Annotated in this window: 60 protein-coding genes (1 of these 60 running past the window's edge); 33 read left to right on the forward strand and 27 right to left on the reverse strand. The window is 42.8% G+C overall.

Features of this window, described 5'->3' with window-relative positions:
• The first annotated feature begins 150 nt into the window (after positions 1-150).
• Positions 151-1,464: a lipid IV(A) 3-deoxy-D-manno-octulosonic acid transferase gene (waaA, locus tag ACAX20_RS01475; RefSeq protein WP_371187966.1), complete on the forward strand. Its 1,314-nt coding sequence runs from the start codon at positions 151-153 to the stop codon at positions 1,462-1,464.
• A gap of 174 nt (positions 1,465-1,638) precedes the next feature.
• Here the strand turns inward: waaA and ACAX20_RS01480 are convergent, their stop codons facing one another.
• Entirely contained in the window at positions 1,639-2,676 is a 1,038-nt protein-coding gene (locus ACAX20_RS01480; protein ID WP_371187968.1) for a glycosyltransferase family 9 protein, read from the reverse strand.
• A gap of 50 nt (positions 2,677-2,726) precedes the next feature.
• On the opposite strand from ACAX20_RS01480, the gene ACAX20_RS01485 reads away from it, so the two are divergent.
• Positions 2,727-3,467 carry a 3-deoxy-D-manno-octulosonic acid kinase gene (locus ACAX20_RS01485; RefSeq protein WP_371187970.1) on the forward strand — a complete coding sequence of 247 codons (741 nt, stop codon included), beginning with the start codon at positions 2,727-2,729 and terminating at the stop codon, positions 3,465-3,467.
• 9 nt (positions 3,468-3,476) lie between these two features.
• On the opposite strand, the gene ACAX20_RS01490 is transcribed toward ACAX20_RS01485, so the two are convergent.
• On the reverse strand, positions 3,477-4,154 hold the full coding sequence (locus ACAX20_RS01490) for a TetR/AcrR family transcriptional regulator (protein ID WP_371187972.1): 678 nt from the start codon (positions 4,152-4,154) through the stop codon (positions 3,477-3,479).
• A gap of 283 nt (positions 4,155-4,437) precedes the next feature.
• Here ACAX20_RS01490 and coaD point away from each other — a divergent pair, with 283 nt between their 5' ends.
• The gene (gene coaD, locus ACAX20_RS01495) at positions 4,438-4,935 is read left to right on the forward strand and encodes a pantetheine-phosphate adenylyltransferase (RefSeq protein ID WP_371189547.1); all 498 of its coding nucleotides are present in this window, start codon (positions 4,438-4,440) and stop codon (positions 4,933-4,935) included.
• 105 nt (positions 4,936-5,040) lie between these two features.
• Here coaD and mutM read toward each other — a convergent pair whose 3' ends face one another.
• The 5 genes from mutM to rpmB form a co-directional block, all read right to left on the reverse strand.
• The gene (gene mutM, locus ACAX20_RS01500) at positions 5,041-5,856 is read right to left on the reverse strand and encodes a bifunctional DNA-formamidopyrimidine glycosylase/DNA-(apurinic or apyrimidinic site) lyase (RefSeq protein WP_371189548.1); all 816 of its coding nucleotides are present in this window, start codon (positions 5,854-5,856) and stop codon (positions 5,041-5,043) included.
• Between the two features lie 77 nt (positions 5,857-5,933).
• Positions 5,934-7,862 carry a M48 family metallopeptidase gene (locus ACAX20_RS01505; RefSeq protein ID WP_371187974.1) on the reverse strand — a complete coding sequence of 643 codons (1,929 nt, stop codon included), beginning with the start codon at positions 7,860-7,862 and terminating at the stop codon, positions 5,934-5,936.
• Positions 7,863-7,897: 35 nt separating this feature from the next.
• Positions 7,898-8,494, reverse strand: a complete 597-nt coding sequence (locus ACAX20_RS01510; RefSeq protein WP_371187976.1) for a LemA family protein — start codon at positions 8,492-8,494, stop codon at positions 7,898-7,900.
• 225 nt (positions 8,495-8,719) lie between these two features.
• Positions 8,720-8,875, reverse strand: coding sequence for a 50S ribosomal protein L33 (gene rpmG / locus ACAX20_RS01515; RefSeq protein WP_033078277.1), 156 nt, complete (start codon positions 8,873-8,875; stop codon positions 8,720-8,722).
• 11 nt (positions 8,876-8,886) lie between these two features.
• A complete protein-coding gene (rpmB, locus tag ACAX20_RS01520) occupies positions 8,887-9,123 on the reverse strand; it encodes a 50S ribosomal protein L28 (protein WP_371187978.1) in 237 nt (78 codons plus the stop codon).
• 438 nt (positions 9,124-9,561) lie between these two features.
• Here rpmB and ACAX20_RS01525 point away from each other — a divergent pair, with 438 nt between their 5' ends.
• Positions 9,562-10,455, forward strand: a complete 894-nt coding sequence (locus ACAX20_RS01525; RefSeq protein WP_371187980.1) for a neutral zinc metallopeptidase — start codon at positions 9,562-9,564, stop codon at positions 10,453-10,455.
• Between the two features lie 63 nt (positions 10,456-10,518).
• On the opposite strand, the gene radC is transcribed toward ACAX20_RS01525, so the two are convergent.
• A complete protein-coding gene (gene radC / locus ACAX20_RS01530; protein WP_371187982.1) occupies positions 10,519-11,190 on the reverse strand; it encodes a RadC family protein in 672 nt (223 codons plus the stop codon).
• A 185-nt stretch (positions 11,191-11,375) separates the two neighbouring features.
• Between radC and coaBC the strand changes: the two genes are divergently transcribed.
• From coaBC to ACAX20_RS01545, 3 genes are all read left to right on the forward strand, one after another.
• On the forward strand, positions 11,376-12,590 hold the full coding sequence (coaBC, locus tag ACAX20_RS01535; protein WP_371187984.1) for a bifunctional phosphopantothenoylcysteine decarboxylase/phosphopantothenate--cysteine ligase CoaBC: 1,215 nt from the start codon (positions 11,376-11,378) through the stop codon (positions 12,588-12,590).
• A gap of 116 nt (positions 12,591-12,706) precedes the next feature.
• Positions 12,707-13,291, forward strand: coding sequence for a nucleoid occlusion factor SlmA (gene slmA, locus ACAX20_RS01540; protein WP_371187986.1), 585 nt, complete (start codon positions 12,707-12,709; stop codon positions 13,289-13,291).
• Between the two features lie 82 nt (positions 13,292-13,373).
• Positions 13,374-14,831, forward strand: coding sequence for an aminoacyl-histidine dipeptidase (locus ACAX20_RS01545; protein WP_371187987.1), 1,458 nt, complete (start codon positions 13,374-13,376; stop codon positions 14,829-14,831).
• A gap of 112 nt (positions 14,832-14,943) precedes the next feature.
• Here the strand turns inward: ACAX20_RS01545 and ACAX20_RS01550 are convergent, their stop codons facing one another.
• Together ACAX20_RS01550 and ACAX20_RS01555 are read right to left on the reverse strand one after the other, a co-directional pair.
• Complete coding sequence (locus ACAX20_RS01550) at positions 14,944-15,600, reverse strand: cytochrome b/b6 domain-containing protein (RefSeq protein WP_371187989.1); 657 nt, start codon at positions 15,598-15,600, stop codon at positions 14,944-14,946.
• Positions 15,593-16,024 (reverse strand): cytochrome b562, encoded by a 432-nt coding sequence (locus tag ACAX20_RS01555; protein WP_371187991.1) that lies wholly within the window; start codon positions 16,022-16,024, stop codon positions 15,593-15,595. Before ACAX20_RS01555 ends, ACAX20_RS01550 begins: the two co-directional genes overlap by 8 nt.
• Positions 16,025-16,156: 132 nt before the next feature.
• Between ACAX20_RS01555 and rnr the strand changes: the two genes are divergently transcribed.
• The 8 genes from rnr to ACAX20_RS01595 all read left to right on the forward strand — a co-directional run bounded on the left by rnr (position 16,157) and on the right by ACAX20_RS01595 (position 22,818).
• On the forward strand, positions 16,157-18,571 hold the full coding sequence (rnr, locus tag ACAX20_RS01560) for a ribonuclease R (protein ID WP_371187993.1): 2,415 nt from the start codon (positions 16,157-16,159) through the stop codon (positions 18,569-18,571).
• A 61-nt stretch (positions 18,572-18,632) separates the two neighbouring features.
• The gene (rlmB, locus tag ACAX20_RS01565) at positions 18,633-19,391 is read left to right on the forward strand and encodes a 23S rRNA (guanosine(2251)-2'-O)-methyltransferase RlmB (RefSeq protein ID WP_371187995.1); all 759 of its coding nucleotides are present in this window, start codon (positions 18,633-18,635) and stop codon (positions 19,389-19,391) included.
• A gap of 312 nt (positions 19,392-19,703) precedes the next feature.
• Positions 19,704-20,114 carry a 30S ribosomal protein S6 gene (gene rpsF / locus ACAX20_RS01570; RefSeq protein WP_371187997.1) on the forward strand — a complete coding sequence of 137 codons (411 nt, stop codon included), beginning with the start codon at positions 19,704-19,706 and terminating at the stop codon, positions 20,112-20,114.
• A 6-nt stretch (positions 20,115-20,120) separates the two neighbouring features.
• On the forward strand, positions 20,121-20,429 hold the full coding sequence (gene priB, locus ACAX20_RS01575) for a primosomal replication protein N (protein WP_371187999.1): 309 nt from the start codon (positions 20,121-20,123) through the stop codon (positions 20,427-20,429).
• 9 nt (positions 20,430-20,438) lie between these two features.
• Entirely contained in the window at positions 20,439-20,666 is a 228-nt protein-coding gene (rpsR, locus tag ACAX20_RS01580; protein WP_169128084.1) for a 30S ribosomal protein S18, read from the forward strand.
• Between the two features lie 18 nt (positions 20,667-20,684).
• Entirely contained in the window at positions 20,685-21,137 is a 453-nt protein-coding gene (rplI, locus tag ACAX20_RS01585) for a 50S ribosomal protein L9 (RefSeq protein ID WP_371188001.1), read from the forward strand.
• A gap of 214 nt (positions 21,138-21,351) precedes the next feature.
• Positions 21,352-22,077, forward strand: coding sequence for a complement resistance protein TraT (locus ACAX20_RS01590; RefSeq protein WP_371188003.1), 726 nt, complete (start codon positions 21,352-21,354; stop codon positions 22,075-22,077).
• A 12-nt stretch (positions 22,078-22,089) separates the two neighbouring features.
• Positions 22,090-22,818 carry a complement resistance protein TraT gene (locus ACAX20_RS01595; RefSeq protein ID WP_371188005.1) on the forward strand — a complete coding sequence of 243 codons (729 nt, stop codon included), beginning with the start codon at positions 22,090-22,092 and terminating at the stop codon, positions 22,816-22,818.
• Between the two features lie 178 nt (positions 22,819-22,996).
• On the opposite strand, the gene ACAX20_RS01600 is transcribed toward ACAX20_RS01595, so the two are convergent.
• From ACAX20_RS01600 to ACAX20_RS01610, 3 genes are all read right to left on the reverse strand, one after another.
• Positions 22,997-23,281: a GIY-YIG nuclease family protein gene (locus tag ACAX20_RS01600; RefSeq protein WP_371188007.1), complete on the reverse strand. Its 285-nt coding sequence runs from the start codon at positions 23,279-23,281 to the stop codon at positions 22,997-22,999.
• 264 nt (positions 23,282-23,545) lie between these two features.
• A complete protein-coding gene (locus ACAX20_RS01605) occupies positions 23,546-24,514 on the reverse strand; it encodes a 1-aminocyclopropane-1-carboxylate deaminase/D-cysteine desulfhydrase (RefSeq protein ID WP_371188009.1) in 969 nt (322 codons plus the stop codon).
• A gap of 106 nt (positions 24,515-24,620) precedes the next feature.
• On the reverse strand, positions 24,621-25,223 hold the full coding sequence (locus ACAX20_RS01610) for an acyloxyacyl hydrolase (protein ID WP_371188011.1): 603 nt from the start codon (positions 25,221-25,223) through the stop codon (positions 24,621-24,623).
• 369 nt (positions 25,224-25,592) lie between these two features.
• Between ACAX20_RS01610 and ACAX20_RS01615 the strand changes: the two genes are divergently transcribed.
• The 8 genes from ACAX20_RS01615 to tldD are packed head-to-tail and all read left to right on the forward strand — an operon-like array spanning position 25,593 to position 36,526.
• Positions 25,593-26,636 carry a rod shape-determining protein gene (locus ACAX20_RS01615; protein WP_371188013.1) on the forward strand — a complete coding sequence of 348 codons (1,044 nt, stop codon included), beginning with the start codon at positions 25,593-25,595 and terminating at the stop codon, positions 26,634-26,636.
• A 56-nt stretch (positions 26,637-26,692) separates the two neighbouring features.
• A complete protein-coding gene (mreC, locus tag ACAX20_RS01620; RefSeq protein ID WP_371188015.1) occupies positions 26,693-27,562 on the forward strand; it encodes a rod shape-determining protein MreC in 870 nt (289 codons plus the stop codon).
• Positions 27,543-28,031: a rod shape-determining protein MreD gene (gene mreD / locus ACAX20_RS01625; protein ID WP_371188017.1), complete on the forward strand. Its 489-nt coding sequence runs from the start codon at positions 27,543-27,545 to the stop codon at positions 28,029-28,031. Before mreC ends, mreD begins: the two co-directional genes overlap by 20 nt.
• Positions 28,031-28,618, forward strand: coding sequence for a nucleoside triphosphate pyrophosphatase (locus ACAX20_RS01630; RefSeq protein WP_371188019.1), 588 nt, complete (start codon positions 28,031-28,033; stop codon positions 28,616-28,618). The genes mreD and ACAX20_RS01630 overlap by 1 nt, the downstream gene beginning before the upstream one ends.
• Complete coding sequence (gene rng / locus ACAX20_RS01635; RefSeq protein ID WP_371188021.1) at positions 28,615-30,084, forward strand: ribonuclease G; 1,470 nt, start codon at positions 28,615-28,617, stop codon at positions 30,082-30,084. Before ACAX20_RS01630 ends, rng begins: the two co-directional genes overlap by 4 nt.
• Positions 30,084-34,229: a YhdP family protein gene (locus ACAX20_RS01640; protein WP_371188023.1), complete on the forward strand. Its 4,146-nt coding sequence runs from the start codon at positions 30,084-30,086 to the stop codon at positions 34,227-34,229. Before rng ends, ACAX20_RS01640 begins: the two co-directional genes overlap by 1 nt.
• On the forward strand, positions 34,230-35,072 hold the full coding sequence (locus ACAX20_RS01645) for a carbon-nitrogen hydrolase family protein (protein WP_371188025.1): 843 nt from the start codon (positions 34,230-34,232) through the stop codon (positions 35,070-35,072). It begins immediately after the preceding gene.
• Positions 35,073-35,083: 11 nt separating this feature from the next.
• Positions 35,084-36,526: a metalloprotease TldD gene (gene tldD, locus ACAX20_RS01650; RefSeq protein ID WP_371188027.1), complete on the forward strand. Its 1,443-nt coding sequence runs from the start codon at positions 35,084-35,086 to the stop codon at positions 36,524-36,526.
• 77 nt (positions 36,527-36,603) lie between these two features.
• Here tldD and yjgA read toward each other — a convergent pair whose 3' ends face one another.
• Positions 36,604-37,134, reverse strand: a complete 531-nt coding sequence (gene yjgA, locus ACAX20_RS01655; protein ID WP_371188029.1) for a ribosome biogenesis factor YjgA — start codon at positions 37,132-37,134, stop codon at positions 36,604-36,606.
• Positions 37,135-37,290: 156 nt separating this feature from the next.
• Here yjgA and pmbA point away from each other — a divergent pair, with 156 nt between their 5' ends.
• Positions 37,291-38,634, forward strand: coding sequence for a metalloprotease PmbA (gene pmbA, locus ACAX20_RS01660; RefSeq protein ID WP_371188031.1), 1,344 nt, complete (start codon positions 37,291-37,293; stop codon positions 38,632-38,634).
• 423 nt (positions 38,635-39,057) lie between these two features.
• On the opposite strand, the gene mgtE is transcribed toward pmbA, so the two are convergent.
• The 12 genes from mgtE to ACAX20_RS01720 form a co-directional block, all read right to left on the reverse strand.
• Entirely contained in the window at positions 39,058-40,416 is a 1,359-nt protein-coding gene (gene mgtE, locus ACAX20_RS01665; RefSeq protein ID WP_371188032.1) for a magnesium transporter, read from the reverse strand.
• A gap of 130 nt (positions 40,417-40,546) precedes the next feature.
• Positions 40,547-40,825, reverse strand: a complete 279-nt coding sequence (locus ACAX20_RS01670; protein WP_371188034.1) for an HPr family phosphocarrier protein — start codon at positions 40,823-40,825, stop codon at positions 40,547-40,549.
• Positions 40,826-40,831: 6 nt separating this feature from the next.
• Positions 40,832-41,677 carry an RNase adapter RapZ gene (rapZ, locus tag ACAX20_RS01675; protein ID WP_371188035.1) on the reverse strand — a complete coding sequence of 282 codons (846 nt, stop codon included), beginning with the start codon at positions 41,675-41,677 and terminating at the stop codon, positions 40,832-40,834.
• Between the two features lie 22 nt (positions 41,678-41,699).
• Positions 41,700-42,149, reverse strand: coding sequence for a PTS IIA-like nitrogen regulatory protein PtsN (ptsN, locus tag ACAX20_RS01680; RefSeq protein WP_371188036.1), 450 nt, complete (start codon positions 42,147-42,149; stop codon positions 41,700-41,702).
• Between the two features lie 3 nt (positions 42,150-42,152).
• Entirely contained in the window at positions 42,153-42,440 is a 288-nt protein-coding gene (hpf, locus tag ACAX20_RS01685) for a ribosome hibernation promoting factor (protein ID WP_371188037.1), read from the reverse strand.
• A 24-nt stretch (positions 42,441-42,464) separates the two neighbouring features.
• Positions 42,465-43,925 carry an RNA polymerase factor sigma-54 gene (locus ACAX20_RS01690; RefSeq protein WP_371188038.1) on the reverse strand — a complete coding sequence of 487 codons (1,461 nt, stop codon included), beginning with the start codon at positions 43,923-43,925 and terminating at the stop codon, positions 42,465-42,467.
• An 85-nt stretch (positions 43,926-44,010) separates the two neighbouring features.
• A complete protein-coding gene (lptB, locus tag ACAX20_RS01695) occupies positions 44,011-44,739 on the reverse strand; it encodes an LPS export ABC transporter ATP-binding protein (RefSeq protein ID WP_371188040.1) in 729 nt (242 codons plus the stop codon).
• 34 nt (positions 44,740-44,773) lie between these two features.
• Positions 44,774-45,286, reverse strand: a complete 513-nt coding sequence (gene lptA, locus ACAX20_RS01700; RefSeq protein ID WP_371188041.1) for a lipopolysaccharide transport periplasmic protein LptA — start codon at positions 45,284-45,286, stop codon at positions 44,774-44,776.
• On the reverse strand, positions 45,276-45,842 hold the full coding sequence (lptC, locus tag ACAX20_RS01705) for an LPS export ABC transporter periplasmic protein LptC (protein ID WP_371188043.1): 567 nt from the start codon (positions 45,840-45,842) through the stop codon (positions 45,276-45,278). Before lptC ends, lptA begins: the two co-directional genes overlap by 11 nt.
• On the reverse strand, positions 45,839-46,405 hold the full coding sequence (gene kdsC, locus ACAX20_RS01710) for a 3-deoxy-manno-octulosonate-8-phosphatase KdsC (protein ID WP_371188045.1): 567 nt from the start codon (positions 46,403-46,405) through the stop codon (positions 45,839-45,841). The genes lptC and kdsC overlap by 4 nt, the downstream gene beginning before the upstream one ends.
• A 3-nt stretch (positions 46,406-46,408) precedes the next feature.
• Entirely contained in the window at positions 46,409-47,398 is a 990-nt protein-coding gene (locus tag ACAX20_RS01715) for a KpsF/GutQ family sugar-phosphate isomerase (RefSeq protein ID WP_371188047.1), read from the reverse strand.
• Positions 47,399-47,415: 17 nt separating this feature from the next.
• Complete coding sequence (locus tag ACAX20_RS01720) at positions 47,416-48,384, reverse strand: calcium/sodium antiporter (protein WP_371188049.1); 969 nt, start codon at positions 48,382-48,384, stop codon at positions 47,416-47,418.
• Positions 48,385-48,827: 443 nt separating this feature from the next.
• Between ACAX20_RS01720 and ACAX20_RS01725 the strand changes: the two genes are divergently transcribed.
• The 9 genes from ACAX20_RS01725 (at position 48,828) to murA (ending at position 56,067) form a co-directional block, all read left to right on the forward strand.
• Positions 48,828-49,637 (forward strand): outer membrane protein OmpK, encoded by an 810-nt coding sequence (locus ACAX20_RS01725; RefSeq protein WP_371188051.1) that lies wholly within the window; start codon positions 48,828-48,830, stop codon positions 49,635-49,637.
• Positions 49,638-50,189: 552 nt separating this feature from the next.
• Complete coding sequence (locus tag ACAX20_RS01730; RefSeq protein ID WP_371188053.1) at positions 50,190-50,993, forward strand: outer membrane protein OmpK; 804 nt, start codon at positions 50,190-50,192, stop codon at positions 50,991-50,993.
• A 366-nt stretch (positions 50,994-51,359) separates the two neighbouring features.
• Entirely contained in the window at positions 51,360-52,154 is a 795-nt protein-coding gene (gene mlaF / locus ACAX20_RS01735) for a phospholipid ABC transporter ATP-binding protein MlaF (protein ID WP_371188055.1), read from the forward strand.
• Between the two features lie 5 nt (positions 52,155-52,159).
• A complete protein-coding gene (mlaE, locus tag ACAX20_RS01740; RefSeq protein WP_371188057.1) occupies positions 52,160-52,939 on the forward strand; it encodes a lipid asymmetry maintenance ABC transporter permease subunit MlaE in 780 nt (259 codons plus the stop codon).
• A 19-nt stretch (positions 52,940-52,958) separates the two neighbouring features.
• The gene (gene mlaD / locus ACAX20_RS01745; protein ID WP_371188059.1) at positions 52,959-53,432 is read left to right on the forward strand and encodes an outer membrane lipid asymmetry maintenance protein MlaD; all 474 of its coding nucleotides are present in this window, start codon (positions 52,959-52,961) and stop codon (positions 53,430-53,432) included.
• Between the two features lie 17 nt (positions 53,433-53,449).
• Complete coding sequence (locus ACAX20_RS01750) at positions 53,450-54,163, forward strand: ABC transporter substrate-binding protein (protein WP_371188061.1); 714 nt, start codon at positions 53,450-53,452, stop codon at positions 54,161-54,163.
• 2 nt (positions 54,164-54,165) lie between these two features.
• Positions 54,166-54,465, forward strand: coding sequence for a lipid asymmetry maintenance protein MlaB (locus tag ACAX20_RS01755; protein WP_371188062.1), 300 nt, complete (start codon positions 54,166-54,168; stop codon positions 54,463-54,465).
• Between the two features lie 63 nt (positions 54,466-54,528).
• On the forward strand, positions 54,529-54,780 hold the full coding sequence (locus ACAX20_RS01760) for a BolA family protein (RefSeq protein WP_371188064.1): 252 nt from the start codon (positions 54,529-54,531) through the stop codon (positions 54,778-54,780).
• Positions 54,781-54,804: 24 nt separating this feature from the next.
• A complete protein-coding gene (gene murA / locus ACAX20_RS01765; protein ID WP_371188066.1) occupies positions 54,805-56,067 on the forward strand; it encodes a UDP-N-acetylglucosamine 1-carboxyvinyltransferase in 1,263 nt (420 codons plus the stop codon).
• A 97-nt stretch (positions 56,068-56,164) separates the two neighbouring features.
• Here murA and ACAX20_RS01770 read toward each other — a convergent pair whose 3' ends face one another.
• On the reverse strand, positions 56,165-56,921 hold the 3' portion of the coding sequence (locus ACAX20_RS01770) for a trypsin-like peptidase domain-containing protein (RefSeq protein WP_371188068.1). 305 nt of this gene lie beyond the right edge of the window; the window shows 757 of its 1,062 coding nt (coding positions 306-1,062); the start codon falls outside the window, past its right edge; its stop codon occupies positions 56,165-56,167.

Consider the following 56,921-nt stretch of genomic DNA (forward strand, 5'->3'; position numbering starts at 1 on the left):
CAAATGTTTGGCAATCTGTTTGTACAGATTAGTTTGCCTAAATGTTTGCGTGTCAACAGTATAGTCTACGGCGATTAGCAGGCAGCAAGCGACGCAATATTTTTGCGTGTTTAAAATCGGCATTTGCCTAGGTATACTTAAACGATTGTAATGACAGAGGTTGGCTTGTTGAATCGTTATAAACTTAGTTATCGTCTATACCAGTTATTGATATTGCTACTCACCCCAATACTGGTTTTGGTATTTTTCTTGCGCTCTTTTAACCATAAAGAGTATCGGCAACGATTACGCGAGCGATTTGGTTGGGCTCCCAGCCGTATCAAGAGTGGCTCGATCATCGTGCATGCGGCCAGTGTTGGCGAAGTGATGGCCGTAAAGCCCTTTGTTGATGGTTTGCTCAATCAATATCCTGACCTGCCAATCACCGTGACGACATTTACCCCAACTGGCTCTGCGCAGGTGATTAAACAGTTTCAAAATCGCGTGCAGCATTGTTATTTGCCATTAGATATATCATTTTGTGTGCATTTATTTTTTAAATTGATGCGCCCTAAAGCGGTAGTACTGATGGAAACCGAATTGTGGCCGACGTTAATTCACCGAACATACAAAGCCAATATTCCGTTAATGTTAATTAACGGTCGTTTGTCTGACAGTTCGTTGCAAAGTTACAGTAAGCTGACATGGTTAATCACTCCGGCATTAAATAAATTTTCTGCCATTTTGTGTCAAAGTGATGATAATCGCGATAATTTTGCGGCTCTTGGTGCTAGTGAGTTATTACTTAGTACCTCAGGTAATCTTAAATATGATATCAGCATTGATGATGCCTTAATGGAAAAGGTTGCTTACCTTGGCCAGTTTATTCAAGCAACGCCGCAGCAACAGCAGCGCCGCGTGGTGGTACTTGGTAGCAGTCACCAAGGAGAAGAGGCGTTATTAATTGATGCTTATCATGAATTAAAAGCATGTTTTTCCGACTTGTTATTGGTGATTGTGCCACGTCACCCGGAGCGCTTTGATGCTGTTGCTCAGTTGGTTGTTGATAATGGTCTAAGTTTAGTACGTCGCAGCCGCCAAACACCTGTCAGTGCAGAGGATGATGTTTGGCTTATTGACTCATTAGGTGAGCTGGTTGCTTGTTATGGGTTGAGTGATGCATGTGTTATTGCGGGCAGTTTCTTCGAGGTTGGTGGCCATAATCCATTGGAAGCCGCGCTATTTGCCAAGCCGATTGTGGTTGGCCCTAATATGGCTAACTTTCGCGATATGAATACGAAAATGGTTGACGCGCGCGCTTTAGTGCAACTTACTGATAATAGTGAGTTAACCAGCACCTTGCATCGCTTATTATCCGACAACGACGTTGCTGCCGACATGGGCAAAAACGCGGCGCAGGTAGTGGCTGAAAATCAAGGGGCAACGCAAACCAGTATTGATAAGCTGCACAGTTTAATTGACTAACAAATCATTCGAGTTGAGATATTAATAGGGCATAATATCGCTGAGTCTAACGCAATTTTATGCCCTATTGGTTGATATAACGTGGTGTTGGTACGAAGAGTTAGGTTGATTGCGAGCTCATGTTGGTTTTTTTAACAGCAAAACGATGTTCCTCTGTGCTTGGCTAATCGGCAATTATACTAATTTGTCGATTTGCTCGGTCACCATAGACAAGGTGATGTTATCCATAAGTTGTCCTTTGGCGCGTGTGCCAAACGGTAATTCATTTACCGATTTTCCATATTGTTGCTCAACGCTCTGCTCATAAACGCTAACAACATACTGTCGATACAAGTAAGGGCCAGTGCGTAGCGGATTTGAGTGAGCATATAAGCCAACAACAGGGGTCGCTACGGATACAGCCATGTGGACCGGTCCGGTATCGGGAGCGACAACCAGTTTTGCCGACTCAAGTACCGCCAGCATTTGTTTTAAACTTGTTTTACCGACTAAATTAATTGGCTGGCATTGACTTAGTTCACAGATCTGCGCCGCAAGCTGGTGTTCTATTTTTGCAGGGCTACCGCAGAGCACCACTTGGTAACCTTTATCGCTAAGGTAATCGGCGACTTGTGCATAACCTTGGGCATGCCAGTTGCGCTCAGCCTTACTTGCCGCTGCCGATATAACGCAATAACGCTGGTCCTCAGGGATATGCTGAGCCCGCCAATGGCGTTCTTCTTCGCCAAATGGCATTAACCAATTCGCTGGCTCTGGGCTAACCCCTATCGCTTTGGCAAAATTCATAAAGCTATCGACGACGTGCGCTTGCGCTTGCGGTTCTATTTGACGGTTGGTAAATAACCATTGGCCTTCTTTGGCACGTGCTTTATCAAAACCGATTTTTACTTTAGCGGGTATAAATAAACTGGCAATACTGGCGCGCAGTGCCACTTGCATGTGCAGTAATACATCAAAATGACGACCTTGCATTTGCTGACGTAGTTGTTGGTATGCATGCCAGCCTTGCGACTTATCGAAGACAATAAACTCAATACCTGGTAGCCCCTGCAGTAGTGAGTGTTCTACTTTGCCAACCACCCAGGTGATGTTTGTTTGTGGATATTGCTTTTGAATTTGTTGTACCATGGCCACCGTATGACATACGTCACCCAGCGCAGACAGTCGCAAAATACATATGGATGTTGGCTGTAAAAGGGTTTGACCGGTCATAAAGGATTCACCACAATATTCAATAACAGAAAGAATTAAGGTCTATTATCTTGAACCTGGGTAGATTTGTAAAACATTCACAGATAAAACTTTTACAGCAAGGTAAGCTACGTTGCCTGTTTGATGCTGATGTTTTGGATGACTTTTGTGTAGATATGTTTGACGCTAAATATTGGCAACAGCGCGATGCCATACTTGGTAGCTCAACTGGTCGAGGCACAGCTTGGTTTGTACAGCATCACGCCTGTAACATGGTGTTGCGTCACTATTATCGTGGCGGTTTGATCGGCAGGTTAATCGACGATAATTATTTGTACTTAGGCTTAAACAATACTCGAGCCGTCAAAGAATTCTTGTTGTTAGCGCAAATGCGTGATTTAGGCCTGCCGGCGCCAAAACCTCTGGCGGTGAAAATTGATGTGCGGGGGCTTAGCTATCAAGCGGATATTTTAATCGAATTGATTGCTGGCGCGACTGACTTGGTCGGCTTGTTGTCTAAAGCACCGCTGAACCAGCAAGTTTGGCATAATATCGGTGCTTGTATTCGTCAATTTCATGATCATAACGTGTATCATCATGACTTAAATGCTCATAACATTATGCTTGATGACAGCCAAAAGGTTTGGTTAATCGATTTTGATCAGGGGCGCTTTATGAGCAAGCCCGGTAAGTGGCAGCAACAAAACTTGGCTCGTTTACAGCGCTCGTTTTTAAAAGAGCAAAAAAAATTGCCAGAGTTTCATTTTAATGAAAACAATTGGCAATCTTTACAAGCTGGTTATTACCGCTAGGCTTTGCGGTTAACTTTCGCTGCTAATTTCACTGGTAACCACGGCAGACTCAATCTTTAACGCTTGATATTTAGCGCGTGCTGCTTCAAATGCATCGCGTGCATCATCGGTCACATAAGGGCTTAACAAGGCAAAAATCTTTAATAAGCCATCATAGATACTCTCATCATTGATCTTCGGGTCTTCATCGACTTGAGTCTGTAAATAACTCAACCAAAAAGTCGTGGTTAAACGCAGTAGACAGGTTAGATCTTCATATTCATCATCTTTAATCGTGAGAATATTTGCCTCGTTAAGTGACAACAACATGTTTATAACACGTTGCTTAATTTGCTGCTGTATTTCACTGTAGCGTTTTCGAAGCGCGGGGTTTTTGGCTAATAAAACCGGTAAGTTCGAATAAAAAAAGCGAAATTTTGAGATCAGCTGAAAGACAATATCCATGTACATCAGAATACTGTTTAGGGGATCTTCGGTATCACGCAAATGTTCGAATTCAGACAGTAGGTCATCGGCATACTCACTATAAATAGTATTGATGATGTCTTCTTTATTACGAAAATGGTAATACAAATTACCTGGACTAATACCAAGGTGAGATGCGATATGGTTGGTCGTAATATTTCGCTCACCTTTTTCGTTGAATAATTCAATGCTGGCGTGAACGATTTTGTCTCTAGTTTTCATTAATGATGAAACTCTTATTTTTATGAATATGTGTTCATTTATAGATATGTGCTTGCAAGTTCAGCTGAACACAGCGCACATTTTTTCCCCATAAATAGAATCATACTATCAAACTGAACAAAAAAGGAAGTATTTTGAGTAATTGCTTTAATGGTCAGAGTTGCTATGTAATCGATAATAACTTGTTTTGCTTGGCTTATTTAGTGAACTTATTTGTTCGGTGTATTTGCTTTGCAAAATGAACAAGCTAAAATGGCAACAGAGCAAATTAACCATTATTCTCATGAAAAAGAAAGCGATATACCCAGGGACATTTGATCCGGTTACCAATGGTCATACCGATTTGATTGAGCGTGCGGCACAATTATTCGAGCACGTTATTGTTGGTGTTGCAGCCAGTCCCAGCAAAAAACCACTATTTGATCTGCAAAAGCGTGTTGCCATGATCCAACAAGTAACTCAGCATCTAGATAATGTGAGTGTTGTCGGCTTTTCCGGCCTGTTGGTGGACTTTGCTAAACAACAAAATGCAATGATCTTGATCCGTGGTTTACGGGCGGTATCTGACTTTGAATATGAATTTCAGCTTGCCAATATGAACCGCCGCTTATACCCGCAATTAGAAAGCGTATTTTTAACACCTGCTGAAGAAAATTCATTTATTTCATCGACCTTAGTGAAAGAAGTGTCGCTGCATGGTGGTGATGTATCTGAATTTGTTCACCCGTATGTTAAGGGGGAATTGGATAACAGCGTTTTTAATAAAGCCAATAAAGCTTAATGCCAACAAAATTGACTTTATTCTCTGGTACTTATAAACCGTCGTAATCTACGCCATTATTAACGGCGGCACCATTAGCAAATGCAGGTAACGCCAAACAGGGCATTAACCACGCTGGCATCTAGGGCAATAGGTGGTCGCACGGCCACCTTGTTTAATCTCTTTTAATGGCGTTTCACATATAAAGCAAGGTTGACCTCCTCGGCCATACACCATCAGCGATTGCGCAAAATAACCAGGTCGACCATCGGCTTGAGTGAAATCTTTTAGGGTTGTCCCACCTTGTTCAATCGCGTGAGTTAAAACTTGCTTTATTTTTTCAACGAGGCGCTGATAACGTTGCTTGGAAATTTTACCGGCTGCTTTTGTTGGTGAGATCCCGGCTTGAAACAGACTTTCATTGGCATAAATATTCCCAACTCCTACCACCACCTGATTATTCATAATAAAGGTTTTCACCGCTACGGTTTTGTTGCGCGACTTTTGATAGAGGTATTCACCAGTAAACTCATCGAGTAAAGGTTCAGGTCCTTGGTTGTTTAGCAGTGGGTGCTGCTCAACATCACCGGTTATCCATAATACGGCCCCAAAGCGACGAGGATCGTTCAATCTTAATGCAAGGCCATTATCGAGTACCATATCAAAGTGATCGTGCTTAGCGGCCTCACTATGGGCAGGAATAACACGCAGGGTACCAGACATGCCAAGATGTAAAATCAGCGTTCCTTTGTCAGTTATCAGTAATAAGTATTTGGCGCGACGGCGAATGGCGATAATCTTTTCACCAACCAAATCATCTATATTGTCGGTAATCGGCCAGCGTAAATTGGCATTGCGAACAATCACCTCGCTGACCGTTTGGTTGATAACATGTGGGGTAATACCACGACGGCAGGTTTCGACTTCAGGTAATTCAGGCATAGTAGAAATAATCAAATAGGGTTATTACAGGGTGAGTCAATTACTCGCATTTCATCAATTGCACATGTACGTCGCTATTAGCGAGCCGATAAATTCGGAGGCATCGGACAATCGAGCGTATCAGCGATAGCGCGGATCAGCTCCATTTCTTGATGACTAAAATGTTTATCGCTGGTAGCAATCAGCAAACATCCTTTTAAAATATCGGGCTTAGACTTAACTCGTAATTTTACTAATTTAGTCAAGGCCTTGTCGAGAGCAGAAAACTGGCATTGACTAACGGCTAATAGTCTAAGCTCTGGCATTTTACTGGTCGTTCTAATTAACGCCAATACCCGTTGTCGTTCAGGCTCATCGGCAATCAAATGGTGCAAGAGAGCACTAAATAGCACTTCCGCCGCATCGTAGCACTGCTCGATTGTTAACGGTTTATCAACACGGTTGGCTTTTTCAAATGTGGCGCCAACATGGCGAACGACCATACGCAGCAACACCCACTCAAATAATGCGAAGTGCTGATCACTATCAATGAGGACTTGCATAGTATCAAGAAGTTGCTGATATTGGTTTTTATTGAGCACTTGTAATAGTGGCAGGCTGATATCAATAAGTGGCAACCGAAAGCGGGGGTGTAAGCGCTGCACTGTACTATAAAGAGTTAACACGGTCGTCAGCACATCTTGCTCACAGCGATCTTGTAAATGTTGCAATTGCTGTTGTTGGATACTGGTATTGGTATCGAGCAATAAACAGTATATAAAGGCTTGTGCGCCTGTAGGTGTGCGCACTGCATCAAGCACATTGTCAGGTACATCGAGCAGTAATTGGTGTGCATAGTCAAGTTGTTGATCGCTGATGTTGCCAATGCTGTCTAACACTTGCTGAGCGACAATGGCGCCCGTGACAGCTTTGGCAACTCGCTCTTTAGAAGGTGCTGCTGAGGCTGATGTGGATCGCTCAGCCTCAGACGGTGCTTGCCGATGTTGCTGCTTCTGTTTGTTAATTTTACTTTGTAACTCAAAATATGGCGCAATTCGTTTAATGCGGTTTTTCAATGGTGGATGTGTTGTAAAGAGAGAGTCGACGAAGCTGCTCACGCCTTTACTAAAGTAGGCATGACTCATTTGTGGTGCTAGTGGACTATCGAGTGCTGAACCATACTGATAACGACCAATTTTACTTAATGCACCAGCGATACCTTCTTTACTACGCGTATATTGCACTGCTGACGCATCAGCTAAGTACTCACGTTGTCGACTTACGGCGGCTTTAATCAAGCCACCAAAAAAGTTGCCGCTAAAGCCAACCACGATAAGACCTAAGCCCAAGGCGAATAGCGCTGCGGTATTTTTATTGTCGCCTCGTACAACTCGTAAGATGTAATAACCAATATAGCCGATAACTAATATCCCATGCAGGATACCAATTAAGCGCATATTTAAACGCGTATCACCGTGCAATATATGACTAAACTCGTGGGCAATTACGCCTTGTAGCTCATCACGTGTTAATTGATCTAGACTGCCTTGGGTGACGCCAATTACGGCATCTGAAGTGCGGTAACCTGCGGCAAAGGCATTAATGCCTAGTTCATTGTGTAACACGTATACCGCTGGTACCGGTGTTCCTGAAGCAATCGCCATTTCTTCAACAACATTGAGCAGTTGTTTTTCTTGATGGTCGCGAGTATCGTAAGTTATTCGCTTACCGCCAAGTAATTCGGCAACTTTTTTCCCCCCAGTGCCTAGACTCAATGTTTTATAGGCACTACCGCTGAAGATGATAAAGCTTACTACACAAGCGACAAGAATCGCTTCTTGCCAGTCAAACTGCTGACCAATCAATGACAAGCTATACAATTGATTAGGTTGTATGGTTAAGTAAGCTTGCAACGCCATAACGATGGTGTAGGTCATTACAATTAGACCAACAGCAGCAGCGACAAACAACAGGATCAGTAACCCTGTTTTACGCCGTGCATCATCTTGCGCTTGAAAAAAGTCCATTATCTTCTGCTACTGTCCGCTATTTAAAGCACGACCTAAAATGATACTTTAGGTGCTTGCTGAATTTGTTCTGAGTCGTCGAATTCTAATAGGCTGGCATCAGTTGCATGACCAAATAAGCTAGCAAATAAGGTTTGCGGAAAGCTTTGTTTGTAGGTGTTATAAGTCATTACTTGATCGTTAAACGCTTGGCGGGCAAAGCTGACTTTATTTTCGGTACTGATCAGCTCTTCATTTAGCTGCATCATATTCTCATTTGCTTTTAGTTCAGGGTAATCTTCCATGACCATATTGAATTTACTCATTGCCCCCATAAGCGCCTGTTCAGCACCACGCAACGATTGCATCGCTTGTGGGTTGCCCGGTTGTGCTGCTGCTGAAGCAAGCCCTTTAGCAGCATTGTTACGGGCAGAGATAACCGCTTCCAAGGTATCTCTCTCATGGCTCATGTAAGCCTTAGCCGTTTCGACTAAGTTAGGTATCAGGTCATAACGTCGCTTTAATTGCACTTCAATTTGCGCAAAAGCATTTTTATAGCGATTTTTTAGTGCGACTAGTTTGTTAAAAATACCAACAACATACAACGCAGCAACGACGACTATCACGATGAGAATAATGACGGAAGTACTCATAATAACCCCTTACAGGTTTGTTTGTTAATATTGTGTAAGTTTGCCTGTTGTCAGTCTAGTGCGCAAGCAATTGGTGAATAAAAAATACTCAGCGGATAACGATTTTAATGAGTTGTTGATGAAATAGCGGATTTAGGCGGGCAGCGAGCTGCTGTAGCGTCGGCCAAATTGTAGGTATAAAAAAACCCGGTAGATACCGGGTTTTTTAAGAAAGCGGTTAATCAATTACTTGATTTTAGCTTCTTTGTAGATCACGTGCTTACGAGCTTTTGGATCAAATTTTTTGATTTCCATCTTCTCAGGCATAGTCTTTTTATTCTTGTCAGTAGTATAAAAATGACCAGTACCAGCAGATGAAACTAAACGAATTTTATCACGCATGGTTCAATTCCTTAGATTTTTTCGCCACGGGCACGGATGTCTGTTAATACAGCATCGATACCTTTCTTGTCGATGATACGCATTCCTTTAGGAGTAGTGCGTAATTTAACGAAACGATTTTCGCTTTCAACCCAAAAACGGTGTGTTTGTAGGTTTGGTAAAAAACGACGACGGGTTGCGTTCATAGCGTGTGAACGGTTGTTACCTACCATCGGTTTTTTGCCTGTAACTTGGCAAACTTTAGACATGTGAGTCACTCCAATAATTAATTTTCAGCTCGAGCTTGTTACTTATATCGAGACATATTTAAAAGTATCGATTGATACTTTGATATCTGAATCGATATCAACTCCTCAGGCCGTCGCCTATAGGAGCCTGAAAAAGGTCGCAAATTATATAGACGTCCTAAAAAATGATCAAGCTTTATCGGCTACAAATTAGGCTGATATTCAATTTGGCGCCGATTATACGGTGGTTTGTTGAAAAACCCAACATAAATTATGCAATTATTGCAAAAAACATCGCAAAAATTAGCGTGTTTTGGTGACAGGCATGCTGAGTTAATGTGGCTAAGTATACCCGTTGACGATTTTTTATTGCTGATAAGCCTTTAAAATTGGGATTCACACCAGTTCACTGCTAAATTTTAACGTACTAGCACTGGTGTGGCACTGAGGAGGTTGGCTATGCGTTGGCAAGGCAAACGAAAAAGCTCAAATGTAGAAGATCGTCGCGGGCAGCGTGTTGCTGCTGGTGGTGGGTTACTGGCCGGGGTTGTTCGTTTTGTGCCGATGTTATTGAAAACCAAGATGGGGCGCATGGTTTTAATCATTGGTGTTATCGGTTATTTTGCAGCGCAAATGTTTGGCGTTAACATTGCACCTAATTTAAGTTCCGATCAGCAAGCAGGTTCTAGTGCGCCGTTATCGGCAGAGCAAAAGGAGCTGGGTGAATTTGTTGCCACTGTGCTCGCCGATACTGAAGATACTTGGCACTCCCTGTTACAACAAAAAAATTTAAATTATCGTGAACCCGTGTTGGTGTTATTCACCCAAGCGGTACAATCCGCGTGTGGCATGGCTGGCTCGGCTATGGGGCCGTTTTATTGCCCTGCCGATGAAAAAGTGTATATCGACCTATCTTTTTACCAAGATTTAAAAAGTCGTCATGGTGCGCCTGGTGACTTTGCCCAAGCCTATGTGATTGCCCATGAAGTTGGGCATCATTTACAAAAAGTGATGGGCACCACAGATAAAGTGCGCCGCGCTCAGCAAACGGTCAGTAAATCAGAAGCAAATCAATTGTCAGTGCGTTTAGAGTTGCAAGCCGATTGCTATGCTGGCGTTTGGGGTCATCATGCTCACAATCAACGTGGTCTACTTGAGCCTGGTGATTTAGAAGAGGCGTTAACGGCCGCTGCAGCGATTGGAGATGACCGACTACAAAAGCAAGCACAAGGTCGAGTGACACCTGATAGCTTTACTCACGGTAGCTCTGACCAACGAGTTCGTTGGTTTCGCAAAGGTTTTGAATATGGTGACTTTACCTTGTGTAATACCTTTAACACCAATCAACTCTAATGATCTTATGCACGCTATTATGGCTAGCTTTGTCTAGGCATAACCTAATGTAGGTCGTTAGCGTTACATATCACCACGTTCGGCTAAGCTGCATGTTAGATGGCCGGCGACAATAATATGATCTAATACACGCACATCAATAAGTGCTAACGCATTAATTAATCGTTGGGTTATTTGTTTATCGGCTAAACTCGGCTCAGCAATACCAGATGGGTGATTGTGCGATAAGATCAGTGCCGCGGCTTTATATTTAAGCGCATATTCGACCACGACTCGAGGATAGACTGTTGCCGCATCGATGGTGCCAAAAAATAGTTTCTTATAACAAATGACATTATGTTGGTTATCGAGAAACAGTACCGCAAACACTTCGTGATGCTCGTGTTTTAATTGGCTAATGAGATATTGCTTGGTTTGTTGTGACGAGGTTAACGCACACCCCTTGCGCAAAGGAGATGCTAAATAACGGCGCGACATTTCAAGGCAGGCTTGCAGTTGTACATACTTGGCTTCACCTAAGCCCCGTTGTTGGCAAAAGGTAGTCATGTCAGCGGTAAATAAACTGTGCAGGTCGTTAAATGTTGTGAGTAATTCTCTAGCTACGGCTACGGCATCCATACCTTTAATGCCAGTACGTAAAAAGATTGCTAAAAGTTCGGCATCGCTCAAGCTTTGCGACCCCAATAACAGCAGTTTTTCTCGTGGACGTTCGGCTTTAGGCCAATTTTTGATCATTGACGCATCCTTGCGTGGGTTTTAATTGGCCTCAGAGATGCGCAGTACTGTATTGCTAAGTTACAATGTGAATACTCACTAATCTCAAGATAACGGTTTAATATCTCAGTAATTACGTGTTATCTTATCGGCACTTATTGTTAAGGTAGTATTATTACTGTCTTTTAAAAGCGTAGCAGGTAGAGATGTTTTTACAGAATAAAAATATCGTATTAGGTGTTACTGGTGGTATCGCCGCGTATAAATGTGCTGAGTTAGTACGCCGTCTTAAAGATCACGGCGCTAATGTACGTGTGGTAATGACTGAGGGGGGGAAGGCATTTATCACGCCATTAACCTTACAGGCCGTATCAGGCAATCCTGTCAGTGATAGTTTATTAGATCCTGCCGCGGAAGCGGCTATGGGACATATTGAATTGGCCAAGTGGGCCGACTTATTGTTGATTGCGCCTGCATCGGCTAATACGCTTGCGCGTATGGCACACGGTTTAGCCGATGACTTGCTGATGACAATTGCGTTAGCGACGCCAGCTCCGGTTGCTATCGCACCAGCAATGAACCAACAAATGTGGCATGCTACAGCAACGCAGCAAAACCTCGCAATTATTCAACGTCGCCATATTAATGTTTGGGGGCCTGCTGCTGGCGAACAAGCCTGTGGTGATGTTGGCTTTGGTCGTATGATTGAGGTAGCTGACATTGTGGAACGTGTTGTTGAATTTTTCCAGAGTAATGATAATCAACTACTTGCAGGACAAAAGTGGTTAATTACCGCAGGGCCAACACGCGAAGCAATAGACCCTGTGCGTTACATATCCAATCACTCATCTGGTAAAATGGGCTTCGCTATTGCCGATGCGGCGACTAAGCTTGGCGCTGAGGTACATATAGTTGCAGGCCCTGTTAACTTACCAACGCCGAATGGCTGTCAGCGTAGCGATGTGCAAAGTGCTGATGATATGTTAGCCGTGGTAATGCAGAAGGTGACTAACAGTGATGTGTTTGTCGCTTGTGCCGCAGTTGCCGATTATAAAGTGGCTGAGATCAGCGAGCATAAAATTAAGAAAACGGATGACAACAATCATATGCAGATTGCATTGGTGAAAAATCCAGATATTGTTGCATCGGTAGCAGCGCTAAAAGAAAAACCTTTTACGGTTGGCTTTGCGGCAGAAACTCGCGATGTTGAAACTTATGCCAAATCAAAGTTACAACGTAAAAACCTTGATATGATCGCCGCTAACGATGTGGCCAAAGCGGGTCAAGGATTTAATAGTGACGATAATGCGTTAACGGCATTTTGGTCATCGGGGCAGCAACAGCTGCCACTTACCAGCAAAGCAGAGTTGGCTAAGCAACTGGTCACCCTAATAAATGAACGTATGCAAAATTTAAAATAAACCGAGCTTTCGTTAGCTGGCGGTTGTTTATCCGCAGTTTATCGGTGGTTTACGATTGTGACTTGGGTCACCGTAATGCCGTTTATATACAACACATGAACAAGAAGAATAGATCCATGTCAGAGAATCAAAAACCAAATCGTCGACAACAAATTCTCGAGTGTCTTGCACACATGTTAGAAACGAGTCCAGGCCAGCGAATCACCACCGCTAAATTAGCTGCAGAGGTAGGCTTTTCAGAAGCGGCGTTGTATCGTCATTTTCCGTCAAAAGCACGCATGTTTGAAGGCTTAATTGAATATATAGAAGAGTCTATCTTCTCACGTATTAATATGATTTTGAGCGAGCAAAAAGAGACCTTAGTACGCTGTCATCATATTACTCATGTGATCTTGGTGTTTGCAGAGCGCAACCCTGGTATGTGTCGTATTTTGGCGGGTGACGCGTTAGTCGGTGAAAACGAGCGATTGCGTGCCCGAGTTCATCAGCTATTTGAAAAGCTTGAAACTCAGTACAAACAAATTATTCGTGAGCGTAAACTGCGCGAAGGAAAAGCCTTCCCAATCGCCGAAGCGGCATTAGCTAATACATTGTTAGCGTATTGCGAAGGTAAAATTAGCGCCTATGTGCGTTCTGGTTTTACTCGCAAGCCAAGTGAAAACTTCAGCGAGCAATGGCAGTTTATGATGGCGGGTTGTTAACGCAATTTTCGCCCCCACATCATAGAAAACCACCAATAAAGCCAGTTTAATACTGGCTTTTCATTAGCAACAAGAGCTTATTATGAGTGAATTAAATCAATTGCAACCAAACAAGCTTTGGTCCATCTTCGCCAATATCTGTGCCATTCCACATCCATCAAAGCATGAACAAAAAATTTCGGCTTGGATCCAACAGTGGGCCGCGGAGTTAGATATTGAATGCAGGGAAGATGAGGTTGGTAACCTATTCTTGAAAAAGCCCGCGACAGCAGGCATGGAAGATCGTAAAGGTGTTATTTTACAAGCCCATATGGATATGGTACCGCAAAAAAACAATGGTACCGAGCATGACTTTCTTACCGATCCAATTCGTCCGTACATTGATGGTGAATGGGTAACCGCAGAAGGTACGACCTTAGGTGCGGATAATGGCATCGGCTTAGCGTCGGCGATGGCCGTGTTAGCCAGTGATGACATTCAACATGGCCCATTGGAAGTGCTTGTCACTATTGACGAAGAAGCGGGGATGAGCGGTGCCTTTGGTTTAAAAGCCGGTTGGTTAGACGGCGATATTTTAATTAATACCGATTCTGAGCAAGAAGGTGAAGTCTACATGGGCTGTGCCGGAGGTGTTGATGCTAGTGCTACGTTTGCACTTGAAACCGAAGCTGTACCTGCCGATTGGGAGTCGTTTAACATTTCGATTTCTGGACTTAAAGGTGGCCACTCAGGTGTTGATATTCATCTTGGCCGTGGTAATGCCAATAAGTTGTTAGTGCGCTTTTTATTGCAAGCGACAAAGCAGTTTGGTGTTCAACTTACAGAGCTTAATGGTGGCAGCCTGCGTAATGCGATTCCACGTGAAGCAAATGCCAGCTTTGTGGTTGCCAAAGACCAAGTTGCAGCGTTAACTGCCGCGTTTGAAGCCTACTTAGCACAAATTAAGCAAAACCTACATGCGGTTGAGCCTGACTTATCAATGATGCTTATTCAGCCAGAAGAGTTTGAAAGCATGTGGTCGAAGGCATGTCAGCAACATATTCTAGCGGCACTTAACGGCACACCCAATGGTGTATTGCGAATGAGTGATGATATTGAAGGGGTGGTAGAGACATCTGTTAACCTTGGTGTGCTGCGTTGTAAAGGACCGAAATTTGTTGCTCTAAGCTTGATTCGTTCATTACATGATGATGGTCGTATTGAAACCGAAGAGATGATCGACTCGGTATTTGGCTTGGCGGGTGCCAGTGTTGAATTTTCAGGAGCGTATCCAGGCTGGAAACCGAGTACTGATTCACAAATTATGAACTTAGTTCGTGAAACCTATCAGCAAACGTTTAATAAATTACCTGAAATCATGGTGATTCATGCCGGTCTTGAATGTGGTTTATTTAAAACAGAATATCCTCATCTTGATATGGTATCGATTGGTCCAACGATTAAGTTCCCGCACTCTCCTGATGAGAAAGTGGAAATTAAAACGGTTGCGCAATACTGGACATTATTAACTAACGTATTGGCAAATATTCCGAAAGCTTAATTGTCTTAAAATAGGTTACACCGTAAAAAAGCTCGCGCTAAGAGGTTCTTGGGGCGAGCTTTTTATATTTGCGCTAGTTGTTTGTGCACTTTATGGTTGAGACGTTAAGCGTTTAATAGCTACTAAATTCGATAGCAAAGTAATATAAAGCACCGGCGCTACTGAACCAGATAAACAAGGGGGTTAGCACAGATTTTAACTGTGGCTGTAGGTTATGATTGAAATCTGAACTTTTCTTGTAGCCAGTGACTATGCTCGCAATGACATTGTCACCACGCATGACATGAAAAACGCCAGCCAGAGCATGTACGGCGATTAAACCCAGTAATACATCAAAATTACTGCTGTGTAAGCTGTCCATGTATGTGGCCACTTTTTCAGAGGCAAAGCCATAGAGTGGTCCCTCGGCAAAAACATCATCGGTGGCGAATAAGCCGCTAATGATTTGCACCATCAGGGTTATTAATAACGCGATGACCATGTAACCACCCACTGGGTTATGGCCAATATGTGGTTGACTGATGCGGTTATTACGCCACGCTTGGATAACGGTTATTGGTGAGCGGACAAAGTGATTAAAACGTGATGTCTCACTGCCCATAAAACCCCAAACGATACGACTAATCCACAGGCCAGCAAGAATAAAACCACAGACAAAATGCAGTTCAAAATAGGCGTTATCTGCGCTGTACCAAAGTAAAGCCAGCAAACATAGCTGGCTTAGGTGGTAAAGTCGGGTGTAATTATCCCAAACTTTAATTTTATGCATCGCAATCCATCTTGAACGCTTTATGACCTTTTTTAGCAAGTTTGCCAATTTTCGCTAACGCTTGTTTGCGCGCAGTATTATCTTGCGCGCGAATAAGCTCCATGGTGGCGCTTTCAAGATCGGCCATACCACGCTGATATTGATTAAACTTGGCTTTTTGCTCATCGTTTAGTTGCTCATTATCGGCAACAGATAATGGTACTAGAGTATCGCCTTGACGAATATTCGCTAGCAGAGATTGTGCCGCTTGCTTTACCGCTTGCTCATCACCCGCTTTTAAAGACTGCTTTATGATTTTCATATCGTCTTTCATATTACCCATCACTTCCGCTAATGGGGTTTCACCGCACATTGGGTGAGCGGCGAAGGCGCTTGGTAAAAAAGATATGCTAAGTAGAGATGCCAATGCGATGTTTTTTATCATTGTTATGTAGTTCCTTTAATGGCTAATGAGGTGCTTTTATGTTCTTGTTATTTCGTGAAATCGAGAATTGAATTAAAAGCCCTATTTAATGTTAAGGTGGTATACTAACTAAAAAAGCAAGCAGATCAAATTTTGAAAGCGAAAGATCCTAATTACCAGCGTGAAGCTGCCAAATACGACAAACCAATAGCCAGCCGTGAGTTTCTGTTAGCCTTATTGGAGCAAAAAGGCTTTCCGATGAGTTTTGCGCAGATCCTTAAAGCGCTCGACTATCGTGATGAAGAACGCAAAATTGCGGTTAAACGTCGCCTACGCGCTATGGAAAACGCAGGTCAACTTGTATTCACTAAGTTTAAGCAATATGCCATTGCCACAGAAAAGAAAATTATTACCGGTGAGGTTATTGGCCATCGTGATGGCTTTGGTTTTTTAAAGCCAGATGAAGGTGATAAAGACTTATTTATCCCGTATCACGAAATGCGTAAATTACTCCATGGTGACATTGTTGAAGCCAGAGTCACTGAAAGTAGTGACGCAAAAGGTAAACAGGAAGTTAAAATTCTTGATGTCTTGGTACCGCGACAAGCAAAAGTTATTGGTCGCTTGTTTGTTGAGCGTTCGGTTATTACGGTTATCCCAGAAGATGCTCGACTTGATCATGAAATTATTATTCCTAGCGATAAACGTCTTGGTGCCCGTCATGGGCAAATGGTTATCGTTGAGCTTATCCAACGTCCGACCAAGCGCAATGTTGCTTTAGGTAAAGTGGTTGAGGTGCTCGGTGAGCACATGGCACCAGGTATGGAAGTGCAAGTTGCGTTACATGCCCATGATATACCTCATACATGGCCAGACTCGTTGCTTGATGAGATTGCTACTTTAGAGCCTGAAGTCAGTGATGAAGCAAAATTACCGCGTGTTGATTTACGCGATTTACCCTTGGTGACCATTGATGGTGAGGATGCTCGAGACTTTGATGATGCTGTATATTGTCAAACCAAACCCTCAGGAGGCTGGCGCTTATGGGTTGCCATTGCCGATGTCAGTTATTATGTGCGCCCAGGTACCGCTCTAGATGATGAAGCGATAAAGCGTGGCAACTCGGTATACTTTCCTAATCAGGTGATCCCGATGTTGCCTGAGGTACTATCTAACGGTTTGTGCTCATTAAACCCTGACGTTGACAGACTGTGTATGGTTTGCGAAATGACGGTGAGTGCGAATGGTAAGCTGACGGGATCTAAGTTTTACCCTGCGGTCATGCGCTCTAAGCAACGTTTTACCTACACTAAAGTAGCAGCTATGTTAGACGGTGATACTGAATTGCGTGAGCGATATGCTGCGCATGTCGATGACTTGCATGAATTACATAATATGTATCATGCGCTTGTTCAAGCGCGACGCAATCGCGGTGCGATTGAGTTTGAAACCGAAGAAGTACGTTTTATTTATAACGCTGATAAAAAAATTGAATCAGTAGAGCCGTTGGTGCGCAATGACGCGCATAAGATCATCGAAGAATGTATGATTTTAGCGAATGTCGCGACGGCTAAGTTTGTTGAAAAACATAATAAACCAGGACTATTTCGTGTCCACGACAAGCCTAATGCAGATAAATACAATAACTTGGTAAGCTATTTAGCGGAGTTAGGAATAGAACTAGTTAAACGCGAAGAGCCAGAGCCTCGTGATTTTGGCGAGATCACCGAACGGGTTGCTGAGCGACCTGATAAAGAATTGATCCAAACGATGATGTTGCGCTCAATGAAGCAAGCGGTATATCAAGCGGAAAATATTGGCCATTTTGGTTTGTCGCTGCCTCAGTACGCGCATTTTACGTCACCGATTCGTCGCTACCCTGATTTGGTCATTCACCGTGTAATTAAAGCCATTTTACAAGCTGAACATAACGATGCCTCTAATGTTGGCTTTCATACCTATGATGAGCAACAAGTCACCGAACTCGGTGAACATTGTTCTATGACTGAGCGCCGCGCCGATGAAGCAACGCGCGAGGTAGCCGACTGGCTTAAATGTGAGTTTATGCAAGATCACGTTGGTGATGAGTTTACCGGTGTTATTGCTACCGTCACCAACTTTGGTTTTTTTGTGCGTTTGCAAGATTTTCATATTGAAGGCTTAGTGCACATTAGCTCGCTTGGTAAAGATTATTTTAGCCACGATGAAGTACGTATGTGCTTGGTAGGTGAAAATACCAAGCAGCGTTATCATGTAGGTGACATGGTTAATGTGCAAGTAGCGAGTGTTAACCTAGACGAGAAGAAAATTGATCTTATTCTCGCGGGTGACAATGCTATAATTGAGCGCGCTAGCAAAAAGCTTCGTAAAAAGACTAAAAGCACTAATGCCAAGGCGACTAAAAAACAACGCACTAGTGAACCTGATTTATGGGATCGAGGCAGTGCGAAACCAAGTGAGTCGGATAAAAATGGCGGTAAGACAAAAGGCAAGTCAAAAGCCAGTCGTCGCAATAAGGCGAAATCTCGTCCGGGCAAAAACGCTCGCAAGCGTGTAAATAAAGGTTAATTACAAGTAAGGCTCAATCAGCCGATGCTTTATTAGTAACAGTTTCTGAGAATAACAACTTATGGCAAAACACGATGAATTAGTGCTCGGCATTCACGCTGTAAACGCATTAATTAAACGTTCTCCAGAGCGTTTTATTGAAATTTGGTTTTTAAAAGGGCGAGAAGATGAGCGTCTGCTACCCATCATTAATTTAGCCCGCAAGTATGGCGTTGCCATACAGTTTACTCATCGCAAAGCGATGGATGAGAAAAGCCAAGGCGAACAGCACCAAGGCGTGATTGCTAAAGTTAAGCCGGGTAAAACCTACACAGAACAAGATATAGACGATATTGTGTTGCAAGCAGAGCAACGCGGTGAAGTCCCATTTTTGTTAGTACTTGATGGCGTAACAGATCCCCATAACCTAGGAGCCTGTTTACGTAATGCTGATGCGGCAGGCGTGCAAGCGATTATTGTCCCTAAAGATAATGCAGCACGTATTACTTCAACGGTCCGTAAGGTAGCGGTTGGTGCCGCTGAAACCGTGCCTTTAGTGCAAGTAACGAATTTAGCGCGTGCTCTTAAGCAACTACAAACACTTGGTGTTTGGGTGATCGGCACGGCTGGTGAAGCAGAGCAGTCACTATATGATGCTAAGCTCGTTGGCCCTATGGCGTTAGTTATGGGCGCAGAAGGCAAGGGCATGCGTCGCTTAACTCGCGAAACTTGTGATGAGCTTGTGAAACTGCCAATGGCGGGTGCGGTATCGAGTTTAAATGTATCGGTAGCTTCAGGTATTTGTTTATTTGAAATTGTTCGTCAACGTTTAGCAAACTAGTTTCTCGTTAACTTTAATTTTACAATGCGGCGCGGCTGAACATGCTTTCACAGCAAGTTTGTGAGTTTAAGAATAGCTTTTGAGCCTGTAAGCTACATTGAATAAGTTATTGTAAGCCAAAATCTTTTCTTATCAGGTTTTGGCTTTTTTATTGGCAATATAATACTGCACAGAGACAATAAAACTATTACTTGCTTTCATTGTTCAATTTCCCTACAATACGCGACCTTAAATCAGCCATTTTTATTTGTTCCTTGCCTTTATGCTGGTGTGGCTGAGCCAGAAAGAGGCTACAACCGTAAGGAGCTCGTAATGCGTCATTACGAAATCGTATTTATGGTTCACCCTGATCAGAGTGAACAAGTTAACGGTATGATCCAACGTTATACCGACATGATCACTGCAGCTGAAGGCCAAATCCACCGTCTAGAAGACTGGGGTCGTCGTCAGTTAGCATACCCAATCAACAAACTGCACAAAGCTCACTACGTTCTAATGAACGTTGAAGCGCCACAGTCTGTTATTGATGAATTAGAAACTTCTTTCCGTTACAACGATGTAGTTATCCGTAACATGATCATGCGTACTAAAGGTGCGGTAACTGAAGCTTCTCCAATGGCTGCTGCCAAAGAAGAGCGTCAAGACCGTCGCGAGAAAAAAGAAGTTGCTAAAGAAGCGCCAGCTGCTGAAGCACAAGCTGAAGAAGCTGCAAGCGAAGAATAGTAATTAGTGACTGATAATTGCCTTGTTTTGGTTGGTGAGGTGCAAAAAGCACCGAAAGTAGCCATAACACCTGCCGGTATCGCTCACTGCCAATTTCCAATTGAGCATCGCTCAATGCAAATGGAAGAAGGCATGAGTCGCCAAGCTTACGCTAGAATGCAGGTGGTTGCGACAGGTCAATGGTCACAAAATTTATCTCGTGAATTAGTAGTGGGTAGCAAAGTGAAAGTGACAGGTTTTATTAACCGTCATGAATCCAGAAACGGCAATCCGATTTTGGTATTGCATGCCCAACACATTGAAATTGTTAATTAGGAGAAATCCATGTCTCGTTTATTTAGACGTCGCAAGTTCTGTCGCTTTAGCGCAGAAGGCGTAGCAGAAATCGATTACAAAGACATCGCTACGTTAAAAAACTACATCACTGAAAGTGGTAAAATCGTTCCTAGCCGTATCACTGGTACTTCAGCTAAGTATCAACGTCAACTTGGTCGTGCGATCAAGCGTGCTCGTTACTTATCTTTATTACCATATACTGATCTTCACAAGTAACCTAAAGGGGCTATTAAAATGCAAGTAATTCTTCTTGATAAAATTGCCAAGTTAGGCGGTCTAGGTGATCAGGTTGAAGTTAAAGCTGGTTACGCTCGTAACTTCTTACTTCCTCAAGGTAAAGCTGTTATCGCTTCTAAAGCAAACGTTGAGCACTTTGAAGCTCGTCGTGCTGAGCTTGAAGCTAAGCTAGCTGAAGTTTTAGCATCTGCTGAAGCTCGTGCTGCTAAACTAGCTGAACTAGCTGAAGTAACTATCGCTTCTAAAGCTGGTGACGAAGGTAAGCTATTCGGTTCTATCGGTACTAACGACATCGCTGTTGCTTTAACTGAAGCTGGCGTTGAAGTTGCTAAGTCAGAAGTTCGTCTTCCACTTGGTACTATCCGTGAAACTGGCGAATACGAAATCGTTATTCACCTTCACGCAGACGTTGACGCAACTGTTAAAGTTGTTGTTATCGCTGAAGCATAATCAAAGCTTTCCTTTGATTGTTCAAAGCCTGCCTTGTGCAGGCTTTGTTGTTTGTAAATTCCTATTCTCATGTTCTTGCATTAGTAACTAATGCTTCTTCTTTATTTTGCTGTAACCACTTTTATTCACGCTAAAATAAATTGAATTATTTCATGACATTACTACTCCTATGTTTTATGTTTAGAAGATAATTTACTCAGTTCGGTGTAGGTTTATGTCAATAAAAAGAATCACTAGCGGCATAGTGATGACTGTCGTTTTACTGTTGTCTGGTTGTGCAGCTTTACACACCAGTATTGATAAAAATGAACTTGACGTACAGACACATATGTCGGCGAGCATCATGCTAACACCGGTGTCTTCAGAGCAACGAACTGTGTTTTTGCAGTTAAAAAATACCTCAGACAAGCAATTTGATTATTATGGTCCGGTGCGAGACGCCATCATCAAAAAAGGCTATAGGGTTGTTGATGATCCAGAGCTTGCTCATTACTGGTTACAGGCCAATATTTTACAGGTCAATCGTCAAGATTTACGCGAACTCGAAGGTCATGTAAATCATGCTTATAATGCCGCTATTGAAGGAGCAGAATTTGGCTCGCTATTTGGCGACGGTGATGGTGAAACGGCAGCGATGATAGTCGGTGGTCTGCTTGGTGTTGTCATCGATGCCTTAGTGAGTGATGTGGTTTATGTGATGATCACCGATCTGCAGGTCTCGGAAAAAGTATCGTCCGATGTGACCATCGAGGAGTCTAATCAAACGCAAATACAGCAAGGCACCTCGGGTGATGTTGAGCAAAGCAGCGTTGAAATTAGCGAACGTCGAAAATATCAAACGCGTGTCACCTCAACGGCGAATCAAGTGAATTTAACGTTCGAAGAAGCTCAGCAGCAGTTATTGCAAGGGTTAGTGCGCTCCGTATCAGGCATTCTATAGTGAGAAATAACAATGAAGAACTATAAAAATATTTTAAACCTACTCGTTTTATTTTTTGTTTCGGTATCTCTTAGTGGTTGCGGAGCGTTGCACACATCTGTTAAAAAACGCAACCTCGATGTGCAAACCAAAATGTCCTCTACGGTTTGGTTAGATCCGGTATCGGCCGATAAACGCACGGTATTTTTACAGCTACGTAATACCTCTGATAAACCCGCTTTGACCTACGAAAGCGAAGTGCGCAACGCCATTGCCGCGAAAGGTTACCAAGTTATTGATGATCCAGAGCTGGCACACTACTGGTTACAAGTAAACGTACTACAGGTTGGCCGTACCGACCTACGTGCAGGTGACTCATTCGGTACCTTTGGTTCGGCAGTCGCTGGTGGCGCGGTCGGCGCACAAATGGGGGCAGGCTCAGGCCAAGTCGCCGCCGGTGTTGTAGGGGCAGGCTTAGGCATTATTTTTGATGCCATGGTTGATGATAATTTGTTTACCATGATAACCGATATTCAAATATCGGAAAAAGTCACTAATGGTGTTCGCGTCAATCAAACCGAAACCTCGGTATTGTTGCAAGGTGAGTCAGGCACTAAAACACAGACTAGCAGTGAAGTTGTCGATCGTAAAAAATACCAAACCCGCATTGTATCGATTGCCAACAAAGCCAATTTACAATTTGAAGAAGCGGAGCCCGCATTACGCCAAGGATTAATTAATTCCTTATCGGGTATGTTATAACTACGCGAGAATAATCACCTGTTTGATAGCCGGTGATTTTTTATGGTAAATCAGAGTGGTTATCGGCAGTAACGAGCGATTTGAAGCCTGATGCAGATATAGACAAAAAGCGCCGTCATCCCACCATGCTTTTGGGTGGGATCTCCTTCCGCATACAGTGAGTAAGAAAATCGATTTACTATAGTTCCTGATATAAATCATTCCACTCAGGATTTACTTTTTTAATAAGTCTTTCTTTCCAGGACCTTTGCCACCGTTTCAACCTTTTCTCTCGATAAATAGCACTGTTCATATCATCATACAGTTCCAAATAAACCAATTTATTTAGATTGTATCGTTTGCTAAAGCCCTCAGTAAGTTTCTGTTTATGTTGAAATGTTCGTTGAAGTAGATTGCTAGTAACACCAACATAGATAACAGTATTGGATTCGTTTGAAATAATGTATATGGCTGGTTGTTTCATGTTTGAAGTCCTTTTCAAATATATGAACAACTATAGTCGCTAAATAAACGGTGAAGTAAAATAGACACTTCGAAACTGGTAAAGATCCCACCCAAAAACATGGTGGGATGACGGTTTACTGTTTTGATAATGTGCGTGCTTCTTTGGTGCTATTTTTTCTAATTGTGTGAACGACTCTGATTGACACAAAACGGCCCCAGAGAGGGGCGATAAATAAAAGAATTAGCGGTTCGATGAGTTCCACTTTTTCAATTATTTTACTCGTTATAGTTGGTGTCCTAGTGGCTTAAGAAATAGGCTTGGGTCAATTAAGCCGCGTTCATGCAATCCACCAAGTCCTTGTATACCACCTGTGTGCAGTAACACAATAGTAGCACCTGCTGGAAAGTAGCCTTGTTTAACGAGGTTCATAAAGGCCAGCATCATTTTACCTGAGTAGATCGGCTCTAGAGGCACAGTGAGTCGTTTGCTTAGTTCGGAAATGGCGATGGCATCAGCTTGCGAAAACTTGCCGTAGCCACCAAGGTGTTGATCGTTTACGAGGTGCCAATTGTTGAATTTTGCCGATGGGGTTTGTTCGTCTGCGTCAAGCAGCTGATTAATTTCTTGTTCTAAATAACCGTCTTGCTTAAGTACACTTACACCAATAATTTTTTTTCTATTGTTATCTGCTTTTATTAGTCCAGCAATGGTGCCACCACTGCCTACAGGGGTAAGTAAATAGTCACTTTTAATGGTGTTGTCTATTTCAGCTATCACTTCACCAACGCCAATAAGCGCTTGTTGGTTTGAGCCACCTTCAGGGACTAAAAATGCGCTAGGGTATTGTTGCAAAAGCTGCTGCTGAAAGTCTTTTTCTTGCCTTAGGCGGTAAGTTTGTCTATCAACAAAATGTAACTTCATGCCCCAGTGCTGTGCCCACTGTAAAGTGAAATTATTGGCATAGTGTGGTTCACCACGAATAACCCCGATACAGCCGATTTTTTGTTGGTTGCAAGCATAGGCAAGAACGTGAATATGGTTTGAATACGCTCCACCAAAACTGATGATGGAGCTCGCACCTTGTTGCTTTGCTGCGAGGATATTGTATTTAAGTTTACGCCATTTGTTACCGGAAATAATCGGATGAATTAAGTCATCACGTTTTATGTAAACATTAAGCTGGTGCCGCGAAAATTCGGGTAAATTTATTGGTTGTAGTGGGCTGGACGCCGATTGAATGTGACTACTCATGGCTTAGAGTGATAGGTATGCTCATTAATTTGCCGCAGTATATCATCAAAGCTGGTCACATCGACCCGTGTGCACATACTTACCTTTCTATTGGGCTTATATTGGGTCACCAGTGATAACCATATCCTATGCCTAAGGTATCAACGCCATCGTTGTATTTATTAGTTTCACCATTAGAGTAATGATAGAGAAATAACGTAACTTGATGTTGATTCTGATAGATTAAATTTAACTGTAATTTATTTTCGAATAGTAAGCGTGAGCCTAATTTAGCGTAACCAAAACGTTCATTACTTTGATAACTGATGCCTATGCCAATCCCTAATTGCAGTAGCCAGTCGGTGGTGGGCTGATAGAGTGGTATCCGGAATACAGGAGTGATGCTAATACCATAACTGTCATTGTGCCATTGAGGGTGATAGGAACGGTTCTCATTAGGGTGATGATCCGACCACCACCAACCGCCATATCGATCAACCCACTTATTCGCCGAAACCTCTAGGTCGAGCGTAACGTCCCAAGAGTTGTCTAATGTAGCAATATCATTATGAATATATGTGAGTTGATAGGTCTCATTATCACCAAGTCTATGATGATGCTCTGGTGACTTACCAAATAATGCAAGTACTCCTTGAGCATGACAAATATTCGCTAAGGTTAGCGTAAGAAAGATCACGAGCGGTCTAATTAATGTAATCAGTGATATCATTTGAGCCTCATAAGCGTTGCTCTTGTAGCATATTGAAAATAATGAAATCTTTAACGGAACACCATGCTTAAGCATAGCAAAGGATCGTTAATAGCAAGGATTAAATGTATTACGGTAAAGGCTTTGCTACTAACTTTATTGGACATTAAAAAGATGATCATTACGGCTTAAGCTATGCTTTTAACCTGCGGATGGAAATAACCAACATTTTTTACTATTTTTTCACGTTTTAGCACTGTCTTTTAGCTGATCATCGGGTATGATAGCTTAATTATTTTGATAAATTGAACTAATGATAGAAAAGCTTGGCTAAGGCAATAGGAAAGCAGTAAATCTAAGGTCAATACCAGCTAAAGGAATTCATCTCCCATGTTGAAAGTTTTACGTGGAATGTTCTCAAATGACTTATCTATCGATTTGGGAACTGCGAACACACTAATATATGTAAAAGATCAAGGCATTGTCCTTGATGAGCCATCGGTAGTCGCTATTCGTCAAGACAAAGCTGGTGGTAACAAAAGTGTTGCTGCGGTAGGTACTGCGGCAAAACAAATGCTTGGTCGTACGCCAGGAAACATTGAAGCTATTCGCCCAATGAAAGATGGTGTAATTGCAAACTTTTTCGTTACCGAAAAAATGCTTCAACACTTTATCAAACAAGTACACTCAAATAACTTTTTACGCCCAAGCCCGCGTGTATTGGTTTGTGTACCATGTGGCTCTACCCAAGTAGAACGCCGCGCAATTAAAGAATCGGCATTAGGTGCAGGTGCGCGTGATGTGTACCTTATCGATGAGCCAATGGCGGCAGCCATTGGTGCTGACTTACCTGTATCGGCAGCAGAAGGTTCAATGGTTGTTGATATTGGTGGTGGTACCACGGAAGTTGGTATCATCTCATTAAATGGCCTAGTTTATTCATCATCTGTGCGTATTGGTGGTGATAAATTTGATGAAGCTATCATTAACTATGTGCGTCGTAACTTTGGTAGTTTAATTGGTGAAGCGACAGCTGAGCGTATTAAGCAAGAAATTGGTAGTGCCTATCCAGGCGAAGAGCTAATGGAAATCGAAGTTCGTGGTCGTAACCTTGCTGAAGGTGTTCCACGCAGCTTTACCCTTAACTCAAATGAAATTCTTGAAGCGTTACAAGAGCCTTTATCGGGTATTGTAAGTGCTGTAATGGTAGCATTAGAACAGTGTCCTCCAGAGCTTGCTTCAGATATTTCTGAGCGCGGCATGGTGCTTACCGGTGGTGGCGCACTACTTAAAGATCTTGATCGTTTACTAGCTGAAGAAACCGGTATTCCGGTAATCGTTGCCGATGATCCATTAACGTGTGTCGCACGTGGCGGCGGTAAAGCGCTAGAAATGATTGATATGCATGGTGGCGACTTGTTTGCTTACGAGTAAACATAGCATCATAGCGATAACTTTATTAGGCAGCATTAGCTGCCTTTGCGATTTATATGAACCCGATTTTTATTGAAGGTTACTCCAGTCATAAACGAATGGTGATGGCACTCGTGCTGTCCCTCGTCTTTATTTATTGTGATCATAAATTAGCAAGCTTTGAAAGTGCTCGAGCGTTATTGCAGTCATTGGTAAGTCCGTTGCAATATATTGCCGATACGCCTGGTCAAATCATGGATTTCACTTCAGAAAACCTAGTGACTCGTCGACAGCTGATGGAAGATAACCAACGTTTACAACGCAACGAAGTGTTATTGCGTGAGCGCCTTCTCGAACTTGATATTCTCAAGCAAGAAAATCAGCGACTGAGGCAATTATTGCAAGCTCCGGTAAAAGCCAATATTGATAAAATGGTTGCTGAAATCGTCTCGGTAGACAGCGATCCATACTCTCATCAGATACTTATCAATCGTGGCGAAATTGATGGAGTTTATGAAGGCCAACCGGTCATTAATGATAAAGGTGTTGTTGGTCAAGTCTTACATACCGGCCTTAATAGCTCACGTGTCTTATTGTTAACCGACATAACCCATGCTATCCCATTGCGCGTGCATCGAAATGGCTTGCGAGTGATCGCTAAAGGTACGGGTAGTATCGATGAAATGGACGTTACTCATGTACCCTATGCAAGCGATATAAAGGTTGGTGATTTATTGGTTACCTCTGGCTTAGGAGGTACTTTCCCTGAAGGCTATCCTGTTGCTATGGTAAGTTATGTTGCTGATAACCCAAATAAAAAATTTGCAAAGATCCGCATAACACCGCTGGTTGATGTCGATCGTTTACGTTACTTGCTGTTGCTGTGGCCAGCAAATAACCCGTCAACCGCTCCGACACTAGATGGAGATGTTAGTGAAGGCTCGTAACAACAACTATATCATCGTCATAACGATCGCTGTGTCGTTGATGCTGAGCATCATGCCACTACCTTTAGGGGTGGATGCTTACCGACCAAGCTGGGTGTTAATGGTTCTTATTTATTGGTCACTTGCATTGCCTAATCGCGTCAATGTGTTTTATGGCTGGTTGGTTGGCTTATTAGTTGATGCGTTACTGGGTTCAACGCTAGGTGTGAATGCCTTCGCTTGTGCCTTAGTGGTGTATGTCAGCGCCAATAATTATCAAAAAATACGTAACTTTTCTATTTGGCAACAGTCGTTTATCGTCGCCTTATTTATTGCCCTTTATCATTTAATCGTATTTTGGCTGCAACGCTTTTTGTTTGAGGTCGACTTCTCGATAAGTTACCTCAAACCAGTGCTTACATCAGCATTACTGTGGTTTATTGTGTTTTTATTGCTGCGTAAAATTCGTCGACAATTTAAGGTGCATTGATGACCGTTTATTTAGCTTCACAGTCACCGCGACGTAAAGAGTTGCTTGGCTATCTGCTTGATGACTTTCATGTGTCACCAGCTGACATCGATGAATCAGTCGAAGCAGGAGAGAACCCGCAGCAATATGTCATGCGAATGGCGAAAACTAAGGCCAAAGCAGGGTGGCAAAAACTTGCTGATAAACACAGGAGCAATTGGGTTATAGGCTCTGATACGGTGGTTGTTCATGGCGACAATATTTTAGGTAAGCCCAAAGATTACCCTGATAGCTTGCGCATTTTGCGTATGTTATCGGCAACCGAGCACCAAGTGATGACGGCAGTTTGCCTATATAACGGTGAGCAGCAATTGTTAGAGCTAGTTATTACCGATGTTGAGTTTGCAGCACTAACCGATGCACAAATTTATCATTATTGGCATACTGGTGAGCCACAAGATAAAGCGGGCAGTTATGGCATCCAGGGCATTGGTGGCCAATTTGTGAAACGCATCAACGGCAGCTACTCCAACGTGGTGGGCTTGCCGTTATGCGAAATGCGTAGTTTATTAATGAAAGCTTCAATAAAAATAGCAGGTAGCGAATGAGCGGCGAGTTACTGATCAATGTGACACCAAGTGAAACCCGAGTCGCATTAATTGAAAACGGCACATTACAAGAAGTGCACATAGAACGTAATGCCAAACGCGGCATTGTCGGTAACATCTATTTGGGTAAAGTGATCCGAGTGTTACCAGGAATGCAAGCGGCTTTTGTCGATATCAACCTCGATAAAGCCGCATTTTTGCATGCGTCAGATATTCGTACACGCTTAATCACCAATAATGAAGAAACGGTTAACGAGCATGAAGTCGCCGATATCCGCACCTTAGTGCATGAAGGGCAATACTTAATGGTGCAGGTAGTTAAAGATCCCCTTGGAACTAAAGGCGCTCGATTAACGACTGATTTAACCATCGCTTCACGTTACTTAGTGATGATGCCTAACTCGTCACATGCTGGCGTTTCACAACGTATTGAAGGCGATAAAGAGCGTGAACGATTGCGTAAATTGGTTTTGCCATTTTGCGATGATGATGGTGGCTTTATCGTTCGTACTGCTGCTGAGGGAGCTGGCGATGAAGAGCTCGTTCATGATGCTGAATTTTTACGCCGAGTATGGCAAAAAGTGCGTGAGCGTAAGCAACGTAAACAAACCAATATGGCGCTCTATCAAGATCTGCATTTGGCCTGTCGCATTATTCGCGACTTTGTTGGTGGTGGACTTGAGCGCATTCGCGTCGATTCGCGGCTAACGTACGACCAGCTTGTTGAGTTTACCGAAGAGTTTGTTCCTGAATTACGTCAACTGATCGAATATTACCCAGGTGAAAAGCCTATTTTTGATTTGTTTTCGGTAGAGACAGAAATTCAACGCGCGTTACAGCGTAAGGTTGAACTCAAGTCTGGTGGTTATCTCATTATTGACCAAACGGAAGCGATGACGACCATCGATATCAATACCGGTGCCTTTGTTGGTCATCGTAATCTTGAAGAGACCATCTTTAATACCAATATAGAAGAGATTCAAGCTATTGCCCGACAATTACGGTTGCGCAATTTAGGTGGCATTATCATTATCGACTTCATTGATATGGTTAGTAGTGAACACCGTAAACGGGTGCTGCATTCATTAGAGTTAGCGATGGCCAAAGATAACGTTAAATACAGTATCAGTGGCTTTTCGCAGCTTGGCTTAGTCGAGATGACCCGTAAACGCACTCGCGAGTCGCTAGAGCACATTTTGTGTGACGAATGCCCGGTGTGTGATGGTCGAGGTCAATTAAAAACCGTAGAAACCGTTTGCTTTGAAATTTTAAGAGAAATCGTGCGTGTTAATCGCGCCTATGACGCCGATAAGTTTATTGTTTATGCCGCTCCTGCGGTAAGTGAGGCGTTAAATGATGATGAAATGCATCACTTGGCAGAGCTGGAAATGTTTATTGGTAAACAAATCAAAGTGAAAACTGAACCTGAATATATTCAAGAGCAGTTTGATGTGGTGATGATGTAGTGAAAAGCGTTTGGGCATTTATTAATACCTGGCTAAATAGGCTTTATAAATCTCTGGCGATACTTCTGGTATTGCTTGCGGTATTGATTACCTCTGCCCGAGTGTTATTACCTTATGCTGATAACTTTAAGCAAGATATCGAAGCTTATGTAAACCAAGTTTATCGCGGTGATGTTAGCATTGGTGAATTATCGGCTGGCTGGCAAGGGTTTGGCCCCACTTTGATAGTTCGCGATGTTGTCTTGTCAGATAGCGAGATGCTGGCGATCACTATCGATGAAGTTGATGTTAGCCTTGATGTGTTGTTTAGCGTTAAGAATCGGCAATTAAAAATTAAAGACCTAATGCTGCATGGTGTCGAGGTCAAGATCGATGAAACTCAAACCACGACCGGTAGTGAGCAAGGTAATGCCGATATTGATGCGGTCTACGATTTAGTATTCCATAAGTTGAGTCGCTTTTCAGTTGTTGATGCCAATATTCTTCACATCAGCAAGCTAAGAGAACGCTCTTTGCGGATCACTAAATTGGCGTGGCACAACGAAGATGAACGTCACCAAGCGATTGGTAAAGTCGATGTGATAGGCTTTTCAAGTAATGGTGCCAAGCTTATTGTTGATTTACGTGGTGCTAATCGGCATGAGCTGCACGGCGATATATTTGTTCAAGCAACTAATATTGATGTTACTGATTGGCTATCATCGGTGTTAGGGGAGTATGCAGAGCAGTTTACTAGCCAGATAAACTTTGACACTTGGATAACCATTGACGCAGGCAAAGTTACCGAAGCGCATGTTAATTTAGGCGAAAATCATCTCAGCTGGCAGTTTGAAGATGAGCAACAGCAGTTGCTTATCCCCGCTGCCCAATTGAGTATTTACCGTCAATCGGCGGGGCATCAATCGGCATTCTCTTTACGTTCATCTGATATTGCTTGGCAATTAAACGAACAAGTATTACGACCTCTTCAGATAACTGGCCTCATCAATGATAAGTACAGTGAATGGTATTTTAATGGCGTTGATGTCGGTCAGCTTTGGCCATTATTTTCAATAGCTTCGGCAAATAACCAAGCACTTGCTGATTACCTAGCGTTGCAACCATCAGGGCAAATAAATAACGTTCAGGTATATCATGATAATAGTCAATATAAAGCCACACTATTGTTTGAAGGAGTTAGTGTAAAGCCAGCGGCCGCAATTCCTGGGGTGAGTAATTTATCGGGGCAGTTACTACTGAGCAATAGCCGAGCCGATATTAATTTTTCAGTGCATGACAGTGTCGTTGATTTTGCAGGCGACTTTACAAGACCTATTCCTGTTGAGCAATTAGCGGCTAGCGTAAGCTTTAAACACAGTCATAATGATTGGCGCTTACAGGTTGAAAATATCAATTTGCAATCGTCCGAGTTAACCTTAACTGGCGACATGCAATATTTACACAATAATGATCGCGATGATTGGCTAAGTATTTTTGCTAACTTGACGGATGTTGATGTCAGTAAAGTACAGTACTATTTGCCGCTACCTTTGATGAGTGAAGGGCTTGTCAATTACTTAACTAACGCTATCAAAGCAGGTGCTGCTGAACAAGTCGCGGTGATTGTCAACGGTCCTGCCTCTGGCTTTCCATATAAAGATGGAGATGGTGTTTTTATTGTTGATGCAGATTTAATTGATACCGATTTTTCATTTGCTAGTTCTTGGCCTGCCATTACCGATGCCAGTCTCAATTTGAACTTCACCGGTAACTCAATGTTGATAACGGCATATGATGGTGATTTATCAGGCTTAAAAACGGAACAGGTTAAGGTCGCTATTGCCAGCTTAGGGCGAAACTCTGTGCTAACGGTTGATGCGCCAGTAGCTGGTAATGTAGCCGATGTTCGGCGGTTGATGAATGCCAGCCCGTTACAAACGAGTGTTGGCAAAACGTTAGACTATCTCGATCCATCAGGGGACGTTACTGGCCACTTTAACTTATCCTTGCCGCTATCTGAGGGCCAGGCAATCGCCAAGGGGCAAGTCAATTTTATCGATAATAAACTCAATTTAGCTGCTCCTAATATGCCTTTTGAGCGAGTATCTGGTCGTTTATTCTTTGAAAATGATCGTATTGATACGGAAGATTTAACCATGACATGGTTAGGCTTGCCGATGGCGTTGGATGTTACAGGCTCGAGTGGCGACAATCATTACCAGCTTGCCATTGACATGGATGGACAGTGGCAGTCACAACATTATCAGCCAATGGTTCCAGATTCATTGCAGTCGTATATCGATGGACAGTTAGATTGGCAGGGTAAGCTATCGCTGTTTATCCCTCAGCAAGGTAATATTGCCTATGATTTGGCGATTGATTCGTCACTGCAAAACTTAGCATTGCATCTACCAGAGCCTTACCGTAAGGCTGAAGGTAATGAGCAATTATTACGAATCAATGCTAAGGGCAACAACACTTTGTCGGAAATAAATGCGCAAATGGGTAAGCGATTATCGTTTTCTGGTGAGTTAAATCATGACAAGGTAAGTTTTGACCGAGCACAATTGGTGCTGGGTACCGAAGCCATGATGTTGCCCATGAAAGGGTTCCATATTAATTCAAGCTTGGAACACATTGAGTATTTGCCGTGGCATAAATTTATTTTTGCGATCATTGATGCCTTGCCTAAAAATGGTTTAACCGAGCAACAGTCGACAGAAGAATACGCATTACTGCAAGCGCCTGAACGAATTCGTGGAAAAATCGATACACTCGATGTGTTTGGTGAGCCAGTTAATCATATTGATTTTAATCTATTAAATGAACCTGACTGGTGGCTATTGCAGCTCAATAGTGATGCGTTTCGTGGTCGAGCGCGTTTTTATCATGAATTTTCTGAAAAAGGGATCGACATTGATGCCGATAAGATCCATTTGTTTGCCAACACCGATCAAAGCGTAAGCAAACAGGCCCAAGAACTATCTAATGCAAACGCTGAGAATAATCCGCATACCGACTCAGACACTCAAATTATTGCCGCTCCGGCAGGTGGCATCGACTTAACATCGATACCTAATCTGCGTGTTTCATGTGACAGCTGTAAATTTAGGCAATTTGATTTTGGTAAGGTAAATATTGAAATTGAGCAGGTAAACGATACTCTCGTGCGTTTAAATACCTTTACCGCTGAACGTAACAACCTCGATTTAAATCTTACTGGTGCGTGGTCTAAAACCCAAGAAGTTAACGAAACAACAATTACGGGGTCGTTAAATGTCGATGATGTCGAACGAGAGTTTCGAGCCTTACAATCGACGTCTGGTATGCGTGATAGTGGTTTTGTCGGCAGTTATGATATTCGTTGGCAAGGGGCTCCACATGATTTTAACTTCGCGACCCTAAATGGCGACGTTAAAGGTCAGCTAGACGATGGTTATTTAGTCGAGGTGAGTGATCAGGGAGCGCGATTGCTGTCACTGCTAAGCTTACAATCGCTTATTCGTAAGTTAACTTTTGATTTTCGTGATGTGTTTTCGGAAGGTATGTTCTATAACGACTTTGAAGGGGACTTTAACGTTGTTAATGGCGTTGTCTATACAGATAACCTGAAAATGGATGGCGTTGCGGGTAATTTAAGTATCAAAGGAAATACTAACTTTAATACTAACCAACTCGATTATAAGTTAGCTTTTGCACCGAAAGTGACCGCGAGTTTGCCCGTGTTAGTCTGGTTGATTAACCCAATAGCCGGAGCGGCAGCTTTGGTGGTGAATGAAGCGATTGAAAAAGCTGAGGTTATATCGGTCATTAACTTTGAGCTTACCGGTGAATTAACTAAGCCTAACTTTAAGGAAGTTGATCGTGAAACCCGTAATGTCAATGTAGGCAAATCCAAACCTGATGCCAGTGACCTGCCTCAACCAAACGTACCGACAACAAAAGGATTAACCGATGGCCCGCAAGCCACTCTATCAAAGACTAACATCTCCACAGATGTAGAAGCGAGTGCTGGTGAGCCAAGCGTCGCAGGTAAATCAAGCGTCGCTAATGAATTAGCTGGTAGTGAACCTGACCGCGGTGATCGAAGTAGTATCGAAACATTGCAGCAAGCAGCATCATTAAAGGCAAAGGTTACTAATCCAAGTTGTGAGGAATGTACCTAAATGCTAACCGTTACAGCACTGCAAATGACATCGGTTGCCGATATCGATAAAAATTTACAGTTTATTGACCAGCAACTTTCCTCATTAACGCCGAGCAGCGAGCATTTAGTGGTGTTGCCAGAGTGTTGTTTGTTTTTTGGCGGTAGTGATAAACAACAGTTAGCTATCGCTGAACCACTTGGGCACGGTTATATGCAGCAACAATTAAGTCAATTAGCGATAAAGCATAATGTCTATTTATTGGCAGGCAGTGTACCTATTTGCCATTCCGCTGAAAAGTTTACTGCCAGCAGCTTATTATTTTCACCGATGGGAACATTAATTGCCGATTATCAGAAATTACACTTATTTGATGTTAATGTCAGCGATAACCAAGGCCAATATCGAGAGTCGAATTATACTCAGTCAGGTGATAAGTTAATGACGGTGGCGCTGCCGAGTGCCAATGTAGGTTTGAGTATCTGTTATGACCTACGCTTTGCTGGCTTGTTTGCTGCGTTACGCGATCAAGGTGCAGAGCTTATCTGCGTTCCTAGCGCCTTCACTTATGTTACCGGTAAAGCTCATTGGCAGGCGCTGCTGCGAGCAAGAGCGATAGAAAACCAAGTTTATATCGTTGCAGCTGGTCAAGTTGGTACACACGAAAATGGTCGACAAACCTTTGGTCATTCAATGATTATCGACCCTTGGGGGGAGATAATTGCCAGTATCGACCAGGGACATGGTATGATCACTGCTAATATTGACCGTGAGAAAATTTTTGAGGTGCGCAATCAGATCCCTGTCGCCACCCATAATCGTTTTATCACTACTCTTGGCCAAACACCGCCAAAGAGTAGCTAACCGTGGAAAGAATGATGAACCTTGTAGAACAAGAACTATTACATGCTAGTGATTTAGGTAAAGAAGAATTACAGCGCTGTTTGGACACTATGTTCACTCGCAAATTAGATTTTGCTGATTTGTATTTTCAAGCATCAAGCAACGAACATTGGATGCTTGAAGATGGTATTGTCAAAGAAGGCTCGCATAATATTGAACGCGGTGTAGGGGTGCGAGCTATCGCTGGCGAGAAAACTGGTTTTGCTTATTCTGATGATATTAACTTATCGGCATTAATGCAGGCTGGAAATGCAGCGCGTAGCATCGTTACTGAGCAAAAGTCGACAAAGACCAAGATATTTGCGCCTAGCGATGCTACACCTTTATATAGCGCGCAAGATCCATTACAAAGCTTGCCGCAAGAGCAAAAAATCAATTTATTGCATGAAGTTGAAGCGCACGCAAGAGCGCAAGATAGCCGAGTAAAACAAGTCATTGTCAGCTTGTCCGGTGTTTACGAGCGCGTATTGGTAGCAGCAAGCGATGGTACCTTTGCGAGTGATATTCGCCCTTTGGTTCGCTTGAACTGTTCAGTGCTTGTTGAGCAAAATGGTCGTCGTGAACGCGGTAACTCGGGCGGTGGCGCGCGCACCGATTACAGTTACTTTTTTGCTATACAACAAGGTAAACAGCGCTATAAAGCCTATGCCGAAGAAGCGGTACGTCAAGCACTCGTTAATTTACAAGCAATCGATGCGCCAGCAGGTATGCTGCCCGTGGTATTAGGTGCTGGCTGGCCTGGTGTGTTATTACATGAAGCGGTTGGTCACGGCTTAGAAGGTGATTTTAACCGTAAAGGCTCTTCGGCCTTTTCGGGGAGAATTGGTCAACAGGTGGCATCAAAGCACTGTACAATCGTCGATGATGGTACGATTGCAAATCGACGAGGTTCGGTAAGCATTGATGATGAAGGTACGCCGGGTCAATATAACGTATTAATTGAAGATGGTATTTTGCGTGGTTACATGCAAGATAAGCATAACGCCCACTTAATGGGAGTTGAGCCAACCGGTAATGGCCGCCGAGAATCGTATGCTCACTTACCTATGCCAAGGATGACGAATACCTATATGCTAGCAGGTGAATACGATAAGCAAGAGATTATCGGCTCTGTCAAAAAGGGCATTTATGCCCCTAATTTTGCGGGTGGACAAGTAGATATTACCTCAGGTAAATTCGTGTTTAGTACGGCCGAAGCCTATTTAATTGAAGATGGTAAGATTACTGCGCCGGTTAAGGGGGCAACTTTGATTGGTAGTGGACCAGAAGCGATGCAACAAGTGAGTATGGTCGGCAATGATCTTGAACTCGATAGTGGCGTTGGCGTTTGTGGTAAAGATGGTCAGTCAGTACCCGTTGGCGTAGGTCAACCAACCCTGAAAGTTGATGAAATGACCATTGGTGGTACGCAATAAACTTGTCATCGATCAGTCAATAGAAAAAAGCCAGCTATTCAGCTGGCTTTTGCGTTTAAGCGTATCTTGTTTGAGTCCTAACTCATTGAGAAAGGCACATGTTGCTTTAGATATTTAAACAATTCTTTATAGCTTTTCGCTGGCTTTTGCTGTTTTAGCTCTTTGCTAGCTTGACGAATTAGCTGGCGAAAACGTTGGCGTTCCAGGCCTTCGTTGTCGTGAATTAACTGCTCTATGGTGTCGTTATCTGCATTAAGTACATCGTCGCGCAACTGATCATAAAAGTTATTTTTATGATCTTCGATACCGTGTTTGTTTTGCATGATATCTAACTCTAAGCGAACTGCATCGGCATCTATGCTAGCCAACTGTTTAGCGATAAACTGTACGTTACGATGAAACGCATCGTGCTTGCCTTTAATTTTATCGGCAACAACTAATGCTTCGGCAATTTCATCGTTAAGAGGCAATTTGCTGCGCTGTTTCACACTTAAGTGACAAATCTCTTCTGCTAACTTTTGTAAGTCTTTCATATCACGCTTTAATTCAGCGCGACTCACATAGAGAATGTCATTCTCTGCATCATATTCACCAAGCTCTCTGGCCATAATCTTTGTATACCGTTAACGAAATTTCTCTTATTATACCTTTTTTGTCTAGCGAATCTAAAATATCGACAGAAATTTCAGATTTTCAGCCGGTAAATACCAGGTCTGTGATATCCTTGCTAGCAAGCTAGAAGCAATCATTTGTGTGAAATCATTATGGAACAATCGCAGTCAATTGAGAATTCAATCCACCAAGTTAAAGAAAGCGTTAGTCGAGTTTTAGAAATTGCCAAAAAACTTGGCGCAGACAGCGCTGAAGTATCTATTTCGAAAATGCAGGGTTTAAGTGTGTCAACTCGCATGGGCGAAGTAGAGACCGTTGAATTTAACAATGATGGTGCTCTAGGCATTAGTTTATATAAAGATGGTCGTAAGGGCTCAGCATCGACAGCAGACTTGTCGGAGCAAGCATTACAGCAATCAGTGCAAGCTGCTATTAATATTGCTAATTATACTTCAGTTGATCCTTGTGCAGGTTTGGCTGATAAAGACACCCTTGAATTTTCTCCGCAAGATTTAGATTTATATCATCCAGAACCGCTAAGTGCCGATACAGCCATTGAGATAGCAAAGCAGGCAGAAGTCAGCGCATTGCAAGAAGATAGTCGTATTATTAATTCTGATGGCGCTAATTTTGCAAGTTACGAAGGCTTTAAAGTTTACGGAAATAGTCATGGTCAATTAGTCGCGTATCCGAGCACTCGTCACAGTTTAAGTTGTATGATGATTGCAGGCGTAGATGGTGAGATGCAGCGAGATTACGCTTATACAGTGAGCCGTCAATTTGGCTCCCTAGACGATCCGCAAAGTATAGGTAAACAAGCTGCACAGGCCGCGGTAGCACGTTTGCAACCTCGAAAAATTAACACCCAAAAATGTAAAGTGATGTTCCGTTCGGATATCGCCAATAGTTTATTTGGCCATTTTATCGCTGCGATCAGTGGTGGTAACTTGTATCGACAATCATCGTTTTTACTCGATGCCTTAGGGCAAACTGTTTTCAATAAACATCTCAATATTCGTGAAATGCCGTTGATTAAGTGCGGTTTGGCAAGTTCTGCATTTGACTCTGAAGGGGTAAAGACTCAAGAGCGAGATATTATTAGCCAAGGGCAATTACAATCATATCTATTAACCAGTTACTCAGCACGAAAATTAGGGATGAAGACGACGGGTAATGCTGGTGGTATTCATAACTGGCATATTTCTGCTAATGGTGGCGATTTTCAGCAAATGCTTAAGGAGCTTGATACCGGCTTGTTGGTAACGGAGCTCATGGGGCAAGGGGTTAACGTGGTGACTGGTGATTATTCTCGAGGAGCAGCAGGTTTTTGGGTGGAAAATGGTCAAATTGCTTACCCTGTCGCCGAGATAACCATTGCTGGTAATCTAAAAGATATGTTTGCCAACCTAGTACTTGCTGGCAATGACTTTGATTTGCGTGGCAGTATTAGAACCGGTTCACTGTTGATTGAAGAGATGCAGGTATCAGGTCAGTAGTTACAGCGTATTTGCAGCTAACGTAGTGTAAAAAGTCGGCATCGCCGACTTTTTTATCATTTATAGGGCATATTAGCTAGAGCGTGTTGATCTTTCAGGGTTAAATTTTGTTCGAATTAAATGCATTTTTATCGCGGCACTTGTGATACGCATAGTTATTCTACGCACAGAGCAAGTAACAATGAAAAAAATGCATTTAAACGAATCCAAAGGACAGCTTTTATGACGCCTTTCTACTGTGTTATCAATTACTTATGTGAGTAACCCCACAACATAAGTTCTGCCTTGTATAAAAACATCATAAATTGCTGCAAAAACAACCTCATAAGATCAACACGCTCTAGTTGTGGTCTCGAGCACGTGGTGCTTTAAGTGCCGTTATAGTTGACGCATTTAACTAACATACGGAGTTAACTCACGAGTTTAGCTTAGTAAAAGGGTTGCAGTACCTAAGAAGGCAAAAATGCCAACTACATCGGTGATGGTGGTTAAGATCACGCCTCCCGCAAGCGCTGGATCGATGTTGATTTTTTTCATCGCTAATGGGGTGATAACCCCTGCGAGACCAGCGACAGTAAGATTGGCTAACATGGCAAAGGCGATGATGCCACCGAGTAACAAGTCTTGTTTCCAGATAGAGACAATGCCGGCGATGAGGACAGCCCAAATAACGCCATTGAAGAAACCAACGGCAAGCTCTTTGGTAAGTATGGTTTTGGCGTTGTTATCACCAATGTGACCTAGTGCTAAACCGCGAATAACAAGGGTTAGTGTTTGGCTACCCGCGACCCCCCCCATGCTTGGTACTAAAGTGTTTAATACCGCTAAAATTGCCATTTCAGCTAAGATTGGTTCAAACAGACTTGATACTGCAACCGCAAGTAGGGCTGTCAATAAGTTGACACCAAGCCAAATAGAGCGCTGTTGAGTACTTTTTATCACGGGCGCAAACGTATCGGCTTCGTCATCAAGACCTGCCATACTCATCATTGAATGTTCGGCGTCTTCACGAATGATATCAACCACATCATCAATGGTAATACGACCCAGTAAGCGATTTTCGTGATCGACAACTGGCGCTGAAAACCAATCGTATTTTTCAAACAGTTTAGCGACTTCGGTATCTTCCAAATCGGCCACTACCGGGATGGTTTCATCGTCCGTTATCTCGGCGATCGTTTGCTCTGGACGGGCAGTCACTACTGCTGCGAGCGATACCGAACCAATTAGTTTGTCTTCACGGTTAACCACGTAAAATGAGTCAGTGGCTTCAGGTAATTCACCTTTTAAGCGTAGATAGCGTAATACCACATCGACGGTAACATCCGGTCGTAAGGTGATGGTATCGGTATTCATGATACCGCCAGCGGTATCTTCCTCGTAGGCGAGCGCTTGTTCTACGCGGGTTCGATCTTGCGCGTCCATTGACGCGAGTACTTCACGATAAGCAGAATCAGGTAAGGTACGTAATACCTCAGCCAGGTCATCGATATCCATACCTTCGGCAACCGCAGCAACCTTTTCCGGTTGCATATTCTTCAGTATGCCTTTTCGTACTTCTTCGGATAACTCTTCGAGGATTTCACCGTGGGCATCACCGTCGATTAACTGCCACAATACCTGTCGACTTTTCGCTGGTGATGACTCAAGAAGCAAAGCAATATCATAAGCTGGCATGTGTTGCAGCATTTTGCGCACATAGACGAACATACCGCTATCAAGAGCGGTATTTATTTCTAAGAGTCGTTGTTGGCTAATGTCTTGCTTCGACAATTCTGGCATGGCCACCTCAATGTCACAGTTGTTTTTTCTTGTGAGGTATCTTGTTGAAGTGTAACGCAAATAGCTATTTTTATCAGCTAATATTTGTTGCCTGTAGAGTATTTAATAGCGATTAGGCTGAATACAGGAGTTACTCGCCTTCATCAAATTTGTCTACAAAAAGCTGGCATACAGCATTGAGTGCAGTAGTCGCATCGCTACCGTGAGTATCAACGCGTACGGTTTTTCCTTGGCTACCTGTTAATAACATTAACCCCATAATAGAACCGGCATCTGCTGTTTTACCTTCTAATGTGAGGGTAATCGAAGCATCGAAATTTTGACTGAGCTTTGCCAGCTTGGTCGCTGCGCGTGCGTGCAGGCCTAACTTGTTGACTATGGTAACTTCTCGGCTAGCGTGTTGAGTCATGGTTGATTACTTGCTTAACTCGCGATGGCGAATTTGTACGTCTTTGTCTTCGTTTTTAAATTGCTTGGCTAAAGCTTCGGCAATATATACACTGCGATGTTGGCCGCCGGTGCAACCGATAGCGATAGTTAAATAGCTACGGTTATTGCGTTCAAGATGTGGTAACCAAGTCATCATAAAAGAATTGATTTGCCAGATAAATTTGGTGACAAGCGGTTGTTTAGCCATAAAATCTTGCACAGGTTGGTCAAGACCATTGTGGTTTTTAAGCCCATCTTCCCAAAATGGATTGGGTAAAAATCGGGCATCAAAGACATAGTCGGCATCGCTTGGAACACCGTATTTAAAGCCAAAGGAGGTAAAGACGATAACCAAACTTCCGGTCTTTTTACCAAGCACTCGTTCACGAACTAAATCCGCTAATTGATGTGGTGTAAGGCTGGAGGTGTTAATGTATAAATTTGCTCGAGTGGCGACAGGGTCGAGTAATTTTTTTTCAAGCGCGATGGCCTGATCGAGCGCCATATTTTTTTTGATCAGCGGATGCAGGCGGCGCGTTTCACTATAACGACGAATCAGCTCATTATCGTCGGCATCGAGATACAGAATATTTAACTCGACAGCCGAAGGAAGATAGTCGATTATTTCACTGGCATCTTCTGGATTGCTTGGTAAATTGCGCACATCGAGCGATACAGCCACCCGATCGTAATCGTTAATAACGGTATGTGTTAGGGCAGGTAAAAGGTTCACAGGGATATTATCAACGCAGTAATATCCAAGATCTTCAAGTACCCTTAATGCAACGGTTTTACCTGAGCCTGAGCGACCACTGACGATCATTAACTTCATCTAATTCAACCTTTTATGATAATTATTTTTCGGCGACAAGTGCATAGAGCTGCTCAGCACTAAGACAGCGACGTACTTTTTTACTGGTATCTTTATCAGCAAAAAAACGGGCTACATTGGCTAGGGTTTGCAAATGCTGCTGGCAGCTGTCTTCGGGAACAAACAGCGCAAAGAAAATATCAACTGGGCGATTATCAATCGCATCAAAGTCGATAGGCTTATCGCAAGTCATGAGCACGGCAATTGGCTTTTCGCTGTTATCTATTTTTACATGGGGAATAGCAATGCCATTACCGATACCCGTGCTGCTGAGTTTTTCTCTGTTAATAAGGCCGTTGAGCAAGTCCTTGGCACTTGCAGAAGATATTTTATTAGCGGCAATGAGACTAATTTGCTCAAGTATATTTTTTTTACTGTTGGCCGGAGCTGCACATATTGTGCAATCCGGCGACAACAAAGAGGTAAGATTCATAGATTAATGACTGGATAATTTGGCCTTATGTTTGAGCACCTGCCGATCAAGTTTGTCAACGAGCGCATCAATTGATGCATACATATCAACGTTTTCGGCGGCACCAAAAATTTCACCTTGGTTAACATTAAGGGTGGCTTCTGCAATTTGTTGTAATTTTTCAACTTTTAACACGACGTAGACATTATTAATGTGATCAAAATGTCGAGACAGTTTTTCAAATTTTTGTTCTACATAACTTCGCAGAGAATCGGTTACTTCTACGTGGTGCCCAGATAGATTGATTTGCATAAGCTCGATCCTTATCGTTGGTGCTTAAATTAAGCTCTTTCTTTGGTTTGATGGAGGTATTCCCAAGGACTCTCGATATTTGGCTATGGTTCTACGTGCCACGTTAATGCCTTGCTCGGCAAGTAACGCGGTAATCTTGCTATCGCTTAACGGCTTTTTCGGATTTTCCGCTTCGACCAGCTTTTTGATTAACGCGCGTATGGCTGTAGATGAACATTCTCCACCGCTGTCGGTACTCACATGGCTTGAGAAAAAATACTTTAATTCGAATATTCCTCGCGGCGTGTGCATGTACTTTTGTGTGGTAACTCGCGATATTGTTGATTCGTGCATTTCGACCATTTCAGCAACATCATTTAATACCATCGGTCGCATTGCTTCTGGACCGTGTTCAAAAAACGCTTGTTGTTGTTGAACAATACAATTAGATACCTTTAATAAGGTGTCGTTGCGACTTTCTAGGGATTTGATAAACCATTTTGCTTCTTGCAAATGTGAGCGAATAAACTGGCTGTCTTGCGCTGACGAGGTTTTTGCCATGGCCGCATAATGATTATTAATATTCAACCGAGGTGTGGTGTCGGGATTTAATTCAACTTGCCAGCGACCATTTTTTTTGAATACTGAAACATCAGGGATCACATATTCTTCTTGCGATTGGGCTATCGCGTCACCTGGTCTTGGGTTGAGACTATGAATTAAGCGCATGACTTGCTGAAGCTGATCTTCTTTGAGCCTTGTCTTTCGCATAATGGTGCGAAAGTCACGATTAGCCAACAGGTCGATATGATTAGTAATAATCAATTTGGCTTCGCTTAAATATGGTGTATCGGCGTCGAATTGATTAAGCTGGATTAATAAACAATGTTGTACCGAAGAAGCAGCGACGCCAATAGGGTCAAACATATGGATTCGTTTTATAACCGCTTCTACTTCATCGAGTTCAACGTCGTCATTGCCTAAACTTTCTAAAATATCGGTCGGTGAGACGGTTAAGTAACCAGCATCATCAATCGCGTCGATGACTGCAATGGCGATACTGCGATCAACTTCAGTAAATGGAGTGAGTTCCATTTGCCAAAGTAGATGATCGTGAATGGTCTCGCTGGTTTCCCCTTGGTAAGTAAATTCTTCAGAAAGATCTTTACCTAAACCAGTATTAGATGTCCCCGCGCTATAGCTGTCTTCCCAGGTACTATCGATTGATAATTCTTGCGGAATATCTTCTTGCGACAATGCTTCGGATGTTGAGATTTCATCTTGAGTCGGTGTGGCATCTTCACTGCCATCGTTGCTGTCGTTTGATGTGTTGTCTGCGCTGTGTTCTATCGTTTCATTGGCTTCAAGCAATGGGTTGCTTTCTAGCGCTTCTTGAATCTCTTGCTGCAAGTCCAACGTCGAGAGCTGCAGCAATTTTATCGCTTGCTGCAGTTGTGGAGTCATCGTTAAATGCTGGCCAATGCGCAGCTGAAGACTGGGTCTCATAGACTGTGTAATTCCTACAAACTCAATTGTTATTTATTTTCGGCACGCTAGCTAGTGATGGCGATGCGCACCTTATGTCTCTTAACTATAGCGTGAATTTCTCGCCTAAGTATACATCTCTGACTTGCTGATTTGCCAAGACCTGTTGGGCATTCCCTTCAGCAATGAGTTCACCATGACTGACGATGTATGCGTGTTCACAGACATCAAGCGTTTCACGAACGTTGTGATCGGTGATAAGTACGCCGATACCGCGATCTTTGAGGTGTAAAATAATTTTTTTAATATCGCCGACAGAAATAGGATCGACACCGGCAAATGGTTCGTCGAGCAAAATAAATTGTGGATCAGCAGCTAATGCTCTGGCGATTTCAACGCGGCGGCGTTCACCACCAGATAAGCTCTGTCCGGTATTTTCAATGATATGGCCAATATTAAACTCTTCTACTAACGAATCTAACTTTTCTTGACGTTGCACGGTATTTAAATCTTTACGGGTTTGCAAAATGGCCATAATGTTATCGTAAACGGACAGTTTACGAAAAATCGACGCCTCTTGTGGCAGATAGCCTATACCATGTCTTGCCCGCTCATGCATTGGCGCTAAGGTTAAATCGGCCTCGTTCAAGGTGACGCTACCGGCATCACTGGCAACCAAACCTACAATCATATAAAACGACGTTGTTTTTCCGGCGCCGTTTGGACCAAGCAAGCCTACGACTTGTCCAGCCTTAACTTTTAAGCTGACATTCTTTACTACCTTGCGACCTTTATAGGCTTTAGCAAGGCTTTTTGCTTCCAATATTGCACTCATAATTATCTAGTTTTTGCCTTACCTATACACGACCTTAGTTAGGTTGCTTTTCTTGCTCTATTTCATCTGGCTCAATGATGGTGGTGACGACGCCTTTACCATCAGTCGCGCCATCAGCGGTTAATGTTTCTGTGGCTAGGTTATAGGTAATGGTCTCGCCTTGAACCATGCTGCCCTCTTGGCTCACCTTGGCATTGCCACGAATAACAACGGTGCTGGTGGTTGGTGAATAGCTAATTTCGTTAGCTTGAAGTTCAATTTTGTCGCCATTTTCAAGTGTCTGGCTAAACTTGGCTGGTTTACCTTTGGCTAAATATTTTTTTTGTTGGGTGCCTTTGATATTACTCACTTGCACCAGATCCGCTTCAATAGCGAGAGAGCCTTGGCTGATTTTGACGCCTCCAATATAGCTGGCAATACGGTTTTTTAAATCCGTTTCCTGCTTTTGAGCGACGATTTTAATCGGTTTTTTAAAGTCAGCTTTTTGTGCTGTACTTGCAAAACTCACAGTGCTAATTAGTGCCACAATCAGCAGTTTATGAGTCATTTTTGTTAAAGACTGTTTGTACATGTTCTTTCAATGTCAATTTGGTGGTGTTGATATCAACATGCAAACCTGAACCATGCATGGTAAATCCTTTACCTTTAAGGTAGATGGTTTGCTCTGAGGTGATGATGTTGCTAGTTAAATCGAGCTGCAGGTGTTCGCCAGCTACCTCTGATACATAAGCATTTTTATCATCACTAACTAATCTTACTCTATCTTGCAGTATTAAGATATTGTCATTACCAAGAAAGCCCTTGTCAGCTGACAAAGTCCAGATTGCAGAGCCATCATCTGGGTAGATAGTATATGCTGGTGTCAGCAAATTCGCTTGCTTGCTTTGTTCAAAATAGGTCATTTGATCTGCGTAAATGGTATGTTTTAAGTTACCGTCGCTGTCATACTGACTTGAACTAAGCTGTTCGGCAATAAATGCTGGTTCATCAACCGGATCAATGAGTGGTTCCGGCATTTGGCTTGATTGCTGGTATTGCAGATAACCATATATTGACAATGCCAATACAAATAGAGCGATTGATACGTAATGCAGTTTGCTCATACGCTACTGCCTGTTGCCAGATGAAGAGTGTTTTGGGCTTGCATAATTAAATCACATAGCTCGCGCACAGCACCTTTGCCACCACCTAAAGTGGTGATGTGATCGGCACTTTGTTTTACCAATGGGTGCGCATCTTGCACTGCAACCCCTAAGCCGACTTGTTCAATACATGGTAAATCAGGTACATCATCACCTATGTAGGCTACATGCTCTAGTGCGATACCTTGTTGCTGGCAAATAGCTTGAAGGTGTGGCATTTTGTCTTCTTTACCTTGCAAAATAAATTTGACGTTGAGCGCTCGCATACGTGCTTCAACAATATTCGATTGACGACCGGTAATTACCGCGACATCGACACCATGACTGCCTACTGCCTTAATACCAAAACCATCTTTGGTATTAAAAGCTTTTAATTCTTCACCGTCATTACCTAAGTATATGTAGCCATCAGAAAAAACACCGTCGATATCACAAACTAGTAAGCGAATATTCTTTGCACGATTAAAAACCTCTGTAGTAACAGGGCCATATAAAGTTGCAGTAACTTGCGTTTCTAATGACATAATCTAGAGAACTCCTGCTTTTAAAATGTCATGCATATTCATGGCACCGATTGGTTGTTGGTTATCATCGACAATGATCAGGCCATTAATACTTTTATCTTCCATTAATTTTAACGCTTCAGCCGCTAGCATCTCGGCCTTGGCAACGATAGGTGAATGGGTCATTACGTTAACGATACTATCTTTATGAAAATCAATTTCTTCATCTAAAATACGACGCAAATCGCCATCGGTAAACAAACCAATTAATTGATTATTGTCATCAACAATACACGTCATTCCTAAGCCCTTCTGTGTCATTTCGACAAGAGCTTCTTTAATAAGTGCCCGTTGATTGACGACAGGAACACGTTCGCCGATATGCATGATGTCGGCAAGTCGCAACAAGAGACGCTTGCCTAAGCTGCCACCAGGGTGTGATAAGGCAAAATCATCTGCGGTAAAACCACGAGCGTTGAGCAAGGCTACCGCCAATGCATCGCCCATTACCAGTGTTGCGGTAGTACTTGATGTTGGCGCTAAACCTAAAGGGCATGCTTCTTGTGGCACTTTAATACAAATATGTACATCAGCCAGTTTAGCGAGGGTTGAGTTTTCGTTACCTGACATTGCCACCATAGTGGCACCGATACGCTTGATAACCGGCATAATAGCCAATACTTCGTTGGTTTCGCCTGAATTTGAAATGGCTAATACCACATCTTGACTGGTTACCATGCCTAAGTCGCCATGACTTGCTTCACCTGGGTGAACGAAAAATGCTGGTGTTCCTGTACTTGCAAAGGTCGCCGCAATTTTACCGCCAACATGGCCAGACTTACCCATACCTATGACAATAACTCGTCCTAAGCATTCAAACATTAATTGGCATGCCTTAGCAAAATTGTCGTCAACGTATTGTGTTAGGTTGTCTACCGCTTGCTTTTCAATATTGATTACACTGCGGCCATGTTGTTTGAATTGTTCTGCGTTAGGCATAAGACTCTCTGACATAAGGCATTCTTATAGGATTAACTAAAAATCAGGTATTGGTATACGAAAAAGCTAAGCAATATTACAGCGCCTTTGGCTCGGGTTATACGAAAACGGCCACTGCGGCTTAGGCAAATAAAAAATAACATGATGGTAACGGCGAGCATATATGGTACATCGCGACTCGCTACCTCACTATCAACGATGCCTGGTGCAATAATGCCAGGCAGTGCCAGTACCGCAAGAATATTAAAGATATTAGAGCCAATGATATTACCAAGCGCTAAATCATCCTCTTTTTTAATGATACTGACAATACTTGCGGCAAGCTCTGGCAAGCTGGTGCCGATAGCAATAATGGTCAGGCCAATAACGAGATCACTAATCCCCATCGCTTTAGCAATCATAGTGGCAGAATCAACCAAATAATTGGCACTTAGCGGTAGTAAAATAATGCCGAAAATAAGCCAACCTAAGGCGACTGGTGTCGCTACCCCCGCAGGGATATCGGATTCGGCTTCGATAAGCATAGGGTCTTGGATACTATTGTCTCGAGATTGCTTTAAACTGATCAATAATAGGCTGACGATGAAAACAACAAAGCCTGCCAACAATAACCAGCCTTCAACAGCGGTAAAGTTAAGGTCAAACAGCATAAAACTGGCAATAAAAGTGATCAGTAATAAAATGGGCATTTCGCGCTTTAGGGTCGATGATGACACTAATAGCGGTTTACAAAGAGCGGTAAAACCAAGTACTAAGGCAATATTAGTAATGTTAGAACCAATAGCATTACCAATGGCGGTATTTGGTGCGCCATGCAAGGCTGCGGTTGCGGCAACCACCATTTCGGGTGCCGAAGAGCCCATAGCGACGATAGTTAAACCAATGATCATTGGGGCGATACCGAAATTACGCGCAATGGCTGCCGAGCCATAAACAAACTTGTCAGCGCTATAAACTAAGGCGGCTAAAGAAAAAATTAATATCGCGATTTGGATCAGCATGGTACTCCGTTTATGTTAGGTTTTTGATACTTCTCTAGGGCAAATTGTCGTATTTATTGCACTGAATGAAAAGTAAAAATAAAGAATTCCTTAAAAATTTAGCATTTTGTCGTCGTTAACTATATTTCTGCGGCATCAAAATGGATTTTTTACGCTGTTTTAACGAATAACCAACCAATAACGTCTAAAATAATCCATTAGTTCATCAGTTTTATGTGATTTCTTGTAATCCGAAGAATCACAATGACTTGTTATCTAAGTTTTTTATTGCATAGCGGTAAGTGAATTAATTGATAACAGACGGTAATGATAAATGAGCGGTATTTGTACAAAGAATCACAACAATAGCCCCTAAAAAATCACTGCAGCGATACAGGGCGTTGCTAAATGGTCTGGCATCTAGATTTTAAAGGTTAAGGGTTAAAGGTAAAAGGTATACATAAATGCGTAAATTAGTTTTTGTATTAGCCGCTGGTGCTGCAATGTCTGCAGTTCCTGCTCAAGCAGAGTACTTATATGGTTTTGGTAGTTTCTCGGTGAACTACTTAGACTGGACTGAAAAAACGGAAGATCGTACTAACCCAGATATTGGCGGCTTTGGTGGTCAAAAAGAAGACTTTGTCTATCTAGAAGTTGAAGGTGGTGCAGGTTTTAGTTGGGGCGATTTATACGGTTTCGTCGACATTGAAAATCCAACACGTAGCCGTAACTATGGTCAGTTTTCTGAAGATGGTTTTGATACGAGTGGCTTTCGTATCGCAGCAAAAGGTTCTGCCGCGGTCAACATCGGCAAGTCGAGCTGGAACTACTACGCACACGTGTATTCATTTACCGAAGCGGCAAGTGGCTTCTATGACCAAAACCTTGTGCTAGGTATAAGCTATGACTTATTCACTGACTTTGGTTTATGGCTTAAGCCATTCGTTGGTGCGCACATTGAACATCAAACGTTCGCGGGCTCTGGCTTCAACGGCTTCATGGCGGGTTGGGTACTTGGTTACGACTTTACCATGGCTGAGCAAAAATTTGCGCTAACACAATGGCATGAAACTGAATTTGCTCGTAAAGATCAATTCCGCAGTAACGGTACTGTTTATACTTTGAACTCAGTCGGCCAAAACGGTGCGGTATCTTTATGGTGGCATGCAACGCCTAAGATGACTTTCGGTGTGCAATATCGCTATGCTGATCACAAATTAGGTACCGCAGCGTACCACGATGCGGCAATCGTTACCGCAAAATACAACTTCTAATTTTCAGTTGTAAACAAAAAAGGCGCTTCGGCGCCTTTTTTGTATGCGTATGATTTAATCAATTTTTTTGCGCTAGGCAAATTGTCGTATTTATTGATGGCAATGAAAGGGCAAATAGGTAAATCACCTACAATTAGCTGATAATCTGCGAAAATCAGCGCATATATTTCCCATACCACGTCGTGGTGACTTTCTTCGCGAAAAAAAATGTGCAGAGGCGACCCGCGATTTTTCGCTGGCTGTAGCGCCTAACTGTAACGTAAGGAATAAGATTACATTGATAAATCACCGTATTTTTGCAGAAAACATCTGAGGTGAGAGATTAGGTTCCCACATTTTTGTTAAATTATGTAACTGAAAAAAATATCAATTGCTTGTAATTTATATGTTTTTTTTGAAACCACTGGGAGGTTAATCAGTTGATAACAGCTGGTTACGATAAATGTGCAGAATTTGAACGGATAATCGCTACAATAGCCGCCGAAAAGCCCACTAGTAGCTATACAAGGCGCTGCTTGAGGGATGATATCTACACATTACAGGTATATTACAATGCGTAAATTAGCTCTTGTATTAGCAGCAGGCGCTGCAATGTCAGCGGTTCCTGCTCAAGCAGAATACTTATATGGTTTTGGTAGTTTCTCTGTTAACTACTTAGACTGGACTGCAAAAACTGAAGACCGTACCAACCTAGAAGGTTTTGGTGGCGCTAAAGAAGACTTCTTATTTTTAGAAGTTGAAGGTGGCGCTGGTTTTAGCTGGGGTGATGTATATGGTTTTATCGACCTAGAAAATCCTGCTAATGTGAGCAGCAAAGGCTCAGATTACGAAGAAAAAGGTGGCACAGGTGGTTTCCGTATCGCAGCGAAAGGCTCTGTAGCAGTAAACATGGGTGAGTCAAACTGGAACTACTACGGTCACGTTTACTCATTCACTGAAGCTTCTGGCGGTTTTTACGATCAAAACGTAGTGCTAGGTGTAAGCTATGACTTATTCACTGACTTTGGTTTATGGGTTAAGCCATTCGTTGGTGCACACATTGAAAACCAAACCTTCGCTGGTTCTGGTTTCAACGGCTACATGGCGGGTTGGGTATTAGGCTATGATTTTATGGTAGGCGATCAAAAGTTTGCTGTAACACAATGGCACGAAACTGAATTTGGTCGTAAGGATCAATTCCGTAGTAACGGTACCGAACACACTTTGAACTCAGTAGGTCAAAACGGTGCTGTATCTTTATGGTGGCATGCAACGCCTAAAGTGACTTTAGGTGCACAATACCGTTACGCTGATCACAAGTTAGGTACGGCAGCATACCACGATGCGGTAATCTTAACCGCTAAGTACAACTTCTAATTGTTGATTGTGAATTGGAAAAGGCGCTTCGGCGCCTTTTTTGTTATCAGCTTGACGATGAATTTTTATAGGAAGATATGAACTAACCAAGTTTATTGTCGTCGTAGGCTATAATTTGTGAGCTTGAGTTGGTGTTTTAACGTAGGGTATGACGATAACATCACTGTTGCTAAATGTTTATTGAACGGCATTATTAGTTTTGCATTTTGCTAAAGCAATAATACCCAGTTTAAACGCGTATTCTATAAATTAGGATATGGCGAGCGATAAATTATAATATATTAACAATTACTTACTAATTTATAATGCAGATTAGTAGTAGCTCAGGTAGAATTACCTCCTTAAAAAAGTTGTCAATAAATACGCATGGAAAATCTGGTAGAGATTAAAAATTTAAGCTTTTTCAGGGAAGAACGCTGTATCTATAACGATATCAGCCTCAACATTCCTAAAGGCAAAGTGACGGCAATAATGGGACCTAGTGGTATCGGTAAAACGACGCTATTACGCCTTATTGGTGGTCAATTAAAGCCACAGCAGGGCGAGATTCGTTTTGCTGGTGAAAATATTCCAGCCTTGAATAGACAAAAACTGTATCAGCTACGTAAAAGGATCAGTATGCTGTTTCAGTCGGGTGCCTTATTTACTGATATGTCAGTGTTTGACAACGTCGCATTCCCTATTCGTGAGCATAGCCAGCTACCTGAAGATATCATCGAAAAGATGGTGATGATGAAGCTTGAGGCGGTTGGTTTACGTGGCGCCATGCATCTGCATCCAAATGAATTGTCGGGAGGTATGGCTCGACGAGCAGCTTTAGCGCGAGCGATTGCCCTCGATCCTGAACTGATCCTTTATGATGAGCCATTTGCAGGCCAAGATCCTATTTCTATGGGGGTTATTGTTCGCTTAATTCGTGATTTGAATGATGCCTTAGGTTTAACCTCTGTGGTCGTTTCTCATGATGTACCAGAAGTCATGAGTATTGCTGATTACATCTATATTATCGCAGAGCAACGAATTATTGGTGAGGGCACGCCAGAGCAAATCAGACAACAAGACTCAGAGCTTGTTAAACAATTTATTTTAGGTGAAGCGGACGGACCTGTGCCGTTTCATTACCCTGCGGTTCCTTTTAAGCAGCAGTTACTCGGGGAATAATAGTCATGTTGAGTTATATTGAAGCATTAGGGCGCTCGACACTAAATGTTATCGCCGGAATTGGCCGAGCAATGCTAATGCTACTGTCTGCCTTGTTACATTGGCCTAACGTACGCAAAGGTTGGCCATTGTTAGCGAAGCAACTTTATTCTGTCGGTGTGTTATCCCTGTTGATTATTGTTGTTTCAGGCACGTTTATCGGTATGGTGATTGCCTTACAAGGCTACACTATATTGGTCGATTATGGAGCAGAAGGAAGCCTAGGGCCAATGGTGGCGTTATCGCTATTACGTGAGTTAGGCCCAGTGGTTACCGCGCTGTTATTTGCAGGCCGTGCTGGTTCGGCACTGACGGCCGAAATAGGTTTGATGAAAGCGACAGAGCAATTGAGTAGCATGGAAATGATGGCAGTAGATCCTCTACGCCGTGTTATTGCTCCAAGGTTTTGGGCTGGTTTTATTTCTATGCCATTGCTCGTGGCAATCTTTTCAGCCGTTGGTATTTATGGTGGTCATCTTGTTGGTGTGGACTGGCTTGGTGTTGATGCAGGTACGTATTGGTCTGTGATGCAGGCGCAAGTTGAATTTGGCGCGGATGTCATGAATGGCATGATAAAGGCAATTGTTTTTGCTTTTGTGGTGACTTGGATTGCTGTCTATAAAGGCTATGATTGCGTACCAACATCGGAAGGTATCAGCAGAGCAACCACATCAACTGTGGTTACGTCGTCATTAGTGGTATTGGGTTTAGACTTTATTTTAACCGCATTAATGTTTACAAATTAAGTTTTAGTGGTGGATTGACATGGTGTCGAAAAAATTAGAATTAATGGTTGGCGCGTTTGTGGCGCTAGGTATTATTGCCATTTTAGCGTTAGCGCTTAAAGTGGCTGATTCAGGTATTAAAGGAAATGGTGAAACCTATCGGTTATACGCTAAATTCGACAATATCGGTGGTTTGAAAGAGCGTTCACCAATTAAAGTTGGTGGTGTTGTTGTTGGTCGGGTTAGCTCAATTAAACTTGATGACCAAGATTATATGCCTGTTGTAACACTGGATATTTATAGTCAGTACAACAACTTTTCAGAGGCATCGTCGGTATCTATTTTAACGGCGGGTTTGCTTGGTGAACAATATTTAGGTTTAGAACCAGGCTTTATTGATGAAGAAATGGGTATTGGTGTTCTTGCACCTGAAGACTTTATCGAAGATACCAAGCCCGCATTAGTATTAGAAGATCTCATTGGCCAGTTCTTGTTTAGTAAAGGCAGTGATTAAGTAGGAATATGTATCGTATGAAAGCATTTATCGTCAGTATCTGTATTGCCGTAATGGCACTATCACCATTTGCCACTGTTGCTAGTGATAATATTGATCGCACGAATCCGTATGCGATGATTGAAGAGGTGGGAAAAATTACCTTTGATCGCTTCGCTCGCGAGGAAAAAGCAATTCGTGCCAATCCTGAATTATTAAAGGAAATTGTTCGTGAAGAGTTGATGCCGCATATTTACTATCAATATGCAGGCTTGAAGGTATTAGGTCACTATGCTCGTCCAGAAAAGGGCGCCTCGAAGCAACAGGTTAATGAGCATAAGCAAAATGTGCGCGATTTTATTGTCGCTTTTCGTGAGTACCTGATCACCTCTTACGCACAAGTATTCACTTTATACGAGCAGCAAAAAGTTGTGTTCAAACCGGCTCAAGACTTTGCCGATAAGAAAATTGTGCTAGTTGGCGTCGACATTATCGATGATACTCGCCCACCAATTAATTTGCAGTTTAAAGTGCGCAAAAACAATAAGACCAATGAGTGGCAGGCATTTGACCTTGTTGCTGAAGGTGTATCGTTATTAGATGCTAAGCAAAAAGAATTGCGCACAATCTTAGCGCAAAATGGCATTGTTGAAGTAACCAGCATGTTAGCTGAAAAGAGTGCTCGCAAAATTGTTTTCAATGAAGATGATAATGCCAATACAGTGATTGAAGCTCATGCAGGAGAGCAGTAATTGTGAATAACCAATTTACGTTGGCGGCTACGGACGCGTCAATTCAAGTGATTGGTGATTTAACCCGCAAAACGATTATCGGCAAGCAACAGAAAGTGTTTGCCGATATTGTTAATGGTCAACACCAAGCAGTTGATTTATCGCAATTAAAAAATGTTGATACGGCTGGCTTGGCTTGGCTACTGATGTTGTTTCAATACGCAAAACAAAAACAATCTACAATTAACTATTCACAAGCGCCTGTTGAATTGGTTAAACTCGCAAAACTAAGTCGCGTTGACCAACTATTGAACATCGATTAAGCGCTGCGCAAAGCGTTGTTAACGCGCCATAATAACTATTTACAATGAAACTGGAGAGTCACTATGGATGTTAGTGATATTGAACGTTTGCTAAACGAAGCATTAACCTTAGATGAATTGCATGTGACATTCGATGGTTCACAAGCAAAGGTTATTGCTGTTTCTGATATGTTCGATGACATGTCGAGAGTGAAAAAACAGCAGACTGTATACGCCCCTTTGGCAGAAGCTATCGCTGAAGGAAAAATTCATGCCGTTACCATTAAAACATTCAATAACGCTCAGTGGCAGCGTGAAAAAATGTTTAATATGTAGCAGCCACAAGAAAGAAGAACGACATTGGAAGCTTTTCGAATAAACAGCGGTAATGAACTGCATGGTGATGTGGTCATCAGCGGTGCTAAAAATGCTGCTCTGCCTATTTTATTTGCCACGATTCTTGCTGAAACCGAGCTTGTGGTTAGCAATGTACCTCGCCTAAACGACATCAATACAACGTTAAAACTTTTAGCGGAGTTAGGTGCCAAGGTTGAATGGCAGGGCGATGATGCCGTCAAAATTGATGCCGGCAATATCAATAATTGTCTAGCTCCGTATGAGCTAGTAAAAACCATGCGCGCCTCAATTTTGGTGCTTGGCCCATTGTTAGCGCGCTTCGGTCATGCCGAAGTATCGTTACCTGGGGGTTGTGCCATAGGTGCTCGTCCAGTTGATTTACATATCTCAGGTTTACGTGCTATGGGTGCTGATATCGCTGTTGAGAACGGTTATATCGTCGCTAAAATAGACGGGCGCTTGCAAGGCGCTAACATTTTCATGGATGCGGTGAGTGTTACTGGAACTGAAAACCTAATGATGGCAGCTGCACTGGCAGAAGGTACGACTGTTATCGAAAATGCGGCACGCGAACCTGAAATTGTCGACTTAGCCAATTTCTTAAATGCGATGGGCGCAAAGGTGAGTGGTGAAGGCACCGATACATTAGTGATTGAAGGTGTGGCGGCTTTACAAGGCGCTGATCACTCGGTGATGCCGGATCGTATTGAAACCGGTACATTTTTGGTTGCAGCAGCGGTCACTGGTGGTCATATCCGTTGTTTAAATACCAACCCTTCGAGCTTAGAAGCGGTATTGAGTAAGTTACAAGAAGCTGGTGCAATTGTGACGACAGGTGACGATTGGATCGATTTAGAAATGCGTCAACGCCCTAAAGCGGTTGACATTCGTACGGCACCGCACCCAGCATTCCCAACCGATATGCAAGCACAATTTGTCACTTTAAATGCGATTGCTGAAGGTACTGCAACAACCGTTGAAACTATCTTTGAAAACCGTTTTATGCATGTTCCAGAGTTGCAACGTATGGGTGCAAAAATGAAACTTGAAGGCAATACAGCGATTTCTGAAGGTGTTGATAGGTTAACAGGAGCTCAGGTTATGGCAACCGATTTACGTGCTTCTGCAAGCCTTGTTATCGCAGGCTTAGTGGCCGATGGTGAGACCATCGTTGACCGCATTTATCATATTGATCGCGGTTATCAGAAAATTGAAGACAAGTTGCAAAAGCTTGGTGCTAATATTGAGCGATTCAAAATAAGTTAAGCATATTGCTAAACATATTCGATAGAAATAGCCGGACATATGTCCGGCTTTTTTTGTGTCCAACGTACGGAGTGCTTTATAGTTCGCTCAATTGCCGTTACTGTGGTTTAAACTCGCCAATAACCACCGGCAGGGTAAGACGCTGGTTATTACGATAAAGAATAAACTCTAATTGCGCGCCAGGATTGGTTTCAGCAATAATGTCCAGAGCATGGTTAATACTTTGGATCTTCTGGCCACCAATCATATGGACCACGTCATTGGTTTGTAATCCAGCAATATCAGCGGGGCCATCTTTGGTTATATTACCGATGACAAAACCATTAAGGCGAAAATCATAACGATCTGAGGTGACTCCGAGCCAACCGCGGATAACCTGACCATTTTCGATAAGTGCTTGCATGACCTTAGTCGCCAGCTTGTATGGCACCGCAAAAAATATTCCCTGAATATTGGTTTGTGGATTACGGCGTTTAAATTGGGCAGAGGTAATACCCACCAAATCACCATTGGAGTTAACAAGTGCACCGCCCGAATTACCGTCATTGATGGCGGCATCCATTTGCAAAAACTCACGATAACTGGTGCTGCTCAAACCATTACGGCCTGTTGCACTGATAACGCCTTGGGTAACCGTTTGGCCAATGTTTAACGGATTACCAATAGCCAATACGACATCGCCAACTAATGGTGTTAGATTATCATCAATAGGCATGACGGGCAGGTTGTCAGCGACGACTTTAAGTACTGCTAAATCCGTTAACTCATCACTGCCGATTAGCTCAGCAGTAAGGCGGGTATTATCTTGTAATACCACGGTGATTAAATTGGCGTTAATGACGACGTGATTATTG

The sequence above is a fragment of the Thalassotalea sp. Sam97 genome, assembly GCF_041379765.1.
Lineage (GTDB): Bacteria > Pseudomonadota > Gammaproteobacteria > Enterobacterales > Alteromonadaceae > Thalassotalea_A > Thalassotalea_A maritima.

What these genes read in the sequence shown, in the direction of transcription:
- waaA (WP_371187966.1), top strand. Translation starts at nt 151, where the DNA reads ATGACAGAGGTTGGCTTGTTGAATCGTTATAAACTTAGTTATCGTCTA.
- ACAX20_RS01480 (WP_371187968.1), bottom strand. Translation starts at nt 2,676, where the DNA reads ATGACCGGTCAAACCCTTTTACAGCCAACATCCATATGTATTTTGCGA.
- ACAX20_RS01490 (WP_371187972.1), bottom strand. Translation starts at nt 4,154, where the DNA reads ATGAAAACTAGAGACAAAATCGTTCACGCCAGCATTGAATTATTCAAC.
- coaD (WP_371189547.1), top strand. Translation starts at nt 4,438, where the DNA reads ATGAAAAAGAAAGCGATATACCCAGGGACATTTGATCCGGTTACCAAT.
- mutM (WP_371189548.1), bottom strand. Translation starts at nt 5,856, where the DNA reads ATGCCTGAATTACCTGAAGTCGAAACCTGCCGTCGTGGTATTACCCCA.
- ACAX20_RS01505 (WP_371187974.1), bottom strand. Translation starts at nt 7,862, where the DNA reads ATGGACTTTTTTCAAGCGCAAGATGATGCACGGCGTAAAACAGGGTTA.
- ACAX20_RS01510 (WP_371187976.1), bottom strand. Translation starts at nt 8,494, where the DNA reads ATGAGTACTTCCGTCATTATTCTCATCGTGATAGTCGTCGTTGCTGCG.
- rpmG (WP_033078277.1), bottom strand. Translation starts at nt 8,875, where the DNA reads ATGCGTGATAAAATTCGTTTAGTTTCATCTGCTGGTACTGGTCATTTT.
- rpmB (WP_371187978.1), bottom strand. Translation starts at nt 9,123, where the DNA reads ATGTCTAAAGTTTGCCAAGTTACAGGCAAAAAACCGATGGTAGGTAAC.
- ACAX20_RS01525 (WP_371187980.1), top strand. Translation starts at nt 9,562, where the DNA reads ATGCGTTGGCAAGGCAAACGAAAAAGCTCAAATGTAGAAGATCGTCGC.
- radC (WP_371187982.1), bottom strand. Translation starts at nt 11,190, where the DNA reads ATGATCAAAAATTGGCCTAAAGCCGAACGTCCACGAGAAAAACTGCTG.
- coaBC (WP_371187984.1), top strand. Translation starts at nt 11,376, where the DNA reads ATGTTTTTACAGAATAAAAATATCGTATTAGGTGTTACTGGTGGTATC.
- slmA (WP_371187986.1), top strand. Translation starts at nt 12,707, where the DNA reads ATGTCAGAGAATCAAAAACCAAATCGTCGACAACAAATTCTCGAGTGT.
- ACAX20_RS01545 (WP_371187987.1), top strand. Translation starts at nt 13,374, where the DNA reads ATGAGTGAATTAAATCAATTGCAACCAAACAAGCTTTGGTCCATCTTC.
- ACAX20_RS01550 (WP_371187989.1), bottom strand. Translation starts at nt 15,600, where the DNA reads ATGCATAAAATTAAAGTTTGGGATAATTACACCCGACTTTACCACCTA.
- ACAX20_RS01555 (WP_371187991.1), bottom strand. Translation starts at nt 16,024, where the DNA reads ATGATAAAAAACATCGCATTGGCATCTCTACTTAGCATATCTTTTTTA.
- rlmB (WP_371187995.1), top strand. Translation starts at nt 18,633, where the DNA reads ATGGCAAAACACGATGAATTAGTGCTCGGCATTCACGCTGTAAACGCA.
- rpsF (WP_371187997.1), top strand. Translation starts at nt 19,704, where the DNA reads ATGCGTCATTACGAAATCGTATTTATGGTTCACCCTGATCAGAGTGAA.
- rpsR (WP_169128084.1), top strand. Translation starts at nt 20,439, where the DNA reads ATGTCTCGTTTATTTAGACGTCGCAAGTTCTGTCGCTTTAGCGCAGAA.
- rplI (WP_371188001.1), top strand. Translation starts at nt 20,685, where the DNA reads ATGCAAGTAATTCTTCTTGATAAAATTGCCAAGTTAGGCGGTCTAGGT.
- ACAX20_RS01590 (WP_371188003.1), top strand. Translation starts at nt 21,352, where the DNA reads ATGTCAATAAAAAGAATCACTAGCGGCATAGTGATGACTGTCGTTTTA.
- ACAX20_RS01595 (WP_371188005.1), top strand. Translation starts at nt 22,090, where the DNA reads ATGAAGAACTATAAAAATATTTTAAACCTACTCGTTTTATTTTTTGTT.
- ACAX20_RS01600 (WP_371188007.1), bottom strand. Translation starts at nt 23,281, where the DNA reads ATGAAACAACCAGCCATATACATTATTTCAAACGAATCCAATACTGTT.
- ACAX20_RS01605 (WP_371188009.1), bottom strand. Translation starts at nt 24,514, where the DNA reads ATGAGTAGTCACATTCAATCGGCGTCCAGCCCACTACAACCAATAAAT.
- ACAX20_RS01610 (WP_371188011.1), bottom strand. Translation starts at nt 25,223, where the DNA reads ATGATATCACTGATTACATTAATTAGACCGCTCGTGATCTTTCTTACG.
- ACAX20_RS01615 (WP_371188013.1), top strand. Translation starts at nt 25,593, where the DNA reads ATGTTGAAAGTTTTACGTGGAATGTTCTCAAATGACTTATCTATCGAT.
- mreC (WP_371188015.1), top strand. Translation starts at nt 26,693, where the DNA reads ATGAACCCGATTTTTATTGAAGGTTACTCCAGTCATAAACGAATGGTG.
- mreD (WP_371188017.1), top strand. Translation starts at nt 27,543, where the DNA reads ATGTTAGTGAAGGCTCGTAACAACAACTATATCATCGTCATAACGATC.
- ACAX20_RS01630 (WP_371188019.1), top strand. Translation starts at nt 28,031, where the DNA reads ATGACCGTTTATTTAGCTTCACAGTCACCGCGACGTAAAGAGTTGCTT.
- rng (WP_371188021.1), top strand. Translation starts at nt 28,615, where the DNA reads ATGAGCGGCGAGTTACTGATCAATGTGACACCAAGTGAAACCCGAGTC.
- ACAX20_RS01645 (WP_371188025.1), top strand. Translation starts at nt 34,230, where the DNA reads ATGCTAACCGTTACAGCACTGCAAATGACATCGGTTGCCGATATCGAT.
- tldD (WP_371188027.1), top strand. Translation starts at nt 35,084, where the DNA reads ATGATGAACCTTGTAGAACAAGAACTATTACATGCTAGTGATTTAGGT.
- yjgA (WP_371188029.1), bottom strand. Translation starts at nt 37,134, where the DNA reads ATGGCCAGAGAGCTTGGTGAATATGATGCAGAGAATGACATTCTCTAT.
- pmbA (WP_371188031.1), top strand. Translation starts at nt 37,291, where the DNA reads ATGGAACAATCGCAGTCAATTGAGAATTCAATCCACCAAGTTAAAGAA.
- mgtE (WP_371188032.1), bottom strand. Translation starts at nt 40,416, where the DNA reads ATGCCAGAATTGTCGAAGCAAGACATTAGCCAACAACGACTCTTAGAA.
- ACAX20_RS01670 (WP_371188034.1), bottom strand. Translation starts at nt 40,825, where the DNA reads ATGACTCAACACGCTAGCCGAGAAGTTACCATAGTCAACAAGTTAGGC.
- rapZ (WP_371188035.1), bottom strand. Translation starts at nt 41,677, where the DNA reads ATGAAGTTAATGATCGTCAGTGGTCGCTCAGGCTCAGGTAAAACCGTT.
- ptsN (WP_371188036.1), bottom strand. Translation starts at nt 42,149, where the DNA reads ATGAATCTTACCTCTTTGTTGTCGCCGGATTGCACAATATGTGCAGCT.
- hpf (WP_371188037.1), bottom strand. Translation starts at nt 42,440, where the DNA reads ATGCAAATCAATCTATCTGGGCACCACGTAGAAGTAACCGATTCTCTG.
- ACAX20_RS01690 (WP_371188038.1), bottom strand. Translation starts at nt 43,925, where the DNA reads ATGAGACCCAGTCTTCAGCTGCGCATTGGCCAGCATTTAACGATGACT.
- lptB (WP_371188040.1), bottom strand. Translation starts at nt 44,739, where the DNA reads ATGAGTGCAATATTGGAAGCAAAAAGCCTTGCTAAAGCCTATAAAGGT.
- lptA (WP_371188041.1), bottom strand. Translation starts at nt 45,286, where the DNA reads ATGACTCATAAACTGCTGATTGTGGCACTAATTAGCACTGTGAGTTTT.
- lptC (WP_371188043.1), bottom strand. Translation starts at nt 45,842, where the DNA reads ATGAGCAAACTGCATTACGTATCAATCGCTCTATTTGTATTGGCATTG.
- kdsC (WP_371188045.1), bottom strand. Translation starts at nt 46,405, where the DNA reads ATGTCATTAGAAACGCAAGTTACTGCAACTTTATATGGCCCTGTTACT.
- ACAX20_RS01715 (WP_371188047.1), bottom strand. Translation starts at nt 47,398, where the DNA reads ATGTCAGAGAGTCTTATGCCTAACGCAGAACAATTCAAACAACATGGC.
- ACAX20_RS01720 (WP_371188049.1), bottom strand. Translation starts at nt 48,384, where the DNA reads ATGCTGATCCAAATCGCGATATTAATTTTTTCTTTAGCCGCCTTAGTT.
- ACAX20_RS01725 (WP_371188051.1), top strand. Translation starts at nt 48,828, where the DNA reads ATGCGTAAATTAGTTTTTGTATTAGCCGCTGGTGCTGCAATGTCTGCA.
- ACAX20_RS01730 (WP_371188053.1), top strand. Translation starts at nt 50,190, where the DNA reads ATGCGTAAATTAGCTCTTGTATTAGCAGCAGGCGCTGCAATGTCAGCG.
- mlaF (WP_371188055.1), top strand. Translation starts at nt 51,360, where the DNA reads ATGGAAAATCTGGTAGAGATTAAAAATTTAAGCTTTTTCAGGGAAGAA.
- mlaE (WP_371188057.1), top strand. Translation starts at nt 52,160, where the DNA reads ATGTTGAGTTATATTGAAGCATTAGGGCGCTCGACACTAAATGTTATC.
- mlaD (WP_371188059.1), top strand. Translation starts at nt 52,959, where the DNA reads ATGGTGTCGAAAAAATTAGAATTAATGGTTGGCGCGTTTGTGGCGCTA.
- ACAX20_RS01750 (WP_371188061.1), top strand. Translation starts at nt 53,450, where the DNA reads ATGAAAGCATTTATCGTCAGTATCTGTATTGCCGTAATGGCACTATCA.
- ACAX20_RS01760 (WP_371188064.1), top strand. Translation starts at nt 54,529, where the DNA reads ATGGATGTTAGTGATATTGAACGTTTGCTAAACGAAGCATTAACCTTA.